General features: G+C 36.5%; 58 protein-coding genes (2 of these 58 only partly in view). 31 read left to right on the forward strand and 27 right to left on the reverse strand.

Going from position 1 to position 56,976, the window contains the following annotated elements:
- Positions 1 to 38, forward strand: the end of a protein-coding gene (locus CQ046_RS00310; protein WP_105700348.1) for a cupin-like domain-containing protein. 838 nt of this gene lie to the left of the window's left edge; the window shows 38 of its 876 coding nt (coding positions 839-876); its start codon lies off the left edge, out of view; its stop codon occupies positions 36 to 38.
- A 189-nt stretch (positions 39 to 227) separates the two neighbouring features.
- On the opposite strand, the gene CQ046_RS00315 is transcribed toward CQ046_RS00310, so the two are convergent.
- Positions 228 to 758 carry a GNAT family N-acetyltransferase gene (locus CQ046_RS00315; RefSeq protein ID WP_105700349.1) on the reverse strand — a complete coding sequence of 177 codons (531 nt, stop codon included), beginning with the start codon at positions 756 to 758 and terminating at the stop codon, positions 228 to 230.
- Positions 759 to 882: 124 nt separating this feature from the next.
- Between CQ046_RS00315 and mutS the strand changes: the two genes are divergently transcribed.
- Positions 883 to 3,474, forward strand: a complete 2,592-nt coding sequence (gene mutS / locus CQ046_RS00320) for a DNA mismatch repair protein MutS (protein WP_105700350.1) — start codon at positions 883 to 885, stop codon at positions 3,472 to 3,474.
- Positions 3,475 to 3,506: 32 nt separating this feature from the next.
- Here mutS and CQ046_RS23460 read toward each other — a convergent pair whose 3' ends face one another.
- A complete protein-coding gene (locus tag CQ046_RS23460) occupies positions 3,507 to 3,674 on the reverse strand; it encodes a hypothetical protein (protein WP_165790434.1) in 168 nt (55 codons plus the stop codon).
- Positions 3,675 to 4,024: 350 nt separating this feature from the next.
- Positions 4,025 to 4,180, reverse strand: a complete 156-nt coding sequence (locus CQ046_RS23465) for a hypothetical protein (RefSeq protein WP_165790435.1) — start codon at positions 4,178 to 4,180, stop codon at positions 4,025 to 4,027.
- Positions 4,181 to 4,329: 149 nt separating this feature from the next.
- Between CQ046_RS23465 and CQ046_RS00325 the strand changes: the two genes are divergently transcribed.
- From CQ046_RS00325 to CQ046_RS00335, 3 genes are all read left to right on the forward strand, one after another.
- Positions 4,330 to 4,818, forward strand: a complete 489-nt coding sequence (locus tag CQ046_RS00325; RefSeq protein ID WP_105700351.1) for a TlpA family protein disulfide reductase — start codon at positions 4,330 to 4,332, stop codon at positions 4,816 to 4,818.
- Positions 4,819 to 4,828: 10 nt separating this feature from the next.
- On the forward strand, positions 4,829 to 5,482 hold the full coding sequence (locus CQ046_RS00330; RefSeq protein ID WP_105700352.1) for a thioredoxin family protein: 654 nt from the start codon (positions 4,829 to 4,831) through the stop codon (positions 5,480 to 5,482).
- A 69-nt stretch (positions 5,483 to 5,551) separates the two neighbouring features.
- Positions 5,552 to 5,953, forward strand: coding sequence for a DUF2809 domain-containing protein (locus CQ046_RS00335; protein ID WP_105700353.1), 402 nt, complete (start codon positions 5,552 to 5,554; stop codon positions 5,951 to 5,953).
- Positions 5,954 to 5,977: 24 nt separating this feature from the next.
- Here the strand turns inward: CQ046_RS00335 and CQ046_RS00340 are convergent, their stop codons facing one another.
- The 4 genes from CQ046_RS00340 to CQ046_RS00355 are packed head-to-tail and all read right to left on the reverse strand — an operon-like array spanning position 5,978 to position 9,186.
- Positions 5,978 to 6,898 carry a YARHG domain-containing protein gene (locus tag CQ046_RS00340; protein ID WP_105700354.1) on the reverse strand — a complete coding sequence of 307 codons (921 nt, stop codon included), beginning with the start codon at positions 6,896 to 6,898 and terminating at the stop codon, positions 5,978 to 5,980.
- A complete protein-coding gene (locus CQ046_RS00345; protein WP_105700355.1) occupies positions 6,895 to 7,533 on the reverse strand; it encodes a DUF2306 domain-containing protein in 639 nt (212 codons plus the stop codon). Before CQ046_RS00345 ends, CQ046_RS00340 begins: the two co-directional genes overlap by 4 nt.
- Before the next feature lie 5 nt (positions 7,534 to 7,538).
- The gene (locus CQ046_RS00350; protein WP_105700356.1) at positions 7,539 to 7,952 is read right to left on the reverse strand and encodes a hypothetical protein; all 414 of its coding nucleotides are present in this window, start codon (positions 7,950 to 7,952) and stop codon (positions 7,539 to 7,541) included.
- A 31-nt stretch (positions 7,953 to 7,983) separates the two neighbouring features.
- The gene (locus tag CQ046_RS00355; RefSeq protein WP_105700357.1) at positions 7,984 to 9,186 is read right to left on the reverse strand and encodes an NAD(P)/FAD-dependent oxidoreductase; all 1,203 of its coding nucleotides are present in this window, start codon (positions 9,184 to 9,186) and stop codon (positions 7,984 to 7,986) included.
- Positions 9,187 to 9,301: 115 nt separating this feature from the next.
- Here CQ046_RS00355 and CQ046_RS00360 point away from each other — a divergent pair, with 115 nt between their 5' ends.
- The 5 genes from CQ046_RS00360 to CQ046_RS00380 all read left to right on the forward strand — a co-directional run bounded on the left by CQ046_RS00360 (position 9,302) and on the right by CQ046_RS00380 (position 14,251).
- Complete coding sequence (locus CQ046_RS00360; protein WP_105700358.1) at positions 9,302 to 9,796, forward strand: acyl-CoA thioesterase; 495 nt, start codon at positions 9,302 to 9,304, stop codon at positions 9,794 to 9,796.
- Positions 9,797 to 9,891: 95 nt separating this feature from the next.
- On the forward strand, positions 9,892 to 10,944 hold the full coding sequence (gene thiL, locus CQ046_RS00365; protein ID WP_105700359.1) for a thiamine-phosphate kinase: 1,053 nt from the start codon (positions 9,892 to 9,894) through the stop codon (positions 10,942 to 10,944).
- A 91-nt stretch (positions 10,945 to 11,035) separates the two neighbouring features.
- Positions 11,036 to 11,854, forward strand: a complete 819-nt coding sequence (locus CQ046_RS00370; protein WP_105700360.1) for a helix-turn-helix domain-containing protein — start codon at positions 11,036 to 11,038, stop codon at positions 11,852 to 11,854.
- The gene (locus CQ046_RS00375; RefSeq protein WP_165790436.1) at positions 11,829 to 13,244 is read left to right on the forward strand and encodes a multidrug effflux MFS transporter; all 1,416 of its coding nucleotides are present in this window, start codon (positions 11,829 to 11,831) and stop codon (positions 13,242 to 13,244) included. The genes CQ046_RS00370 and CQ046_RS00375 overlap by 26 nt, the downstream gene beginning before the upstream one ends.
- A gap of 98 nt (positions 13,245 to 13,342) precedes the next feature.
- A complete protein-coding gene (locus tag CQ046_RS00380; protein WP_105700362.1) occupies positions 13,343 to 14,251 on the forward strand; it encodes a DUF6268 family outer membrane beta-barrel protein in 909 nt (302 codons plus the stop codon).
- A 57-nt stretch (positions 14,252 to 14,308) separates the two neighbouring features.
- On the opposite strand, the gene CQ046_RS00385 is transcribed toward CQ046_RS00380, so the two are convergent.
- The 4 genes from CQ046_RS00385 to CQ046_RS00400 all read right to left on the reverse strand — a co-directional run bounded on the left by CQ046_RS00385 (position 14,309) and on the right by CQ046_RS00400 (position 17,158).
- A complete protein-coding gene (locus CQ046_RS00385) occupies positions 14,309 to 15,043 on the reverse strand; it encodes a LytR/AlgR family response regulator transcription factor (RefSeq protein WP_105700363.1) in 735 nt (244 codons plus the stop codon).
- The gene (locus tag CQ046_RS00390; RefSeq protein WP_105700364.1) at positions 15,036 to 16,094 is read right to left on the reverse strand and encodes a sensor histidine kinase; all 1,059 of its coding nucleotides are present in this window, start codon (positions 16,092 to 16,094) and stop codon (positions 15,036 to 15,038) included. Before CQ046_RS00390 ends, CQ046_RS00385 begins: the two co-directional genes overlap by 8 nt.
- A gap of 79 nt (positions 16,095 to 16,173) precedes the next feature.
- The gene (locus CQ046_RS00395) at positions 16,174 to 16,767 is read right to left on the reverse strand and encodes a porin family protein (protein WP_105700365.1); all 594 of its coding nucleotides are present in this window, start codon (positions 16,765 to 16,767) and stop codon (positions 16,174 to 16,176) included.
- 151 nt (positions 16,768 to 16,918) lie between these two features.
- A complete protein-coding gene (locus tag CQ046_RS00400; protein ID WP_123906546.1) occupies positions 16,919 to 17,158 on the reverse strand; it encodes a hypothetical protein in 240 nt (79 codons plus the stop codon).
- 200 nt (positions 17,159 to 17,358) lie between these two features.
- On the opposite strand from CQ046_RS00400, the gene CQ046_RS00405 reads away from it, so the two are divergent.
- Positions 17,359 to 17,706 (forward strand): hypothetical protein, encoded by a 348-nt coding sequence (locus CQ046_RS00405; protein ID WP_105700367.1) that lies wholly within the window; start codon positions 17,359 to 17,361, stop codon positions 17,704 to 17,706.
- Between the two features lie 91 nt (positions 17,707 to 17,797).
- Here the strand turns inward: CQ046_RS00405 and CQ046_RS00410 are convergent, their stop codons facing one another.
- The 3 genes from CQ046_RS00410 to pepT all read right to left on the reverse strand — a co-directional run bounded on the left by CQ046_RS00410 (position 17,798) and on the right by pepT (position 21,081).
- Positions 17,798 to 19,105 carry a hypothetical protein gene (locus tag CQ046_RS00410; RefSeq protein ID WP_105700368.1) on the reverse strand — a complete coding sequence of 436 codons (1,308 nt, stop codon included), beginning with the start codon at positions 19,103 to 19,105 and terminating at the stop codon, positions 17,798 to 17,800.
- A 155-nt stretch (positions 19,106 to 19,260) separates the two neighbouring features.
- Positions 19,261 to 19,827, reverse strand: a complete 567-nt coding sequence (locus tag CQ046_RS00415) for an energy transducer TonB (protein WP_105700369.1) — start codon at positions 19,825 to 19,827, stop codon at positions 19,261 to 19,263.
- Between the two features lie 6 nt (positions 19,828 to 19,833).
- Positions 19,834 to 21,081, reverse strand: coding sequence for a peptidase T (pepT, locus tag CQ046_RS00420; protein WP_105700370.1), 1,248 nt, complete (start codon positions 21,079 to 21,081; stop codon positions 19,834 to 19,836).
- A 187-nt stretch (positions 21,082 to 21,268) separates the two neighbouring features.
- On the opposite strand from pepT, the gene CQ046_RS00425 reads away from it, so the two are divergent.
- Both CQ046_RS00425 and CQ046_RS00430 read left to right on the forward strand, forming a co-directional pair.
- On the forward strand, positions 21,269 to 22,117 hold the full coding sequence (locus CQ046_RS00425; RefSeq protein WP_105700371.1) for a hydroxymethylglutaryl-CoA lyase: 849 nt from the start codon (positions 21,269 to 21,271) through the stop codon (positions 22,115 to 22,117).
- A 112-nt stretch (positions 22,118 to 22,229) separates the two neighbouring features.
- Positions 22,230 to 23,066, forward strand: a complete 837-nt coding sequence (locus tag CQ046_RS00430) for a sulfurtransferase (RefSeq protein WP_105700372.1) — start codon at positions 22,230 to 22,232, stop codon at positions 23,064 to 23,066.
- A 53-nt stretch (positions 23,067 to 23,119) separates the two neighbouring features.
- Here the strand turns inward: CQ046_RS00430 and CQ046_RS00435 are convergent, their stop codons facing one another.
- The 4 genes from CQ046_RS00435 to CQ046_RS00450 are packed head-to-tail and all read right to left on the reverse strand — an operon-like array spanning position 23,120 to position 25,022.
- On the reverse strand, positions 23,120 to 23,446 hold the full coding sequence (locus tag CQ046_RS00435; RefSeq protein WP_034691980.1) for an SUF system Fe-S cluster assembly protein: 327 nt from the start codon (positions 23,444 to 23,446) through the stop codon (positions 23,120 to 23,122).
- 3 nt (positions 23,447 to 23,449) lie between these two features.
- Positions 23,450 to 24,151, reverse strand: coding sequence for a 3'-5' exonuclease (locus tag CQ046_RS00440; protein ID WP_105700373.1), 702 nt, complete (start codon positions 24,149 to 24,151; stop codon positions 23,450 to 23,452).
- Positions 24,152 to 24,168: 17 nt separating this feature from the next.
- The gene (locus tag CQ046_RS00445) at positions 24,169 to 24,516 is read right to left on the reverse strand and encodes a tRNA-binding protein (protein WP_105700374.1); all 348 of its coding nucleotides are present in this window, start codon (positions 24,514 to 24,516) and stop codon (positions 24,169 to 24,171) included.
- Positions 24,513 to 25,022, reverse strand: coding sequence for a hypothetical protein (locus tag CQ046_RS00450; protein ID WP_105700375.1), 510 nt, complete (start codon positions 25,020 to 25,022; stop codon positions 24,513 to 24,515). The genes CQ046_RS00445 and CQ046_RS00450 overlap by 4 nt, the downstream gene beginning before the upstream one ends.
- A 284-nt stretch (positions 25,023 to 25,306) precedes the next feature.
- Between CQ046_RS00450 and CQ046_RS00455 the strand changes: the two genes are divergently transcribed.
- From CQ046_RS00455 to CQ046_RS00485, 7 genes are read left to right on the forward strand one after another with little or no spacing between them, the layout of a single operon-like run.
- Complete coding sequence (locus tag CQ046_RS00455; protein ID WP_105700376.1) at positions 25,307 to 28,960, forward strand: hypothetical protein; 3,654 nt, start codon at positions 25,307 to 25,309, stop codon at positions 28,958 to 28,960.
- Positions 28,961 to 28,992: 32 nt separating this feature from the next.
- Complete coding sequence (locus CQ046_RS00460; protein ID WP_105700377.1) at positions 28,993 to 30,489, forward strand: hypothetical protein; 1,497 nt, start codon at positions 28,993 to 28,995, stop codon at positions 30,487 to 30,489.
- Between the two features lie 15 nt (positions 30,490 to 30,504).
- A complete protein-coding gene (locus CQ046_RS00465) occupies positions 30,505 to 30,984 on the forward strand; it encodes a hypothetical protein (protein WP_105700378.1) in 480 nt (159 codons plus the stop codon).
- A gap of 60 nt (positions 30,985 to 31,044) precedes the next feature.
- Complete coding sequence (locus tag CQ046_RS00470; RefSeq protein ID WP_105700379.1) at positions 31,045 to 33,267, forward strand: hypothetical protein; 2,223 nt, start codon at positions 31,045 to 31,047, stop codon at positions 33,265 to 33,267.
- Between the two features lie 2 nt (positions 33,268 to 33,269).
- Positions 33,270 to 33,638: a hypothetical protein gene (locus CQ046_RS00475; protein ID WP_105700380.1), complete on the forward strand. Its 369-nt coding sequence runs from the start codon at positions 33,270 to 33,272 to the stop codon at positions 33,636 to 33,638.
- A gap of 56 nt (positions 33,639 to 33,694) precedes the next feature.
- Positions 33,695 to 34,243: a hypothetical protein gene (locus CQ046_RS00480; protein WP_105700381.1), complete on the forward strand. Its 549-nt coding sequence runs from the start codon at positions 33,695 to 33,697 to the stop codon at positions 34,241 to 34,243.
- 50 nt (positions 34,244 to 34,293) lie between these two features.
- Complete coding sequence (locus CQ046_RS00485; protein WP_105700382.1) at positions 34,294 to 34,764, forward strand: hypothetical protein; 471 nt, start codon at positions 34,294 to 34,296, stop codon at positions 34,762 to 34,764.
- Between the two features lie 111 nt (positions 34,765 to 34,875).
- Here the strand turns inward: CQ046_RS00485 and CQ046_RS00490 are convergent, their stop codons facing one another.
- From CQ046_RS00490 to CQ046_RS00515, 6 genes are all read right to left on the reverse strand, one after another.
- Entirely contained in the window at positions 34,876 to 35,886 is a 1,011-nt protein-coding gene (locus CQ046_RS00490; protein ID WP_105700383.1) for a trypsin-like serine peptidase, read from the reverse strand.
- Positions 35,887 to 35,959: 73 nt separating this feature from the next.
- On the reverse strand, positions 35,960 to 36,805 hold the full coding sequence (locus tag CQ046_RS00495; RefSeq protein WP_105700384.1) for a caspase domain-containing protein: 846 nt from the start codon (positions 36,803 to 36,805) through the stop codon (positions 35,960 to 35,962).
- Between the two features lie 271 nt (positions 36,806 to 37,076).
- Entirely contained in the window at positions 37,077 to 37,721 is a 645-nt protein-coding gene (locus CQ046_RS00500; protein ID WP_105700385.1) for a response regulator transcription factor, read from the reverse strand.
- A complete protein-coding gene (locus CQ046_RS00505) occupies positions 37,718 to 38,488 on the reverse strand; it encodes a sensor histidine kinase (protein ID WP_105700386.1) in 771 nt (256 codons plus the stop codon). The genes CQ046_RS00500 and CQ046_RS00505 overlap by 4 nt, the downstream gene beginning before the upstream one ends.
- 13 nt (positions 38,489 to 38,501) lie before the next feature.
- A complete protein-coding gene (locus CQ046_RS00510; RefSeq protein ID WP_123906547.1) occupies positions 38,502 to 39,146 on the reverse strand; it encodes a hypothetical protein in 645 nt (214 codons plus the stop codon).
- A gap of 13 nt (positions 39,147 to 39,159) precedes the next feature.
- Positions 39,160 to 39,714 carry a hypothetical protein gene (locus CQ046_RS00515; protein ID WP_105700388.1) on the reverse strand — a complete coding sequence of 185 codons (555 nt, stop codon included), beginning with the start codon at positions 39,712 to 39,714 and terminating at the stop codon, positions 39,160 to 39,162.
- 246 nt (positions 39,715 to 39,960) lie between these two features.
- On the opposite strand from CQ046_RS00515, the gene CQ046_RS00520 reads away from it, so the two are divergent.
- Positions 39,961 to 40,830: a RimK family alpha-L-glutamate ligase gene (locus tag CQ046_RS00520; protein ID WP_105700640.1), complete on the forward strand. Its 870-nt coding sequence runs from the start codon at positions 39,961 to 39,963 to the stop codon at positions 40,828 to 40,830.
- A gap of 127 nt (positions 40,831 to 40,957) precedes the next feature.
- Here the strand turns inward: CQ046_RS00520 and CQ046_RS00525 are convergent, their stop codons facing one another.
- Positions 40,958 to 41,782, reverse strand: coding sequence for a universal stress protein (locus tag CQ046_RS00525; RefSeq protein ID WP_105700389.1), 825 nt, complete (start codon positions 41,780 to 41,782; stop codon positions 40,958 to 40,960).
- A 229-nt stretch (positions 41,783 to 42,011) separates the two neighbouring features.
- Between CQ046_RS00525 and CQ046_RS00530 the strand changes: the two genes are divergently transcribed.
- From CQ046_RS00530 to CQ046_RS00550, 5 genes are all read left to right on the forward strand, one after another.
- Entirely contained in the window at positions 42,012 to 43,130 is a 1,119-nt protein-coding gene (locus tag CQ046_RS00530) for a sensor histidine kinase (RefSeq protein ID WP_105700390.1), read from the forward strand.
- Positions 43,127 to 43,891, forward strand: coding sequence for a LytR/AlgR family response regulator transcription factor (locus tag CQ046_RS00535; protein ID WP_105700391.1), 765 nt, complete (start codon positions 43,127 to 43,129; stop codon positions 43,889 to 43,891). Before CQ046_RS00530 ends, CQ046_RS00535 begins: the two co-directional genes overlap by 4 nt.
- A gap of 273 nt (positions 43,892 to 44,164) precedes the next feature.
- Positions 44,165 to 45,286 carry an efflux RND transporter periplasmic adaptor subunit gene (locus CQ046_RS00540; protein ID WP_105700392.1) on the forward strand — a complete coding sequence of 374 codons (1,122 nt, stop codon included), beginning with the start codon at positions 44,165 to 44,167 and terminating at the stop codon, positions 45,284 to 45,286.
- Positions 45,287 to 45,315: 29 nt separating this feature from the next.
- Positions 45,316 to 48,474 carry an efflux RND transporter permease subunit gene (locus tag CQ046_RS00545; protein ID WP_105700393.1) on the forward strand — a complete coding sequence of 1,053 codons (3,159 nt, stop codon included), beginning with the start codon at positions 45,316 to 45,318 and terminating at the stop codon, positions 48,472 to 48,474.
- Entirely contained in the window at positions 48,461 to 49,876 is a 1,416-nt protein-coding gene (locus CQ046_RS00550; RefSeq protein WP_105700394.1) for an efflux transporter outer membrane subunit, read from the forward strand. The genes CQ046_RS00545 and CQ046_RS00550 overlap by 14 nt, the downstream gene beginning before the upstream one ends.
- A gap of 83 nt (positions 49,877 to 49,959) precedes the next feature.
- Here the strand turns inward: CQ046_RS00550 and CQ046_RS00555 are convergent, their stop codons facing one another.
- A complete protein-coding gene (locus tag CQ046_RS00555) occupies positions 49,960 to 50,442 on the reverse strand; it encodes a hypothetical protein (RefSeq protein ID WP_105700395.1) in 483 nt (160 codons plus the stop codon).
- Between the two features lie 300 nt (positions 50,443 to 50,742).
- On the opposite strand from CQ046_RS00555, the gene CQ046_RS00560 reads away from it, so the two are divergent.
- Genes CQ046_RS00560 through CQ046_RS00575 form a run of 4 tightly spaced genes read left to right on the forward strand, consistent with a single transcriptional unit; the run spans position 50,743 to position 54,376 of the window.
- Positions 50,743 to 51,321: a DUF4840 domain-containing protein gene (locus CQ046_RS00560; RefSeq protein WP_105700396.1), complete on the forward strand. Its 579-nt coding sequence runs from the start codon at positions 50,743 to 50,745 to the stop codon at positions 51,319 to 51,321.
- Between the two features lie 55 nt (positions 51,322 to 51,376).
- Positions 51,377 to 51,991 carry an RNA polymerase sigma factor gene (locus CQ046_RS00565; protein WP_317046973.1) on the forward strand — a complete coding sequence of 205 codons (615 nt, stop codon included), beginning with the start codon at positions 51,377 to 51,379 and terminating at the stop codon, positions 51,989 to 51,991.
- The gene (locus tag CQ046_RS00570; protein WP_105700397.1) at positions 51,984 to 53,372 is read left to right on the forward strand and encodes a porin family protein; all 1,389 of its coding nucleotides are present in this window, start codon (positions 51,984 to 51,986) and stop codon (positions 53,370 to 53,372) included. The genes CQ046_RS00565 and CQ046_RS00570 overlap by 8 nt, the downstream gene beginning before the upstream one ends.
- Before the next feature lie 41 nt (positions 53,373 to 53,413).
- The gene (locus tag CQ046_RS00575; RefSeq protein WP_105700398.1) at positions 53,414 to 54,376 is read left to right on the forward strand and encodes a T9SS type A sorting domain-containing protein; all 963 of its coding nucleotides are present in this window, start codon (positions 53,414 to 53,416) and stop codon (positions 54,374 to 54,376) included.
- A gap of 298 nt (positions 54,377 to 54,674) precedes the next feature.
- On the opposite strand, the gene CQ046_RS00580 is transcribed toward CQ046_RS00575, so the two are convergent.
- The gene (locus CQ046_RS00580) at positions 54,675 to 55,301 is read right to left on the reverse strand and encodes a hypothetical protein (RefSeq protein WP_123906548.1); all 627 of its coding nucleotides are present in this window, start codon (positions 55,299 to 55,301) and stop codon (positions 54,675 to 54,677) included.
- A 273-nt stretch (positions 55,302 to 55,574) separates the two neighbouring features.
- Between CQ046_RS00580 and CQ046_RS00585 the strand changes: the two genes are divergently transcribed.
- Positions 55,575 to 56,976, forward strand: the 5' portion of a protein-coding gene (locus CQ046_RS00585; RefSeq protein ID WP_105700400.1) for a YifB family Mg chelatase-like AAA ATPase. 134 nt of this gene lie beyond the right edge of the window; 1,402 of the gene's 1,536 nt are visible here — the first part of the coding sequence; it begins with the start codon at positions 55,575 to 55,577; its stop codon lies beyond the right edge, outside the window.

The raw sequence follows: 56,976 nt of genomic DNA on the forward strand, positions 1-56,976 counted from the left end.
GCTCAAATGCTTTGGAAAAGCACCTTTCTGAAAGATAAGAATTAGAGTTTAGATCATTATAACGCATTGAACGCAAGTTTAAAGCTTATCTGTTTATAAAGGTTCGCAAAGGCGTTTCACTCAGCGAGGAAAGTACTTCAATTGCTAAATGAAATGCCTTTGCGAACGAAAATAAGAAGAATCAATATCAATTAACTTTGCATCTTCGCGTTAAATTTAGGAGCAATTTATTTATTTACAAGCCCGAAGATCGTCGCATCTACGAATTTTCCTTTTTCGAAAAAATAATCTTTCAACATTCCTTCTTTGCTGAAATTTAGAGAAGTCAACAGTCTTTCGGAAGAAATATTGGAAGGATCTATGAAAGCATCCACACGGTGAAGTCTCATGGTTTCAAACCCATACGTTAAAATAGGAAGAATGGCTTCTTTCATATAAGATTGCTGCCAGAATTTAGGATTGAGCTCATAGCCAACTTCTGCCCGGAAATGTTCCCTGTACCAATTGTGGTAACCACAGGTACCAATGACTTTTCCTGTGGATTTTAGTTCCAGAGCCCATCTGAAACCTTTTCCTTTTTCGAATTCACTGTTGAAATGCTGGATAATGTGTATGGAATCTTCTTCTGTCTTGAAAGTGTCAAGGTCATAATATTCCATCACTTCATCCAAAGAAAAGTACTCAAAAAGGTCTTGGGTATCATTAAAAGTAAGCTTACGCAAAATAAGCCTTTCAGTCTCTAAAACAGGAAATTCCATGAATAATGTGATTTGATGGTGAAATTACAATTAATTCCTGATAAAGAAAAACATAGAACATTAACCCTCAAACAATTCTCTTACCCTGAATTTATTTTTCTAAATTTGGGGCTCATTTTTTACTATGGCAAAAGCAGCGAAGAAAGAAACCCCATTAATGACGCAGTACAATACCATCAAGGCGAAATACCCTGATGCGTTGTTATTATTCAGGGTTGGGGATTTTTATGAAACTTTTGGGCAGGATGCTGTCAGAACTTCTCAGATTCTGGGTATTGTGCTTACCAAAAGAGCCAATGGTGAGGGGCATATAGAACTTGCTGGGTTTCCACATCATTCTGTAGATTCTTATCTTCCAAAATTGGTGAGGGCGGGAATGAGGGTGGCAATCTGTGATCAGCTGGAAGACCCCAAAATGGTGAAGGGGATTGTAAAACGTGGTGTCACTGAGTTGGTTACCCCAGGTGTTACGTTCAATGATCAGGTATTAAATTCCAAAAAAAATAACTTCCTTCTTTCATTACATAAAGAAAAAGAGAAATACGGAATCGCTTTGGTGGATATCTCTACGGGAGAATTTCTGGTAAGCGAAGGAAATTTAGAAAAGCTTTTGCACATCGTCAATACTTTTGATCCCAGTGAGATTATTTACCAAAGAAGTGTGCAGATTCCGGAGCATATCAAAAATAAAAATGCCTTTAAGCTTGAAGACTGGGCATTCCAATATAATTTTGCCTACGAAAAACTAACGAATCATTTTAAAACCAATTCTTTAAAAGGTTTTGGAGTGGAAAATCTTCCGTTGGCGATTACGGCAGCAGGTGCTATTTTCGCTTATCTGGTAGAAGATACCCATCACAATCTGCTTGCTCATATTACAAAACTACAGATCATTCCGCAGGAAGACTATCTGATGATGGATAATTTTACTCTGAGAAACCTGGAAATCGTTTACCCAAGCAACCCTCAAGGGAAATCACTGCTGGATATTATCGATAAAACGTCTACTCCGATGGGAGGTAGGCTTTTAAGAAGAAGAATTATTCTTCCTTTAAAATCGGTAGATGAGATCATGAGAAGGCTTTCTCTGATTGATTTTTTAAACGAAAATGATGCTCTTAAATACGAGATTTGTCAGCTTCTGAGATCAATTTCTGATCTTGACCGATTAATGGGAAAATTGGCTGCAGAGAAAATTTCGCCTAAAGAACTGGGATATCTGCGTCAAAGTTTGATTAATATTCATACAATCAAAGCGTTACTGCATTCTCATGCAGATGTGCTGGCTTGGTTAGAACCTTTATTTGATCTGGAAGAATTGATTAAATTCCTGCAAAATCATCTTAATGAAGAACTTCCGGTAAATATTGCCAAAGGAAATGTCATTAAAGAAGGCGTTTCTGAAGAGCTTGACAGATTGAGAAACCTTCAGAGCAAAGGACGCGGTTTCCTGGATGAAATGTGCCAGAGAGAAATTGAAAGAACAGGTATTACCAGTCTTAAAATTGATTTTAATAATGTTTTCGGATATTATATTGAAGTTCGAAATACCCATAAAGATAAAGTTCCGGATGATTGGGTAAGAAAGCAGACCTTAGTGAATGCTGAAAGATACATTACCGAAGAACTGAAGGAATACGAAAACCAGATCCTTGGCGCTGAAGAAAAAATAGGCGTTCTGGAAACTTCACTGTACAGAAATGTATGTGCTGAAACGATGGTTTATATTGATCAGATTCAAGGGAATTCCAATATTATTGCTCAGCTTGATGTGGCTTCCGGATTGTCTGAACTTGCTGTTTCTGAGAGCTATACAAAGCCTGTTTTGAATGATGCTTATGCTATTGATTTAAAAGAAGCCAGACACCCGATTATTGAAAATGCCCTTCCGCTGGGAGAAAAATACATTCCGAATGACATCTTTCTGGATAAAGATTCTCAGCAGATTATCATGGTAACAGGACCCAACATGGCCGGTAAATCGGCAATTCTGCGTCAAACGGCAATTGTATGTCTCTTGGCTCAGATTGGAAGTTTTGTGCCTGCAAAACATGCTGAAATCGGATTACTGGATAAGATCTTTACAAGAGTAGGAGCCACAGACAATATCTCTGCAGGAGAATCTACTTTCATGGTAGAAATGAATGAAGCGGCCAATATTCTGAATAATATTTCAGAACGAAGCCTTATTTTACTGGATGAAATTGGCCGTGGAACATCTACATATGACGGGGTTTCTATTGCCTGGGCTATTGCAGAATATCTTCATCAGCATCCTACGCAAGCCAAAACGTTGTTTGCAACGCATTACCATGAACTGAACGAAATGACAGTCAGTTTCGAAAGAGTGAAAAACTTCCACGTTTCTATTCAGGAAAACAAAGGAAACATTATTTTCCTGAGAAAGCTGGTTCCGGGTGGAAGTGAGCACAGTTTTGGTATCCATGTGGCAAAGTTGGCCGGAATGCCTGCCAAAGTAGTAAACAGAGCGAATGAAATCCTTAAAACATTGGAAGCAAGCAGAACTCAGGGAACCAGTTCATCAGAAACGATCAAAAGAGTAACTGAAGAAAATATGCAGCTTTCTTTCTTTCAGCTGGATGATCCTGTTCTGGAGAATATCCGTGAAGAACTGACGAAAATAGATATCAATACATTGACCCCGATTGAAGCTTTAATGAAGCTGAATTCAATAAAAAAAATGATTGGAGGGTAATCCAATCATTTTTTTTTTGTTATTTTTTTGTGTTAGCAGCAGAATCCATCCTGCATTCCTGGAACTCCAGATCGTTCTTCTCCGGTATGAGGATCTGTACAGCTTATTACTCTTGGGCATACAGGTCTGTTAGCTCCGCCGCTGATCACTTTCAGCTCATTTTTGCTCAATTTTCTTTTCTGATTTTTTAAATTTTTCATAATAATTTTAATTTGATAAAAGCTAATTTACAAGTTATTTTATTATATTCAAAATATTGTGAGTCAAATTGTTAACTTTTTTTGCGCAGGGATTCTCCTTCACAAAAAAAGATTGAGGGGCCGCCTCAATCCTTTATTATCTAACAAAGCTTTTTATGATATTAACAGCATTGTCCTTTAGTATTACATGAGCCTATTGTCATCTCACCGTCAATATTACAAAAACAAGTTCCGGGACAAAGTGGCCCACTTCCTCCGTTGATTTGTTTTAATTCACTTTTTGTTAATTTTCTTTTTTGAATGTTTGATTTTTTCATGATAAATTTAGTTTAGTTATTGTTTTAGTTTGGTTAACAGCAGAATCCGTTTTTGTCACCGGCACCAAGCTGCCATTCTTCAAATTCTCCTCTACGGCAGAATCCGTCAAAGCATAATCTTCCGCTTCCTTTAATCTCTTTTAATTCATTTTTAGTCAATTTTCTTGACTGGATGTTTGATTTTTTCATGGTATTTTAGTTTTGATTCTGAGCTAAATTACATTTTATTTTTATTAATTCAACAGCTGGTGAAAGAATTTTGTATAATAAATAGAATTCTTAACAAATTTTAACAAGTTGATTTCTATTGAGAAAGAATGCATTTGTTAATTTTGAATATGAAGAATTTAATAATAATCCTTACCGTATTTATGCTTTGTTCGGTTTATAAAGCCCAGCAAACAGATATTTCTGTAGTAAAATATGAAGATCTGGAAAAGCGTATTGAACAGGAAAAAGATAAGCTGCTTGTTGTGAATTTCTGGTCTACCACCTGCGCTCCCTGTGTAAAGGAGCTTCCGCACTTTATGGAGGTGAATGCTACATATTCAGATCATCAGAAATATAAAATGATTTTAGTGTCATTGGACAGGTTGGCTGATAAAGAAAGAGTCTTGAAATTCATCAAAAATAAAAATCTTACCGCTGAGGTACTTCTGCTGGACGATATCAAAAGAATGAACACCTGGATCCCAAGGTTTGAAAAAGAATGGGATGGAAATATTCCAGTAACGCTGTTTTATAAAAATGGAACGAAACTCTATTTTAATGATGGTGAAATGAGCAAAGAAGAGCTGGAAAAAACAATTAAAGAAAATCTACAATAAATAATCTATTATGAAAAACCTGAAAATTTTAATGACCGTATTTATCGTTGGACTGGGATTACTTAGCTTTACAACAATAGATCACGATAAAAACAAAAACCGAAAAGAAAATATTACTGTAAAAGGCTATGAAGTAGGAGATGAAGCTGCTGATTTTAAGCTTAAAAATATTGATGGGAAAATGGTTTCCCTGAGTGATTTTAAAAGTGCCAAAGGGTTCATTGTGGTATTTACCTGCAACCATTGTCCTTACGCCAAGAAATACGAAGACAGGATTATTGAGCTTGATAAAAAGTACAAAGCACAAGGTTATCCTGTAATTGCCATCAATCCGAATGATCCTAATGTGCAGCCGGAAGACGGTTATCAGCAGATGATTGAAAGAGCAAAACAAAAAGGATTTACTTTCCCATATCTGGTAGACGAAGGACAGAAAATTTATCCGCAGTATGGGGCTACCAAAACGCCGCATGTTTTTGTTCTGAAAAAAGAGAACGGAAAGAATATCGTAAAATACATTGGTGCTATCGACAATAATTATGATAACCCGAATGATGTATCGGAATACTATGCTCAGGATGCCGTAAATGCTTTGATTAAAGGAGAACAGGTAAAAATGACGAAAACAGTAGCCATCGGATGTACGATCAAAGTAAAGAAATAATATATTTGCCTTAAAATAAGATCGGTGTTCTTAGAATACCGATTTTTTATGCCTTAATCCCAATTTGAAATGAAATTCCAATTCAGCCTGAAGTATCTTCTTTTGACCGTATTTATTTTTCTTGTGGAAGTATTGATCGCCACCAAATTAAGTGGTGTTTTCTTCGTGAGAGCGTATCTCGGAGATGTTATTGTGGTGATGCTTCTTTATACTTTTGTGAAAAGTTTTATCAAGGTAAATGATCAGAAACTGATTCTGGGAATTCTTATTTTTTCATTTCTGATAGAGTTTGCCCAGTATTTCAATATTGCAGAAAAACTAGGCTTCCGTCCTGGAAGCCTGATGTATATTGTTATTGGAAACTCTTTCTCATGGATTGATAATCTGTGTTACGCTGTAGGCTGCCTTATTCTCTATATTATCATAAAGATGACAAACAATGATAGCTTAAGCTCAACCCCTAATCCCTAATTCCTGCAACCTAAAACCTATTATCTATCTCCCAAAACTATCATATTTATCCTCCGCATATTTGGTAAAACGGTTCAAGAGAGCCACATTTTCTTTTTCCATAGGTGAAAGATCATTGTCTACATTGCTTGAAACAGGGATATACCAGTCTGTTTGCTCAAAGAAATTTCTGTAAGTTTCTTTTTTAAATGAATATCCATGTCTTGCAAAAACAGAATTTTTGATGATTTCAAGATCCAGTTTTCTTAAGTTTTTAAGATCTTTTTCTGTCAGTTTTTGTTTGGAAGCATTCAGTTTGAAGATGGCTTCAGAAGCAATACGGTTTTTAGAGGTTTTATAGCTTTCTGTTTTTCCGGTTTCTTCATCTTTGTATTTTTCTGTAAACTCTTTAGGGTTTGACCAGTCTACCAGATCAGAATCCTTATCAAGCATGAAATTTGGATTGTAAACAAACTCTTTTTTAGTCAGTTTAAGTGTTTTTGAAGGAGCTTTAACACTTGTTTTATCAAAGGCATTCCACTTTCCGGTTAAGCTGTCACCTTTTAGTTTTACTTCAAACCTTCCGTCTGTTTTGTCATTGCCGGGTTCATCCAGTACAAAAGATGCTGCAGTTTCATTGAAAACTCCTCTGAACGGACGCTGATTGCCATTCACGATACTTTGCCCATAAACGCTGTCTTTAGTAATTCTGTTGATCTTTAAAGAAATTCTTTTGTAGTTGTTCACGTCATATTCTGAGCCGTCCATCTGATCAACTACCTTTTCCATTCCGGCGAATTCTCCGGTATAAATTCCGTAATATTCTTTATGAACTTCAGGAACTACCACAGAGTCTTTCTTTGCGGTCAGAGAATCTTTCCCCGATTCATTGGTCTTACCATCTTTTTTACAACTGATCAGAGAAGCTGTCAATAAAGAAATCAAGGTGTAGTGTACAATTTTCATATCTGTTTTTTTGTGATTAAATATTCAATAATAAGGATATTGGGAACCCAGCCCAGCCATGCAATAATCTGATAGACATCCATTGGATTGGGATGAAATAAATATACAATAATTACTTTCCACATTCTCAAGGTAATAGCAGATAATGTAAAAGCAAAACTCCGCCACATCCACTGCTTGTGTTCTTTAAACCTTTTCTGTCTTGCCAGCTGATACGCTTTAAACGTTGAAAACCACCATAAAAAGCCTAAAATAACAAAAGAAATCTTTGATAAAATACCTCCGTTGGCAAATATTCCCATATAAATTCCTGAGGGAGCAGCACAGATCAGGATGAGAAAAATATACACTTTTCCCATATTCCGGTGGAAATTTTTGAGCCCAAAATTCTTTCTAAGCAGAGCAAGAAAACCCGAAAGAAGCACAAAGATGCTTGTATAAACATGAGTATAAAAAAACTTAAGATATTCTGCTCTTTCTACTACTTCCGTCTGTTTGATCATCAGAAAACTGACTTCAGGATTAAAAGGAATGTATTCTAACGTAATTTTCAACATCAGCCAAAAGAAATATCCGAATCCTAAAATCAAAAGGATTTTAAAGAAAAAGGCAGTATTTCTTTTGGCAGATAGCATTTTAACTATTCAAAATTAATAGTGAAAGGAAGAGTAAACCAGATCAGTACAGGGTTCCCTTTATATTCTCCGGGAGTCCATTGTTTTTTCATAGATTTCATCGCTTTTTCCACTTCCTGATTAAGAGATTCATTTTCTCCTGTTACAATAATAGTGTCTATATAACCTTTAGCACTCACAGAGAACTTGGCATTCGAACGTGTTCTGCCTTTTGCTCCTTTTATTCGGTTAGCATTTATTTTTTCAGAAACTTCCCGCATAAATGCTGAAAGCCCACCGGGATATTCTGCTTGCTTGCTTTGTTCAGGAATAAACTTATCTCTGGAATGATCTTCCGTTGGTTTGGGCTGAGTTTCCTGTGCCTGAACAAAAGCAAGCCCGAATCCCAGACATAGAAAGAATGCTACTATTTTTTTCATGTATTTAGTTTTTATTAAAAGTAGTGTTTTTTTATAAGCTGTTGAGATCCTGTGCAATCAGCCATCCTTCACTCCAGCATGCCTGGAAATTGAATCCTCCGGTTACGGCATCAATATTTAAAACTTCTCCGGCAATATAAAAATTCGGAAGTAGTTTTGAAGACATGTTTTTGAAGTTAATTTCCTTTAAATCAACACCTCCAGCTGTTACGAATTCATCTTTAAAGGTTGATTTTCCAGTTACCTGAAACTTTTTTCTACAAAGATTTTCCAGGATCTTCTGTATTTCTTTTCCGGAAATATTGGCAACCTGTTTATTAAGATCAACCTTTGAGATATCCAAAATTTTCTGCCAGAATCTATTCGTAATATCAAATATTTTGGACTGTCCGATGGTCTTTTTAGGATTGGTTTGTTTGAAATTATTAAAAATTTCTTCTGCTTCATCAGTTTCTATGGAAACGAAATTAACCTCAATTTCAAAGTTATATTTAACCTTTGCCAAACTGATTGCTTCCCATGCAGAAATTTTCAGAACAGCCGGGCCAGAAAGTCCCCAATGCGTAATCAACAAAGGTCCACTTTCTTCGGTCTTCAGCTTTGGAATTGAAATTCCGGCATTTTCAAAACTTGTTCCCGGAAGATCTTTCAGCAGCTCATCTTTAATATTAAATGTAAAAAGGGAAGGGACGAGATCTACAATCTTATGGCCCAGATTTTCAACCATTTTTAATGATTTTGGAGAGCTTCCAGTAGTATATACGATATAATCTGCCTCAAAATCACCTGAATTGGTTCTTACGATATATTTTTCGTCCTGTTTTTCAATATCTTTTACTGTACATTTTGTCCGTACAGTTACATTTTTCTTTTGAGTTTCACTCAGAAAAGTATTAATAATGGTCTGAGAAGAATTGCTTTCAGGGAAAGTTCTGTTATCATTTTCAATTTTCAGCGGAACATTACGCTGATCAAACCATTCCATGGTATCACCAGGCTGGAATTTGCTGAAAACACTGAGTAGTTCCTTGTTTCCACGAGGATAAAACTGAACTAGTTCTCTTGGATCAAAGCAAGCGTGGGTAACATTGCAGCGTCCGCCACCAGAAATCTTAACTTTCTGAAGAACATCTGAATTCTGTTCTAAAATCGTAATTGTATATTTTTTTTCGTCAAGATTAGATGCACAGAAAAAGCCTGCAGCACCGCCTCCGATAATAATGATCTGTTTCATGTATGTGTAATCCTATGCGGAAGATTATTTTTTCAAAAGTACAATTTTTATAAACCATCTTATTTGAGTATTTTTGAAGATTATTATTTTATAATATCCAAAAACGATTTTCAAAATGATTTTCTACCATAAATTTGAAGTGCGATGGAGCGATCTTGATGCCAACAAGCACTTAGCCAATTCATCATATGTACAATATTGTGCACAAGCCAGAATGGCTTTCATGACTAAAGAAAAAATGGGAGTTACCCAGCTGAGCAGATGGGGAATAGGCCCGGTGATCCTGCACGAAAGATATTCTTTCTTCAAAGAAATTTATGCAGATCAGATCGTTATTGTAAGTGTAGAAATAGACGGATGTGCAGAGGATTCTTCCATCTACCGTTTTGTACACAAATTTTATACTCCGGACGGCATGCACTGTGCTACTGCAGAAGCGACAGGAGTATGGATTGATATGATGCTCAGAAAAATGACCACTCCACCAGATGATGTAGTGGAAGCCATGAACAAGTACAAGAGCCCGGAAACTGTGGTATTATCGAGAGAAGACTTTAAAAAGTTTCCTTTCCACCCACACAATATTGATCCGGCAGAGATTAATATATAAATGATGAATGATGATTGATCAATGATACATAATGAAATCTGTATTGCTGAGATATCAATTATCATTTTTCAAAGATCACTTATAAACAGAAATTTATGTTTGAAGATAAATCACAGGAGCTGACGCCCATTTCGAAATTAGGAGAATTCGGTCTTATTAAGCATTTGACAGAACATTTTCCTCTATCCAATGAATCTTCGGAGCTTGGAGTAGGAGATGATGCGGCAGTTATTAATCCTGATCACAAAAAAGTAGTTCTTACAACAGATGTGCTGGCGGAAGGAGTACACTTTAATCTGGGCTATGTTCCATTAAAACATTTAGGTTATAAAGCTGTGGTGGTAAACCTAAGCGATATTGCAGCAATGAATGCAACGCCTACACAGATTTTGGTTTCTCTTGCGGTGTCCAATCGTTTTCCGGTGGAAGCTTTAGAAGAAATCTATTCCGGAATTCAGGCGGCTTGTGGAAGATACAAAGTTGATTTGGTTGGAGGAGATACGACAAGTTCCAATTCCGGGCTGGTAATGAGCATTACAGCTGTAGGAATTGAAAACGAAGAAAACATCGTAAAAAGAAGCGGAGCAAAACCAAATGATCTTCTTGTGGTAACAGGAGATTTGGGTGGAGCATACATGGGATTACAGATTCTTGAAAGAGAACATGCTGTTTTTCTTGCTGATCCGAATATGCAGCCTGAAATGGAAGGCTACGACTATATTCTGGAAAGACAGCTGAAACCTGAAGCAAGAACAGACGTTAAAAAGATTTTAGAAGAATTGGATATCAAACCAACTTCTATGATTGATATTTCAGACGGTCTGGCTTCCGAAATCCTTCACCTTTCAGATCAGTCAAATGTAGGATTCAGATTGTATGAAGAGAAAGTTCCATTGGATAATCTTACGATCTCTACGGCGGATGAAATGAATTTGAATCCGGTAATGACGGCTCTAAGTGGTGGGGAAGATTATGAGCTTTTGTTCACGATTTCAGCAAATGATTTTGATAAAATTAAAAACCATCCGGATTTTACCATTATAGGACATGCAGTAGAAAAAGAAGAAGGAAACTTTATGGTAGCAAGAGGATCTAACCAGCTGGTAGCACTTACTGCTCAGGGTTGGGATGCTTTTTTAAACCAATAAAACCGAAAAATTATATTTAATTTTAAATATTGTAAGAAAACCGCAGCACTTTTTTTGCTGTGGTTTTTGTTTATAGCTAAATAATGTTGTGATGATTACATCGGAAAAAGAAATCCCTGTTCACCATTTGACTTCTGAAGAATTTCAGATGAGTACTCTGAGTGATGCCGGCCCTGAGAACTTTCATGATGTTCACAGGCATAATTTTTTTGAAATTATCTGGTTTAGAGAAGTGTATGAAAACAGCCGTTTAGAACTGGATTTTGAAAGCTATAAACTTGAGAACAATCAAATCTGCATCATTGCACCGGGGCAGGCTTTCAACATGAAATTAGAAGGAGAGAAGGGGTATGCCATGGCAATAAGCCGGGAAATTTTCAATGAAGCCTGTAATATAGAATCCGTGCTTACGGGAGGAGAGCTTCCCTTTTTTTTAAATCCAAAAAATGAAAAAACCTGCAGTACCATTATAGCATTGATGGAGCAGGAATATAAAACAACAGCAAGAACGGAACTCTTAAAGGCTTATCTGAAAGCGTTTTGTATTATCATTGGAGAACAAATTATTCCTCAGGGACCTTTGTTGAATGACCGTCAGCGCATTCAAGAACTGATTGGTCTTATTGAAAAGCATTATATAGAGCATAAAGAAACAGGTTTCTATGCAGATCAATTGAAGATAAGCAGTCATCATCTTAATGATATTGTGCGTCTTTTGAGAGGGACAACAGTAAAAAAAATGATTGCCCAGAGAATTATTCTGGAAGCAAAAAGAGAGCTTAGTTTTGGCGCCTTAACCGTAAAAGAAATCGCTTTTAAATTAGGTTTTAGCGATGCTTCTTACTTTTCCCGCTTTTTTAAAAAACATACCCTGCAAAATCCTGATGGGTTCAGACCTGGAAAAGGTTAATCCTCAGAATGTTCCTTTAATTTTTAGTTTGAATAAATTATTTGAACACAATCAGATAAGAGAATCCTCAGTTTGTGCTATCCTTCCTTCAGTTCTTTTATTGAAAAACGATACTTTTTACAGCAATTTTGCAGCTGGAAAAAACGCCTGCGAAGGCTTATTGTTATTTATGAAGAAGAATTTGAATATTGTAGTGTTTATTCTTGCACTACTCAACACATTGGAGTCGCTTAGTATAGATCTTTATCTTCCCGCTTTCCCAAGTATGGCGAAGATTTTTAATACGGATATCGGGCATATTCAGGTATCCATTTCTGTTTTTTTTGCAGGATTTGCTTTCGGACAGCTGTTATGGGGACCTTTATCTGATAAAAAAGGAAGAAAACCGATGCTGTATTGTGGGCTTTTGCTTTTTATTATTGGAACAACTGCCATTTATTTTACATCCGATATTTATGTTTTATGGGCTATGCGTTTTCTACAGGCATTCGGAGGAAGTGCCGGAATTGTTATCGGAAGGGCAATTATTATTGATCTTTATGATAAGCATAAAGCAGTCACTATCTTTTCACAGCAGTCTCAGATCAGTGGTATTGCTCCAATCGTGGCTCCGCTACTGGGAAGTGTATTTCTTAAATTCTGGGGCTGGAATAGTTCTTTTGCCTTTTTATGCATTATGGGATTGATCACTTTTTTCATGGTATACAAATATGTTCCGGAAACCAATACCCGAATCCATCTTTCCGATGATGAAATGCTGGATGAAAAAGGATTAAAAGATCAGCTGAAAATGATTATTTCCAACAAAGACTTTATCAATAGTACGATGGTGGGAAGTATTGCTTTTGCATCGTTAATTATTTACATCTCGAACGCACCATTTTTATTCATGGAGATCCATGGTTTTTCAAGCAGTACATTTAGTTTTATTTTTGCTTTTAACTCACTGGCTTTGATAACGGCAGCTTATATTACACCTAAATTGATCAAAAGAATAAGCAATTCAACGCTTTTATTTGCTGCTACAATCGTTTTATTAGTTGTATGTACGCTTCATATACTGATTGCGGCAGAAAACCTTTCTGTAGCGTTAGAAATTGCAATGCTTTATCTGTCATTACTTGCTATTGGTATTCTGTTTCCAATCACCTCAGCCCATGCTTTATCTCCATTTAAAGAAGGAAGAGGAACTGCAGCTGCTTTATTGGGCTTTATGCAGCTGATGGTAACCTTTTTAATATCAGGGCTGATAGGCTTTTTGGAAGCAGATTCTATTATTCCAATGGTGGGAACACGTTCTGCAATGGCATTAATCGCGGTATGGTTCGGATATCGAATTTTTAAAACTCAAAAAGTAACTCCTTCAATAGTGGTACAACCGGGAAACTAATCCTCTTATTTGATCCTGTTGTCATACAATCCGGGCACTTAATCAAGTAATTTTTGTAAAAAATAGCCAAAGGGTTCTCTTTGCATCAAATTTAAAATATGAAAAGAACCCTTTCGACGGCTTTATGCTGTATACTGCCATTAGGATATTGGGTAAACGCTCAATCCGGACTCTCTGCAGAGCTTAAAACCGAATACATTCCTGCCTCCAATTACATCCGGCCTGAAGACAGTACAAAGACCAATTCCAAAAGTGATTTTAAAAGAGTAGATATGAATCTCAACATTCCGTTATCTGTTAAAAAAGATACCGACGGAAAAGTAAGATCATGGTCTATGCTTTTGAGCGGATCTTATGCAAAGATGACCCACAAAAATTACGAAACTCAGTTGTTTCCTGATCAGATGCTGAATGCTCAAGTCGGAATACAGCATATGAGGCCTTTGGGCAAAAAATGGAGTATGATGATGACGGCATCTGTAGGAGTATATACAGACCTTGAAAAAGTAAGTTTTGATGATGTATTGGGGCAGGGCGGATTATTATTTATCAGACATTTTAATCCTAATCTTTCTTTGGGAGGAGGTCCGGTGCTTACTACAGCCTTTGGAGTTCCTATGATCTTACCCTGGATTTATTTTGACTGGAAAACAAATGGAAAGATTAAATTCAATATCAATTTCCCGCAAGGGATGGAAGCCGGTTATCTGTTTTCAGACAAATTTGCTTTAAAAGCAGTTGTAGATCTCAGCGGGATGACGGTAGAAAGAAATAAGGATGGAAAATCTATGTTGCTGGGCTATCAGCAGATCACCGCAGGGCTCAGACCAGAAATAAAGCTTAATGACAGGCTTACTTTACGTCTCACAGGAGGAACGGCTCTATTGAGAAGCTTCAGTGAGAATGACCGAAAGATCAAAAGCATTTTCAGAGACAAAAAAATAGCAGATCCTAGATTTGCCAGTACTTTCTATGCCGCAGTATCCCTGCGTTGGAATCTTCCATAAAAAAATGCCGGAAGCAGGAAATTTAATAACTCCCAGCTTCCGGTTTCTCTTTACCGACTATTTGCTTATTAACTTTTTGTAAACCACTTGATTAAGGAGCTCTTCCTTTCTGGTGCGTGATATGGGAAGCTCAATTTTATTAATAAAAAGACGTCCTCCCGAAATCATATCGATATGAGTAATATTGATGAGGTAAGATTTGTGAATCCTGAAAAAATGATCTGAAGGAAGGGACTCTTCAATAGCTTTCATCGTCTGATGGATAATCAGTGATTTATCTTTAAAATGAAGCCTGGTATAGTTCTGCATACTTTCAATATAAAGAATATCTACCCAGGAAATTTTAATAAAGGTATCAGACTGCCTTACATAAAGAAAAGGATCATCCAGAATGGTGTTGTTTTTTAATTTTTCACTAATGATAAACTGTTGCTGTGCCTTATTTACAGCCTGATAAAAACGATTAAAAGCGATCGGTTTTAAAATATAATCCACTACCTGAAGACGGAATCCTTCCAAAGCATATTCAGAATAAGCTGTGGTAAGAATACACAAAGGAGGATTTTCCAGCTGTTCCAAAAATTCCAGACCCGTAAGATAAGGCATATTGATATCCAAAAAGAGGAGATCAATTTCGTTCTCCTTCACTATGGTATCTGCCTCCAAAGCTGTAGCACAGGTACCTTCAACGGATAAAAAATCAATCTGATCTGCCAGTTCTTTAAGGTGGAATCTTGCCAGAGGCTCGTCATCTATAATCAGGCACTTCATTTTAGGGATATTACTACTCATTATTATCAGATAATTTTAAAATTAGAGTTACTTTAAAAACATTATTGTTCGTTTCAATCTTTAGATCATGAGAATCCGGATATTGAAGTTTTAATCGTTTCTGTACATTTTGAAGGCCAATTCCGCCTGTTCCGTCTTTCTTTTTATGAATTGCTCTATCAGAATAGGAATTTTCAACACAGAAATAAAGGGTATTGTTTTCTTCTTTACAGGAAATTTCAATATATCCTTTATATCCAGGAAGTCTGCAAACATACTTAAAAGCATTTTCAATAAAAGTAACCAAAAGGAGAGGTGCTATGAAAAGTTTTTTATTGGTCATTTCCCAGGTTACCCTTACGTCCAGTTCATTCCCCCATCTTAGTTTTTCAACTTCTACAAGGTTTTGTATATGTTCTATGTCTTTATTGAGGAAAACCAGATTTTCATTACAATGGTAAAGCTGATAGCGTAATATATCTGAAAATTTAAGCAACAAATAATCAGCAAGTTGTGTATCCGTTTTCATCAGAATATGGATGTGGTTCAGAATATTGAATACCACATGAGGGTTGATCTGATCCTGCAGGAGTTTAAGCTGGTTCTCCAGGTGAGCCTGCTGAAGGAGAATATGATCACGCTCTATTCTTCCATGTTCTTTATAAAATTTGATTCCGCATGCTGCTCCATTGATCAGGAATGAGGCGGGCAAAGACATATAAAAACCTTTCCATAAAAAAGGAAGCTGATCTGAAAAACTTTGTGGAAGCTGTTCTTTTGGAGCAACCTCAAGATAAGTAAAAATAACTGCGAAGATCAGACTTAATATGAAAATAACCATCACAACCTGTACTAGAAACCTTTTCATCTTTTTTTCACGCAAAGCTTTCGGAAGAAGCTTATTGGTCAAAAAATGAGTGAAAGTAAAAGAAGAAACTGTAATAATAACAGTTTGAATCATAGCAAGATACTTCTCTGTTGTAATCTGGAAATTACACCAAAGTACAATAGCGAGAACAAGCCAGAAAATAAAAGTAAATATGTATTCTTTTAAAACAAAAGATTTCGTCATGGAAAGGGAAATAGATTAATAAAAAAATTAGAAACCGCAGGGAAGACAGTTTCTAACAGGTAAAGATAATTTAAGTTTTTTAGAACAGGAAATAGCCTATTCCCAAGGAAAAACTGTGGGGTTTGGACTTAAATTCTTTACTAATGCTTGTAAGGCCGGTCTCATACCTCAGATCTACTGTGAAGTTTTTATAATCTAATCCTATACCTCCTGTAACTCCAATATTGGATTTGTCGAACTTTTTAAACCCTTCCTGAAGAGACTGAGAAGTCGACAAATTATTGTTGAAAGCATAGCTGTAAACTCCTCCGGCAAATATTCTTACATTGAAATCATCGGTTTTCATCAGTTTATATCCTACTACCACAGGAATATCAATTGCGTTCCAGGAAAGTTTTGAAGAGCTTCCGTCTTGGGACTGAAATGACGTTTTTCTTTTGTTGAACAAAGCTTCTCCCTGCACATAAAGTTTTCCGATATCCATTCTTGTCATTACTCCTGCCTGATACCCCAAACCATATTTTCCTTCCAGTGAAGACTCCGTTGAGGTTTTTGTAAAGTTGGCCCCTCCCTTTACCCCAATGTGAAAAGCAGGAGTCTGCTGTGCTTTGGTTTCTATACTGCAGAAAATGCATAATAACAATGCACTTAGAGCGAAAAATTGCTGCTTCATAATTTAATTGTTGTTTAAAATCTGATGCAAAACAACAACTATGAAGAATGGAATGAAATTTTATTTGATGAATGGCAGAAATGATTTGACAAAGATCTGTTTTTGAGTGAAAAATGAAACCGGAAGTATCACTACTCCCGGTTTTCTATTACTAATAAGGTTGTTCTTCACAAATAGAAGGAGGATTGCATCCACCACCACCGCCGCCAGGGTTTCCACCGCCTCCTACAGCGATGCATTGTCCTGGATTTCCGTCTTCATACATTTCACATGCATATCCCCATGCGCATTGGCAGTCGTCCTGACAATTATAAGAGTTGCCTCCCATATGGCAGCCTCCATTTCCACTTCCTAAAATTTCAGATAAGTCTTTTCTCAAAAGTTTTTTCATTGTTTTCATGATAATTTGGTATTAAAAGTTATTGTATAAAATTGTACATTCTTGTAAATATAATAAAAATGTCTTAATGAATTGTAAATGAAATACATGTATGGGGCTTTCTCCGCAAAGAAAATGAGAAGCATGATTTAAAATAATCACTAATTTAGTTAAGAAGAAGTGTATTTATCTTAAGTCTAAAAAATAATAACATGGAAAAAAAGAAAAACTATTGGAGCACTTTTATTGTAATAGGACTGATTATTTTAGGTTATGTTGGATTAAAGGTTCTCCAAAAATATAGTTTCAATAAGGAGTATGAAAGTACATATATCGGGATTGTCACAAAACAGAAGCCGGGTTCCAGGGGTTTTGATGATTTATATCTTTCTAACGGAAGTATTATCCACTTCGCATTTTATGAAGGATGGGTGAGAGAAGCTCCATTTGTAGGAGACTCCGTAAGTAAAGATAAAGATTCGAGAGAAATAAGAGTGTTTAAAAAAGATAAAAGTACTCATTATCAATATTATAAATCTTTGGATATGATTTCTGAATAAAAAATAACCCGCTTTGATGGAAGCGGGTTTTAATATTATTTTTTTAGCAAAATTTCGTTTAAACGTATATTTTTAAATGAAAAGTTTTGCCTTAAAAACTGAAATCCTTTTGATACAATAAATATTCTTTTTTGAAAAGAGGGAAGGTTCCTTCATATCTTAAAGGAGCTATTCCAAAACCATAGAACATATCCGCCTGTATTTTACCTTTTACAGAAAACACTCCTTTTCTTTCAGGAATAAATGTGAGTCCTAAAGATGAAAGGGCAGAAGCTCTTCCCCTTAATCCGGAATTGGCAATAGGAATAGAAATAAACATCAGTCCTACGGCTCCTTTAGCCTCTAAACCAGCTTCAGCAGATAAGTTTCCTTCCACACCGGTGACGGCAGGATCTGATTTCTTTTGAAGGTTAATATTAATCGCGGGAGTTTTACTTACCAGAAAGTTGGCATTTCCTTCAAGATCCAAAAGCTGCCCCTGAACTTTTCCGGTTGCCTGTACTCCTAGAAATGGTCCGGCAGAAATAGTAGGGCTTAAGATTAGTCCGGTAGGTCCTAACACGATGGGTACTATAGGAATATTCAGATAGTCTGTAGTACTTGCGGTATAGCCAAGACTTCCTACAATAGTGGCAGTACTCTGAAGTTGGATGTCATCCATGATGAAATTGACGTAAAAATCAGACAAATGTCCCCAAGAGAATGTAATATTGTAATCAATTTTTGGGGTAAACCCACCTTTTACATTCACATTGGACGTTCCTGCCGAAGACAAAGGAAATGAAAAGGTTTTATCAAAATTAAAGCGATTGAAAGCAACTATTTTTTGCTTTTGCAGATTCCTTGCTTCAATGGAAAATATTTTATTATTGATTTCCTGGGAAACCATTCCTTCTACGGGAACATAATTTACCATTTTTCCATTGATACTAACGGGAGCTTTGTCTGAAGGATCATACACTCCGCTTAATGTTCCGCTATAAATAAATTCTTCAAGCTTCGCACTGGATGTTTGTACGGTGAACTGGTTATTCGCTTTAGAAACCGAGCTCACTTTTGAAAGGATGGTGCTCACCTGATCGCCTTCTACTTTTGTACCTACAATAACAGTTCCTGCGGAAATGCTGTCTGTTTGCGGAGTCATACGGCTAAATGTAATCTGTCCTTCATTATGAACAGAAATAGCGTTTACGGATTCATCATTCAGGATGATAACATTTTTTTGTAAAGTCAGATTTCCCAAAGTCTTCATTTGAACAGACTGTGTGGGCTTTTCAACAGGAGTATCCGCGGGATCATCCTGAGAACAAGACGTTAAAAGAAACAAACAGAAAATAGAAAAAAGAAAAGAAAAATAAAATTTTCTGTTGATTTTGAAGTGGTTAGATTTCATTTTCATAAGCAGTGATTTTAAGTTTCTCTCTAATTTAGAAGAATTATCTAAGGCCTACAAAAGAATTGCATTAAATTACTGTCAATAACATAATGATTTTCAGTAACATTATTCAAATATGAAAAAGAAAAACCCGCTTCAATAAAAGCGGGTTTTTGATATTATTTCTTAAAAACGAATGTTAAAGGGAGAGAAACAGTAGAAGATACAGGTTTTCCCTTGTCTTCTGCGGGTTTCCATTTTCCTTTCTCTTTGATTCGGTAAAAAGCAGCTTCAATGAAGGCATTGACATCCTCATTATTTCCTTTTACATTAGGATCAAGAGCATTTCCTTTAGAATCCACCACAAAGGTCATCGTTACTTTATAAGAATCCGAATAAAAACCTAAAAAATCAAGATTGACAGCCTCGGATAATTGCTTTTGGAAAGCTGCTTTACCCTTGTCATATTCCGCTTCTTTAGTAATTTTTGTTTTTACAGGAGGATTTGCAGCAATCATTTTCTTATCATCAAGAGAAGCCTTATCCAAAGTCTCTTTGTAAGCTGCAATTTTATCCTCTGTCAAAAGCCACTCTTTCTTCGTTCTTAAATCATTAGGCTTAGGATATTTGTTATACAGAGCCGTTTTCTTTCTCTCATAGCGGGAATCTGCCCTCTGAAACTCAGAAACCTGGGCACTGCCAAAAATAAAAGTGAAAATGAAAGCTGATGCTAAGACCTTTTTCATGATTTATTATGCTTTTACAATATTAATAATTACTTCGGTTGCTTTCTCCATGCTTTCCAGAGCTACATATTCGTATGGTCCGTGGAAATTGATTCCTCCAGCGAAAATATTAGGGCATGGAAGTCCCATATAAGAAAGCTGAGCTCCATCTGTTCCTCCTCTGATGGCTTTGATCTTAGGCTCAATACCCGCTTCAGTCATTGCTTTTGCAGCAAGGTCTACAATGTGCATTTTACCTTCAAATTGCTGCTTCATATTTCTGTATTGTTCTTTGATCTCCACTTCAGCAGTTCCTTCACCATGTTTTTGGTTGAATTCAGCTACTTTTCCTTCCATGAACTTCTTTCTGGCTTCGAATTTATCTGCATCATGATCACGGATGATGTATTGAAGTTTTGCTTCAGAGATATCAGCTGTAATATCCATTAAGTGATAGAATCCGTCAAAACCTTTTGTTGTTGTTGGTGTTTCGTTGGCAGGAAGCATTTGAGCAAATTCCGCAGCTAAAAGAGCTGCGTTGATCATTTTTCCGTAAGCATAACCTGGGTGTACACTCAATCCGTGGATTTTTACAACAGCTCCGGCAGCATTAAAGTTTTCATATTCCAATTCTCCAACTTCTCCACCATCCATCGTATAAGCCCATTCTGCGCCAAATTTAGCAACATCAAATTTATGAGCTCCTCTTCCGATTTCTTCATCAGGAGTAAATCCTATAGCAATTCTTCCATGCTTAATTTCAGGATGAGCAATAAGATATTCCGCAGCAGTTACAATTTCTGCACAGCCTGCTTTGTCATCAGCGCCAAGAAGAGTCGTTCCGTCGGTGGTAATTAATGTTTGACCGATATATTTTTTTAAACTTTCAAATCTTGAAGGAGATAAAGTGAATCCTGTAGCCTGATTCAACAGAAGGTCATTTCCGTCATAGTTTTCCCAGACCTGAGGTTTTACATTTTCTCCGCTGAAGTCTGGTGAAGTATCATAGTGTGAAATAAATCCAATCGTAGGTCTGTCATCATTTTCAAGTTTAGAAGGAACATATCCCATAATATAACCGTGCTCATCAATTGAAACATTTTCCAGGCCGATAGTCTTCAGTTCTTCAGTAATATAGTTGGCAATATCCCACTGACGCGGAGTAGAAGGGGTTGTTTCACTTTCTGCATCGCTGGTTGAATATATTTTTACATAGCTAAGAAAACGGTTCAGTAATTTTTCTTTCCACAATGGGTTGAATTCTATTGTACTCATCAGATATCATAAATTTTAACAAAGTTAGCAAATTTGATGCTGAGAATACGTTATTTGCGATTTAATATCAGTTATTGAAATTATAAATCAGATATAAATATTTGAAAATCAAAATAGTGTTAGCTTTGTATGTACAGTATACTAAGTAGTTTAGTTTTATTATATTTGAGAAAATCAAAAAGTAACAATGTTTCTTACCGAATGTCCTAGAGATGCCATGCAGGGATGGGGAGAATTTATCCCTACCGATAAAAAAATAGATTATATCAACTCCTTGATGGATGTTGGCTTTGATGTATTGGATTGTCTGAGTTTTGTTTCTCCAAAAGCAATTCCGCAGATGGCTGATTCTGATGAGGTGGCCAAAAATATCGACAAATCACGTTCCAAGACTAAAGTTTCTGCCATCATTGGTAATTACAGAGGTGCAGAAAAAGCGTTGAAGCACCAATCTGTAGATATACTTGGATTCCCGTTTTCTATTTCAGAAACTTTTCAGCACAGAAATACGAATAAAAGTCAGGAAGAAGCTTTCGATGAAATCATTAAAATGCTTGAACTGGTAAAAAGCGAAGGAAAACAGCTTAATATCTACTTCTCGATGGCTTTTGGAAATCCATATGGCGAAATGTGGAAATGGGAAGATGTTGACCAGTGGGCACAAAGATTCTCTGACATCGGAGTGAAAGATATTCTATTATCAGATACTACCGGAGTAGCAACTCCTGAAACGATTGCTCTTTTGTTTGAAAAAATACCTTCAAAATATCCAGAGATCAACTTCGGAGGACATTTTCATAACCGTTATGAAGATTCTTATTCGAAATTAAAAGCGGCTTATGATAAGGGCTGCAGAAGATTTGACAGTGCCATTAAAGGAATCGGAGGATGTCCTATGGCTAAGGATGATCTTGTGGGAAATATGCCTACAGAACAGGTCATCAACTTTATGAGTGTTGAAAAAGCAGAACATAAACTGAACCTTCTGAATTTCGAAAGTTCTTATAACAAAGCGAAGGATATTTTTCATTTTTAAATAGGAGTGAAGAATAAAATAATCAATAGGAGCGGGCTTTAGCCCGCTTTACTATATTGAAATATATATGGCTTTAGCCAAAACATACTTAAATTAACCAAAATCAACAAAAATGTCTCCAATTATCTCATCATCCGAACTCAAAAATATTCCAACAGAAAATCTCATCATTCTTGATGCAAGAACGGGAAAAGATGTAAAACAGAATTATCTAAATCAGCATTTAAAAGGAGCAAGATTTATTGATCTGGATAAAGATCTGGCTGAAATAGGTGAAAATGCTGCTTTTGGAGGCAGGCATCCACTTCCTTCTGTAGAAAAGTTTGCTGAAACACTTTCGGGTCTTGGAATATCAGAAGGAGCTCATATTGTTGTCTATGATGATAAAAATGCTTCAAACGCTGCGGCAAGGGCATGGTGGATGCTAAGGTCTTTTGGATTTGAAAATGTTCAGGTTCTTGATGGCGGAATGCAGGCAGCAGAAAAAGCAGGCTTAGAATTTTCTTCGGGAGAAAAGACATTTGATAAAGCAGCTTTAATTAAAAAAGAGCAATGGCTTCTTCCGGTTTCAAGCCTGGAAGTTGTTGAAAATGAATTAAAAAACGGTTCTTCTACGGTTGTTGATGTGAGAGATGCTTATCGTTATAAAGGTGAATCTGAACCTATTGATTTGGTAGCTGGACATATTCCGGGAGCAATCAATATTCCTTTTTCTGAAAATCTTGATGAAAATGGAAATTTTTTGAGTCCTGAAATTTTAAAAGAAAGATATAAGCAGTTATTAGAAAACAAACCTGAACATCTGATCATTCACTGTGGGTCGGGAGTTACTGCCTGTCATACTATTTTAGCTTTGGACTATGCCGGATTTCCCATTCCGGATCTGTATGTAGGTTCTTGGAGTGAGTGGAGCAGAAGAGAAGGAAAGGAAATAGCAAAAGATATTTAAAAATAAAAACCCCGAAAAAATCTTTCGGGGTTTTATATTGTTAAGAGTAAAAATTAAAGCATTCCCAGCTCAAACTTTGCTTCTTCGCTCATCATATCCTTATTCCAGCTTGGTTCGAAAGTAAGCTCTAAATCTACACTTTTTACGTTCTCTACTTCAGCCACTTTATCTTTTACTTCCTGAGGAAGGGTTTCAGCCACAGGACAGTTGGGAGTAGTAAGTGTCATTATAATTTTTACGTCAGCATCATCGGAGATCTGGACATCATAAATCAGCCCTAATTCGTAAATATCTACCGGAATTTCAGGGTCATATACGGTTTTTAACACACCAATGATTTCCTCACCAATGTCAGCAATTTGATCGTCTGTAAATTTCATTTTTTAATCTAGATTGATATTCCTTTTCAACAAATCTTCCTGACGCATACGCCGGAAAATATTTGCCAAAGTTAAGACATCTTTTTCACAATAGTCAACAATTCTCTGCAAGTCTTTTTCTATGTAGTAAATTGATGAAACCATTGAGCCATCTATATCATCTTTCGGAGTAGGAATTCCAAAGATATGCGCCAGCAATTCGAGAGATACAAAACTCTTATAATCCCCAAATTTCCAAAGCTCCATCGTATCTATATGAGGAATTTCCCATGGTTTTTTCCCGAACATCTGAAAAGGTGCCGGGGGTTGCATTCCATTGATTAAATACCGCCTTGCAATCCAAGGAAAATCAAATTCCTTTCCGTTGTGGGCGCAGAGAATCACATTGTAAAGCCTTGGGCTGTTGAAGATTTCTCCAAATTCCTGAAGCATTTTCTTTTCATCATGCCCGGAAAAGCTTTTTATTTTTAACGTTTCATTCTTTTCAACCATTCCGATGGTGATGCAGATGATTTTTCCAAACTCGGCCATAATACCGGCTCTGTCATAAAATTCTTCTGCAGAGACCTCTTCTTTACGCTGAAATTTTGTTTTTTTATCCCACAGATGCTGATCGGTTTCGGATAAATCGTCCCATGATCCGGCCTGCGGAACGGTCTCAATATCAAGGAATAAAATTTTTTCTAAAGGTATGTTCTGTATCATATGTGTTTTGTTGGTGTCTATCCTACCTGCATTCCGTTTTTTGTTGGTAATGACGGGGCTAAAAGCGTAACATCTTTTTTGTCCTCACCATATAATCCCAGCACAAGACATTCACTGAAGAAATTGGCGATCTGTTTTTTAGGGAAATTCACAACTGCTAAAATCTGTTTTCCTACCAGTTCTTCTTTTTCATAAAGAGAGGTAATTTGTGCGGATGATTTTCTGATTCCCAGGTCTCCAAAATCTATTTCCAGCTGGTAAGATGGGTTTTTAGCTTTTTCAAAATCATTCACAGAGATGATGGTTCCGCATCTGATGTCTATTTTTTCAAAATCTGCCCAAGTGATGTCTGGCTTTACTGTCATGGTAATTCGTTAATTAAATGTTCTACTTCTGTTTTCTGTTCTGCATATTTTTGTTGTAACACAGAGCCTTCACCCATTCTTTTGTAATATTCCAGAGCTTTTCCCCCGAAGAATTTTTTATGAAAATCAGAAACTTCCGGTATTTGTGGAAAAACTTTGTGAAAAAGCATCTCATAATACGCCTGAAATTCTCTTTCATTTTTGTCTTCAATGACCTGCCCCGGAGCTTTCTGTCTTACATGAAGCATTTCGTGGGCAACCATATTCAAAACAAGGTTCAGGTCAAAATCAAATAAATTTCTTGGAATCATGACCGTCTGTGGCCCTCCCAGATCACCTTCTGCAGTGAGAAGCATTGAGGTAGGAGATAATTCCTGCCTAAATCCGAATCCTGCAAAGTTTTCATGTTCCAGATTAAAAGAATGGATCAGGTATTTAGCAGCATCCAGAATCTGATCATGTTCTTTATAAGCTTCAAGGTGTAAATTGATCTGTTCGAAATTCATCTGAAATATGTTTTATAACAAATGTATTAAAATATTGAGAATACTAAGGTTTTTGTACCCAAGGATTAACATAAAATAATCTTTTTTTATACGTCAAGTTTTGTCGCTTCTCTGATGGATATTTGCTTCAGAAAAACACAACATATGAAGCTAGACTTAAAAATCTCAGGTGGACATCCTTTGCCGGAAACCACCTAAAAAAATAAGGCTAAAACCTGAAGACATTCTACTAAAAAGAGCTTCAGATCTCAACCTATTTTAAAAACAAGCACAAATTTACACAAATGAACAATATGGAAAATAATCCTACAGGCGCTCCTGTAGAAAATACACCATCACAGACGCTTTTCAGATTTGTAAGCCTTAGAAGCCCTGAATTGTCTGATGATACCAAACAAGATAAAAGATTCATAGTTATTCCTCAGGATCTGAAAAATGACACTACTTTTTACGTCCCGGTTGTTAATGGAACTGAAGCGAAGCAAAAGCTACTGCAGACGTGCGCTGCCAGTTTTGTAAATAATCCTAAGCGGATTTCTCCGGATTCAAACAGCCAAAATAGTTTAGAAGGGTTTAAAAGAACCTATAAAGCTTATTATACATTCGGAACATGGCTGGCAAAAAATAAAAATACATGTACATATGAAGAGGTTGTTGCTGAAAAAGATGCCTTATTTCCTTCACAAACACCTCCTGTAGGACCTCGTCTGATTGATTTATGGAATAATTTAATTTATCAGGTTGTTAGTCAAAAGGATTTTTACGTGAAGGAAGTGATGATGCAGCAGTTATTGGCTCAGCATATCCTTACTGTTTTAAACGAAGGAGAAATGATGACAGCTCTGCAGGCAAGAGTTATTTTACCTAAAGAGCTAATGATGGAAGATGAGTCTCTTTCTTCATCACAAGCAGTATCAAGAATTGCTGCTGAGGGACCTAAGGAAACTTTTCCTACACAGGAAATGAAAAAGCAGCAGCTTATTTCTGCAGCAAAAATTAAACTTGACAAATACGAAGCTTTAAAGAAAAACCTTTCTACCATTGAAAGACAGTATAAAACAGAGTATCAGAGAGATTACAAAATAAGAGAAGAATCTTACCAGAATGAGATCGCTCCTATTATTGAAGAATATAACAGAAAAGTGGCAGAGAACATAGATAAATACTGCCAGGTAAGAACCCCGGACGTAAAATATGATCCTATAGATCCGTGCCAGCAGATTCCAGGTATTCCTGACCCGGTATTACCCAAATTCAGCTTTCAGTTCAGAGATGAAATAGAAGCAGGTTCTTTGTTAAGAGCCATAAAACCTGAGAATTTAGACACGCTATTTGATGTTTTAGGATATGACTTTGAGACAGATGCTGCAAAAGAACGTTCAGATTCATTCAACTCTGTAGATCTTGATGTTTTGTTAGAGGGTAGAAATACCTTTTCAGAGATTGGCAGCTTAATGAAAGATGCTATAGCAAAAGCTAATAATATTATTGTTGAAAATACAGATACGGATTCTGAAGCCTATACCAGTATTGGAGGGGTTTTAATTCCTGTTGCGAGAACCATTGCAGTTCCCTTTACTTATCAGATTTGTCCGAAATATGTTTATAAAGGATTCACTTTTGACATCGCACTTACCGTTCCGGACTCATCTTGGGAAGTGAATAGTATCTCCTATGATCTGACTCCTGAGAATAGTTCAATAAATATTAGCGGCGATTATTTTGTAAAATCCAGATCAGGAAATACCATTTTCCTAAATGACCTCTGTATGCCTGGGTTAGACTTTACTATCATACAGGATGCTTCTTTAAGTGCTAAAATTATGTTCACAAATGGAAAGCTGGCCAATATTTTTATCAATAAATTACAAGCCAGAGCCTGTTTGTCTGATCAGTTTTTACTTGAAATGGACGAAACAGAACCTGTGGAAACGAATGATGAAGAAAATAACTTCATTCCATCAGGATTTGGATTTAAGCAACTGGGTATTGCAGACTATTTGAAAGTGGAGCAGACCACTCATGCTTATGTTGAGGGTGAGGTAGCTCATATCGAGAATATCATGGCAAGAGAGTACCGTGAGAAATCAACAAGAAGATTAAGAAGAACCGAAAATACTACAACCACATCTTCTGATACTGAAAGAGAACAGCTTACAGATACTACAACTGCGACCCGCTTTGAAATGCAGAATGAAATCTCAAAAATGATGCAGGAATCTTCAGAGAATAATATGCAATTTGGTATCAATGCCGGATATAAAATGGGAGATGCAAGTATCAATACGAGTTTGGGACTGGGAAATGCCAGTCATAGCTCCAGAGATGAAAGTACCAGACAGGCGGTTAATCAGGCTCAGGATATTACAGCCAGAGCAATGGACAGAATTGTGACCAAAGTTCACGAAGAAAGAATTGAAAAGATTATTGAAGAATTTGAAGAAAACAATTCTCATAGTCTCGATAACAAAAAAGGAGATAAGCATGTCGTTGGAGTTTACAGATGGGTAGATAAGCTGATGAAAAATCAGATCTATGATTATGGTAAACGTCTGATGTTTGAGTTTATGATTCCTGAGCCTGCAAAATTACACTTGTTGGGAATGGCAAAAAGTAAGCTCATTAAACCCGAAGATCCAAGAACTTCCGAGGCAATGCCAATGAAAGATTTTACTGCACTTTCCAACGAAGCAACATTGAAATACTGGATTAGCAAATACAATGTGGAAATTGAAAACTTTCTACAAAATACCATTAAAGTAACAAAAGGCTTTGCCTATGGTAAAGATCAGGTTCCGGATGTAGGGAGTAGCAATCCGGCAACAACTAGTTCGGTGGGATTAAAGGATGTTGTAAAAATTCCTGAGGGATATATCAGTACAGAATACTCTATAAGTGGTGGTGGAAAAGAATTTGTCAGTTCGGTGCTTAATATTAATATAGCAGATCAGCGTATTGTTGAAGGTCTTTCAACATCCGGTTTTAGCAAAATGGGAAGTTTGGCGGGATATACAGGTGAAGTAGCTGTAAGTATTGCAACAGACAGATTTTACTCTTTTGAAACTTCTCTTACCATTACATGTGTACTTACTGAAGATGCTAAAAGACAATGGCAGTTAAAAGTTTTCAAAGCGATTATTGATGCCTATGAAGTGGCTTTGGTAGAATATAACAATTCTGTTTCTGGAGAAGAAGATAAGGCTGTCGTAATCAATGGTTCAAATCCTAATTTCTACAGACAGATTGAAAATACAATCCTTAGAAAAAACTGTATTTCTTACATGGCAGACAGAGCTTCAAACGCCGTTCATGGTTATGGCTTATCAGGGTTAACCCAGGGAAGTTCATTTGCAGATTATGAAACCAGATTGTCTAAAGATCTGGATAAGCATACCGCTTTCGTAAAATTTATGGAGCAGGCCTTTGAATGGGAAAATCTGTCCTACTATCTGTATCCTTACTATTGGGGAAACAAACAAAACTGGTTAGATCTCTACCAGGCGGAAAATACAGATCCTGTTTTCAAAGCATTTTTGCAAAGTGGTATGGCAAGAGTAGTGGCTACGGTACGCCCGGGCTTCGAAGATGCAGTACAGTTTTATCTGGCCACCGGAAAGATTTGGAATGGAGGAGAAGTTCCAGTTATTGGTGATGATCTTTACTTGTCTATTGTAGATGAAATGAAACAACCAAAAGGGAAGAAACATGGTAAAGCCTGGATTACAAGACTTCCTACTTCTCTTAATATTCTTCAGGCAGAAAGTATTGGTTTGAAAGTCGCTCATGCACTGCCATTTACGATAGAAAATCCTGATGATTTTGAAGTTCCTTCCGAAGTTATTACAGAAGACAGATTCAATTTCGCCCAGAATACCAATCTTTTAGGAAGCTCATCGGACGATCCATCTGAAAATGTTATTTCAGGAGACTGGGTATAAATTATAATTATTAATCAAAAAACATAAATGATATGCCTATTATAGGAAAAATTATTAGGGTAAATACCTTACCCACAATAGATAAAAGAGAATCAAATGTTATTTATCAGGTGGCTGCACCGGGTTCTCCCACTTATACGGACTACGCTGTTGATGAAAACGGGGATCTAAAAACACATGCCGTTGTTGACGGAACGATTCCATTAGAATTAGCGGATAGCAACATCAGTATTTCAGACACAGATCTTTTGTCAGAAGGAATATTAAGCCAGGCTCAATATAATGTCAGCACAAGAGAAAAGCTTGATCGGAAGTTAGAAATTCCTCTTACAGAAGGAAACGCTCAGGATTATCCGAAAATTATTGGCGTAAACAATAATGGAGAGGTGGCCAAACTTCCGGCAGGAGATTTGGGTAAAAATATAGCAAACTCTTCTTTAACTACGGTTGCCGGCTCAGGATTGACTCTTGGTGCTAACTGGACCCTCAACACTTCCGGATTTTATTATTCGGTAACCGGGCTGAGTGATAAATCTGCAGATACAACTTTTAACAGAATGATGGTTCAGAACCCGTCCGGGCAGCTTTCGTGGAGTAACGGAAAAAATATGATTTCCAACTATCCACTCCTTCTGACTGATGCTGAAAAAACAACATGGAGAAACCGTATGAAACTTTCTACCGAAAATTATTCTACCGGAACACCCAGAATAGACGTGTTGCTGCTTCCGTTTATTGACAATTCAAAAAACTTTATTCAGTACACCACATTAGTGGGATTAAATCTCTTTGTGGATAATGTTTCTTCCAACGCTTACATCAAAGTGAAAAGGGTAAAAGACATCAACGGTGTCAACCTGGCAGTCCCTGAAGAATATAGTGTAGATAATTTTACTGTGATGCAGAATTTTCCCAATAATTTGAATTTTGGGATCAACTGGAGTACAAAGCCACAGGGATATTATAAGGTATTTGTTACCCATAATGGGTTAACAAATCCCAGCTCACCAGAGCTCATTGTAAAAGCAGGACTTACTTACAGCAAGTTTACGGGAATTGCTAATTGGACTTCAGTAACGGGCAACTCAACAATCACGGATACTTCTATCTCAATTGGGCAGGGCTCTACCGCACAAACGGATAATTTAATTTCCATCTCGGATATTAATGCAGGGTTTATGGTTTCTTTTACCGTTAATAATAGCCAAAGTAACTATGGAGCTAATTTCGTGGGATCTTTTTATGGAGGAATCCGTGGAGATGACGGAGTATTTTATGGTTTTTCAAATTACGGAGGAGATGGAAGCTGGATTATTTATCAGGGCAATCTTTTGCCAAACCGAAATGAAACCTTTCACATCGCTTATTATAACGGAGTTGTATATGTGATTGCGGAAAGTAATGGTGTGACTTATCAGCAATTTAATTCCACCTTTAATCTACAGCCAAGAAGATTTTATCTCTCAAGAGGAAGTGGCGGCCAAGGGTCACTAACAATGAATATACTTGGAAAAATATTATTCTCTTAAAAAAAATAAAAAATTATGAACGAACATTTAATTATACCGGAAAATATTAAGGAAATCCTTAACAGTATTGAAAACACACCATTAAGCCTTGCAGAGCTTCCCTTAGAAGCACATCCAAGACTTCCCCAATTCGAAAGACATATCCGCGTGCTGGATATTGATGCTAAATCTAAACAGCAGTTTATCAGCTTCAGATATGAGCAGATTCTGAAAGATAGGGAAACGGGAGAAGTGGTTAACATTCCGCTTCCAACTCCGGAATGGATCATCTATAAAGAGACCTGGAGCTCCCTTCGTGACGGAGACAACCATCTTATAAAACTCCCTGTTGTAGAACCCGAAGGTGATATGACTACTGATCTGGTGAAAGTACCGAGCTATCAGTATATGCTTTGGCTGTTGAAAAACAATAAAGCAGGTTTTACAGAACTTCTGGCTTCCTATCTGGATGAATTTGTGGAAAAACACAAAGAGAACCTGGATGCACTTTCTTAGGAAATATTAATCACTGGCAGAGCGTAAAGCTCTGCCTTTATTCACCATAAAAAACACAAAATGAGTTTAGAAATAGTAAATAATCCCTTATTGGGAGAGATTCCGGCTTTTCTTCCGGAAAATAAAAACTCTCTTTCTTCGGGATCAGCTTTCCCCGCCCGGGAATCTCCATCGGAACTAAAACAAAAAACCTCAAGACAAATTGCCAATACCTATTATGGAGGAAAACCCATTGCAGAAGGTACTGGGTTTCAAATCTATTCTGATGATCCTGTATTGGGCGGTAATATTGAAGAAGTAATTGTCTACAAAAGCAGATTCAGCCAGACCATAGCCGGCATTAATGTTGTTCTTTTTGCCAGTAAAAACGGAGTATTTCTTTTACAGCGTTATTTGGAAGCTTTACCCAATAGCAATGAATTGATTCTTTTCCTGGAAATTGATGACCGCTATAACCAGAACACAGTAATGCGAGCTGTAGCGGGAGCTGGGCTTACAAATAAAAAAGATATGCCTTTTGCAGAGATCCTCAATTTTACGAGAGAACATGCCGTAAGCGTAACCCCAAAATCACTTAAAAACCTTATTGAAAAAGGGATTTACAGGAATAAAGTAGATTTTATAAGCTGGTTTTTGGGTCTTAAAGATGCAAGTATTGGGGAAATATTCAGTTTTTTTAAACAGCAAGCTTTAGAAGCCGCTTCAAATTTCTTTACAGAAGGAATTGCTGAGAATATTGTGAAACTAAGAATTTCAGAGAACGGATGGAATCCCAATCCGAAAGAAGGAGAATACAATCCTACCTTTATTCCGGAGGTCTTTTATAAAGAGATCAGAGATTTCTATGAACATAAAGCATCTCAGAACCCTTATGAAAATCTTGCGGGCCAGAAAAAAATCAATGCTAAAATTGTAAAATCATTATTTGAAAACATTAATGAAGTAAAAGATGATTTTAATAGTCTGCTGAGCAACGCTGAAACTTTTTTCCCTGCTTTTATCTATAAAAGGATCAACAAATCCCTGACCTTCTTTTTTAACCAGATTGACAAACTGGAGAAGTTTATTGCACATCCGCTTACCGGAATGCAGCATATTGTCTACAGAAACTATCAGATTGCCAATGCCTTTCTGTGCGGTATTTATAATAGCCTGGTTGATATTATTGCCGGAATCTTTTCCATCATCGGCTTTATCTTCAAAGCAGTCGCTGCCATGGAGAAAGTGAACGACCGGCAAGTGGAGTATGGCGAGATGTTCCTGGAACTGATGGAAGACCTGCTGGAAGGTATTCTGACTTTTGATTATGTGGAGTTCTTTAAGGAATGCATTACGTTTCAGCTAAAAACCATCGTCCGTCTGGTAAAATGGGTAGAAAAAAATCTTCCTAAGATCACACTGGAAAAAGCGGCCTATTATTACGGGTATATCATTGGGATTATCATTGATATTATTGTGGAAACACTTCTTACAAGTGGAACGGCGGCAGTAGTCAAGCTCGCCAAATCTGTAGAAAGTTTTGTCCTGAACCCTTTGGAAAAGATTACCAAAGCAATCACAACAGCAGAGAACACTCTCAACAGAATTATAGAATTTATTCGAATGATTCTCCGGGAATTTAAAAAGGGATCAAAAGAAATTTTTTCTAAATTAGAAAAGATTTTAAATGAGGTCTTTGGTTTTGGCGAAGAGGTTGCGGATCATGGTTTGTCTCCTGCGGAGAAAACGGTGAAGGATAAGAATAAGAAGCGTGAGATAAATAAACTTAATAATGCAAAAAAAGCGCAAATAAGGAATGATAAATTTAACTCAAAAGCAGATCCCGTTGCAGATTTATTAGGAAATGCATCAAGATCACATCCTGAAAGATTAAAAGAGATTATAGCTGATTTAAAAAATAAAAATGTGGAGATCATTTATAGATTAGATGAAGCATTAGGATATTCCCCTGGATTAAGAGAAGGAATACCGGGACAAATTATAATTCATGAGAATGCGTCCATCTCTGCTTGGGAGCATGAATATATACATTTTTTAAATGATGAAGAAAGAGGTTTCTTGGGTATGAAATCATTGTATGATTCAAATTATAGGGTATTAACTGAAGTAAACGCATATACGAAAGAAGTAGAATTTGTAAAATCTTTAGGTAAAAATAATGATAGCATAATAAAACAGTTAAAGCAAAATTTCTTCGAAGAGTTTAAATATATTATTGAAAACTTTGGAGATATAACGAATGCAGATTTAATAAATAAGATAAAAAACTTTAAAAATTTATAAAAATGGGACATATTTTACCACTCAATCTAACTGTAGAAAAAATGAGTGACATTGATTTAGAAAAGAATTTTGTAAAGAAGCCAGTTATTTTTGGTAAGCAAAATTACTATCCCGTATTTGCAAAGAGAATAGATAAATTCAAAGATTTTCTTTTTTCAGAATTAATTGATGTTAATAATATTGATGATTTTGTGATGGGAGGTGTAACTACTTCATGGTTGATTGCTATTGCGATATTAGATTACTCTGATAATGAATTTTATAAAGCAGAAATGGTTACATTAATTAAAGAAAATTGGGATGAAGAAAATTTTAAAAATTTCCTGAACTATATTAAAAATGAACAACCGTTCATAGAATATTTTAAATAATTTCGACAGCTTTTAAAGAGGGGATGATTGTTTATTTTAACTAACTGGAATAAATTATGAAAAAAATATTAGTACTAATTATTTTACTGTCAATTAAAGGCTATTCAGCAAAAATAAATTTTAAAGACCCTAACTTTAAAAGTAAACTTTTACTTGAAAATGTAGCGAAGGATATCAATGGAAAATATATCATTATTGATCAGAATAACGATAAAGAAATAGACGAAAATGAGGGCGAAAAAATATTCTATTTAGATATTTCCAATTCAAAAATTAAAAATTTAGATGGAATTAAAAATTTCAAAAATTTAATCTATTTGAATTGTACTAATAATTCTATTTATCAAATTGATGAGTTGAACTATTTGGAAAACCTTACTGATCTAGAAATAGAAAATAATTCCATTGAAATATTTAGTTTAAATAATAAACAGAAACTGAAATCAATAATGGCAGAGAAATCTGGTATTAAAAATGTAAAATTAGAAAATTGTCTGTCGTTGGAAATAATTTTATTTGCCAATAATCAAATTGAGAATATAGAAATTTCTTTCTCTCCTCTTTTAAAAGCAATTTCTGTTGAAATAATAAAATCAAGAAGATAGAATTAACTAATTTTCCGGTTGTACAAGATGCTTTTTTACAGAACAATGAATTGAGAGAAGTGAATGTCTCAAATTGTTACTATCTGGAATCACTAGATATTGAAAATAACAAAGTAGAAAAGATAACTTTTGAAAATAATTTTAAGCTCAAATCTATACTTGCTGCCAACAACCAATTAAGAGATTTAAATATTACAGAATTGTCAGCATTGGAAAACTTAGATTTAGATTCAAATATGATATCTTCACTAGATGCAATAAAAAATATACGATTAAAAAATATTTATCTAAATGAAAACAAATTAAAGTTGTTGAAAATTAGCTCGGTAAATATTGATGGAATTAGTTTTTATAATAATCCTTTGAAATCTATATGTATTGACCCAAACATAAAAAAGAAAATAATTTCCAGTTTAAAAGAAAATAACATAAAAGATTGCAAGATTATCACTACGTGCAATTTTAAAACTGTAGAACCTAATGAAGATGAGATCTTTAGAACGACAATAAAATCTAAATAAAAATATATTTGTTTGTTTATAACCCAAAAAATTACAATTGATTTTATTCATAAATAAAATTAAAGCTCCGGCCGCCTTAAAGGCGGCCGGAGCTTTAAACTAAAAAATAAATTAAGGATGTTCATTTCTCGCTCTGATGACCAGATTTACCAAATCCGAGCCGCCACTTGCAAAATTATCACTTGGATTATGCGCGCTTTGAGTAGCCACAGCATACGGAGAGCCGTCCCAATATCCCCAGAAAGGACCTCCGCTTTGTCCAGGCCATATATCTGCTTTATGGCTCATGCTTTCGTTATCATCAGCACTCCAGAAATCACCGTCCAGAGCAATTCCTGTCTGGTAGGTTGGTCTTTGAGTTCCTGTAAGGTCTCCCGGATATCCGGCGTGAGTCCAGTAAGCACCTCCATCCCAGGAATCGGAGTATGATTTTGAGCCTAACCAGCCTGTGCTGTTTCCGATAGGTCTGTCTAATACAATCACTACATAATCATATTGGATCTCTGTAGAATCAATGGTAGGGCCTGCTACCTTATACTTGTAATAGGTTAATGTACCCCAAGCCGTTCCGTAAGGAGCGCTTCCGTTGTAATACATTGGTGTGAATTTCAGCCATCCTGTCGTATTATTAGGCTGCCAGTCTACAATATGAGAGCAGGTAAGAAGGTGTCTTGGTCCGATCATCACACCGCTCCCTGATCCTAAAGAACTTTCTACTCTTCCAACACATCTCCACGGATAGGCTGTAGAATTATATACTTTTCTTTGATCTGCTCCAAAAATAGTTCTTGCATTTTCCGGAGTCAGGAAAGAATCTCTTTCAATGAATTTAGGTTTACGGTCTCTTTTAGGTTCCAGTTTTGGGTTGTATTCAAAATCAGCATGGGTAGGGTAGAAATGGTCAGTTTCCAGCGCTCTGTTTTCTGCTGTTTTTTCATCCATAGGCATTCCTATTGTTTTCATTCCTTTAGGGAACGTTCTTCCGTGAATAGTTTCCATAGCCGGAAGCTGGCTGAATAATTTTTCAATTACAGATGGTTTTTCAGTTGATTTTGCTTTAACGGTTCTAAGTCTTAAAACCTCTTCAGCGGTCATGGGGTTGTTGTTTTCAATTTTTGACATGATTATTATTTTTAATCTAGTGTGTTCCTACTCTTTTAATGGCTTTTCGGATTCCGCCGGTATAGTTTTATGGTTAAGTGAATATTTTTTGTGAAAATTCTGCAGTAATGCTTTCAGTCTGGTTAATTTGAGCAGCTCCCATCGCAGCTAAAGCAATGGCAACCTGCTTATCGAGTGTTTTTCGGACGATATTACCATTGGTAGCACGCAATATTTTACAGAAGTGGTAAGTGAAATACCCTCGTATTTGTCCGCTGATATTTCCTTCCATAGACACCTGATTGTCTTTTGCTGCTGCCCATAACGTATGATTCATTCCGGCAACAGGGACTAATGCTTTAGTCAATACAGTTGATTTTTTTGAACTTTTAGAAGCTTCCATTTCACTGGCATACGTCAGATAAAATTCATCTTCAAGCATTGGTGGAATATAACGGGCAGTTTCGTTGAGAAGATCTGCTTCTAATCCAAGATCCATTTTTCGGGTTCCTGTTCCGGAATAACAGCAGTCGAAAATAACTTCCATATTTACTCCGGCTTTTAGCTTGCTGAGAACGGTTTTAAAATCATCATCACGAATGACTCCGTTATTGGCATAATCGTGAGGACAAATCGCTTCGTCTAAGCCATCCAGTTCCAGATCTGTTCCGATATTGGCCACTCTGGTTCCGTGTCCGGAATAATAAAAAACAAGAGAATCTCCTTTTACGCTTGTACTGATCATGGATTTCAGATAGTTCAATATATTCGCTCTGGTGGCATTTTGATTGGTCAGGATTTTAATCTTTGCCGGACTAAAACCACAGATAACCAAGGTGTTTGCCATATCTCTCGCATCATTTACACAACCATTAAGATCCGGACCTCCATATCCGATGGGTGCATAATCATTAATACCTACGATAAGTGCTTTTTTCATTGTATTAGTTTTAAAAATATTCCCTACTCTGTTTCGGCTTTTCGGGTTCTGCCTTTTGGTGTTTTCTTCTATGACAAAATTCAGTCATTCTGAAGGACAAAAACAGAGGAGAAAACCGTATTTTGAAAAAGGGAAAACATCTTTTTGATTGTAAATGAGATGATTATGAAATTGAAAATCCGGCAGCTTGAAAAGCTGCCGGATTCGTAAAAAGAATGTAAAGATATTTTTTATAGAATAATAAATGAGTTTAAAAAGTTAGAATATTCAATCAGCACAGATCATGTTTCAAAGCAAAAAGAACGAGCCCCGCTCTGTTTTTTATATCCAGTTTTACAAAAACCGAATCTCTGTAGCCGTCAATGGTTTTGGGACTAAGACACATCTTATCGGCAATTTCCTTGTAGGTAAGTTCACTGCATGCCCATTTTATAAACTCTTTTTCCCTGTCTTTCAGTTCCGAAAGAAGGGAAGCATTTTTCATTTCCTCTGTTTTTACTTTCAATAATTTCTGAGCAACAAAATCAGTATAAAAACTGCCTTTCTCAAATACGGTGTCTATGGCCTGAAAGAGAATGGAAGGCTGCATATCTTTCAGCAGATAACCTTTAGCTCCTGCTTTCAGCATTCTGATGAGAATTTTTTCATCATCATCCATGGTAAGAGCAATGACTTTTATATCAGGATAATGCTCGGTAAGCCATTCTGTTGTTTCTATGCCGTTTTTATAAGGCATATTAACATCCATCAACACTACAGCGGGCAATTCGGAAGCATTTTCTATACCTGCAATAAATTCTTCTCCATTAGGATGGTTCATAATGACCCGATATTGAGTGTTTTCTGTGATCATATTCTCCAACGCTTTGGAGATTAAAGTATGATCATCAACGATCGCTATGGGAATAGTTTTCATAATAAATTTTTGTGATAGGTTATCAAAGTTTGTGTTCCTTTATTCAGTTCTGAGTGTATAGACAGTTCAGCATGAATCAGTTTGGCTCTCAGTTCCATATTTTTCAACCCAGAGCCATCCTGAATACTGCTGGTATCAAAGCCTCTTCCGTTGTCGGAGATACTGATGTGTAATTTTTCACAGTCATCTTCCATCTGTATGGAAACGTTTTTGGCTTTGGAGTGTTTCAGAATATTGTTAATACTCTCCTGAACGATCCTGAAAAGAATGAGACCATGTTTAGGGGAGATATCGATATCCTGCTTTTGAGTGATGAATTCTATTTTTAATAATTTCAGCTTTTGTATCCTTTGAACTTCTCTTTCTATGGATTCTGCCAATCCGAAATGAATAATCTGTTCAGTAATCAGCGTTTTTGATAAGTTTCTGATGTCCTGTATGCATTCGCCCAACAGTTCATTCAATTCGATGAGGTCTTCTTTTTCTGAGCTTTTTAATTTGGTAATCAGTTGATTCTGACGCAGCCGGACAACAGAAAGTTTTTGCCCCAGATCATCATGCAGTTCCTGTCCGATGTAGTTTAAGGTTTGTTCTTTCATCTCTACCTGAGAAGTTGCCAGTTCCTTTTCAAACCGGAGATCTTTTTCCTTTTGAGCTATGAGCAGTGTCGTTTTTTTCTTGATAAAGACCGCATAGATGAAGATCATTGTCAAAACAATGATGAATAGAGTAATGGTAAAGATGATGACCAAATTATTCTCTTCCATATCTAAGAAGCATTTATCGGGTTTTTTCCTGTTTGTTTCCTAATAAACCGAATATCAGGATACTGTTGCTGATCAGATTCAGCATAAATAAAATGAAGAAATATATACTTTCTGAAACCGTAGTTCTGAAAAACAGAATCGGAATACTTCCGATAAAAAAGATCAGCAAAGCCACTGATATCCAGAAAGGAAGATAATTATTAATTCCCAATATCTTATCCGAATTAAAAGTCTGGTACAGGAACAAAATAATAGAAAATAACAACAGGAGAATGTCCACATACAACATGTTAAAAGAAAAATGATGAAGCAGATCATCTTCCGTGTAAAACATGAAACCAATATTAAGGACAAAAAGAATCAGAATGACAGTCTGTATCTTTTTGAGCAGCGGAACATACAGTAATTGGTTATAATACAATAAATACAGAAAAAAGACAATCATTAAAAAACCAATTACATAAAAGATGTCCGTAGGCATACTTGTCAGCCGGAAGTAGAAATAACAGAAAATATCGATCAGGGAAAACAACAGATATCCAATGATAAAAAACAAATTTTCTTTTCCTGTTTTTCTATATTTGATGATCATTAAAACCATTACTATAATGGATATGATTATCGATATCTGTTTCCCTGTTTCAATATTCCAGTTCATAATTTTGTGTTTTTTAAGGCATTGTTCCTGACAGTGTTTTTGGTGGTGGCGCCAGATTGGTCATATTCATAGATTCTATAGAAGGCACATCTGTATTTTCTTCGGTGGAGGCAGATCTGGCTATTGCGTTGGTTCTTTCTCTTTTTTGGGTGGTAGGAACTAAAAATATAGTCTGATAGCCTGCATATTCCGGTTTTGCCATTCTGTTTTTAGGATGATTCAATGGGTATTTTCCCATGTAAATCCTGATTCCCGGATTTTTTAATTTTTCTTTCTTGGCATTTTCTTTTACATACTTTATATAACCTTCCATATCTTCCAGTGAGAACCAGTACCATCGCGAGTCGGGTTCACCGTTTCTGGCTTTCATAAGAACTTCATGATTGGTTCTGGTGTATTCATCAAAAAGAACTCTGCCTTCACGATAGCTGATCAGTTTCTTTTTATAACTGTTGCTAACGGGTTCTTTAGGTGGTTCGGAGCAACGGGTACAGCTTAGCAGACAAAAAGCCAGAATAAGCGCTGCACACAAAGGTGTTAAAATCTTAGTAAAAAAGTAAGTTTTCATTTTTATGGTGTTTAATTTTATTGAACAAAATTAGTTAACGGTACAACTATAAAAAAGAGGGAAAACACTGTTTTTATCCTTTAATAAATTTACGACTTTTTGATATTCAGTTGAATATGATTTGTTGATTTGTCTTTATTTTATAAAAATAGTCCAATTGTATCCGTCAAAATAGAAAAATCTGTGTCTCTGTTTATCCATAAGGGATTCCGAAATTGGATCACCAATACAACTCAAAACAGAAGTATGAAAATCACGATAACAGGCTATAAAAAAGAAGAAAGATTCTCACAGGGAGTAACCAATGATGAAGATACAGAACTGATTAATTTTTTAATAAATAAAGGCTTAGATGTTGTTCCAACTATCTGGAATGATCCCAATGTAGTTTGGAGCAGTTATGATGTTGTTGTCATTAAATCTCCATGGGATTATCATAACCATCTGAAGGAGTTCCTGAACTGGCTGAACAATCTCAAGAAATCTGGAGTAAGAGTACTGAATCCCGTCGAAATCATCCAATGGAACAGTGATAAACACTATCTTAAAGATGTTGCAGAAAAAGGACTTCCGGTAATTCCTGCAGAATATCTTGAAAAAGGATCTGTATTGGAAAGACTTTTTTTTAATTATTTCAATACTGAAAAACTGGTGGTAAAACCTTGTATAAGTGCCGGAGCACAAAATACCATTACAGTAAGCAAAGATAATTTTGAAGAGCGTTCTGCAGAAATTGAAACCCTTCTGAAAGAGCAGGATTATATGGTACAGCCCTTTGTAGAAGAAATCAAAAATGGAGAATGGTCATTTCTATTTTTTAACGGAAAATATAGTCATTGCTCATTAAAAACGCCTAAACAGGGAGATTTCAGGGTGCAGCATTATCATGGAGGAAGCATAAGTTATCCAGTACCGGATCCTTTGCACATAGAACAAGCGGGATTGTATTTGAAAAGTCTGCCACAGGCAACACTTTATGCAAGAGTGGATGGCGTTTTAATCAATAACTCATTTCATTTAATGGAACTGGAATTAATAGAACCTTATTTGTTTTTGAATGGAGACTCTGGGTTATTGGAAAACTATTATCAGGCATTGATTGCTTTGACAAAATAATATGAAATTAAAATAAAAACAGGACCGGAAATCAATTTTCCGGTCCTGTCAAACAAGATTAAGTGTAAAATTTAGCCTTTAAAGGCAAAAAAGGATAATTCAAATTGAGAACAGATTTTTATTGATCTTAATCTATGTTTAGGGGGATTGATAGTAATGGTACTTTATTTTTGTACGCCATTATGTCTGTTTTACTGCGATGGAAAAGAGATTCCACAAGGTTATATTTGTACGGAACCATAGTCAGAAGATCTGAATTGGTAAGCTTTATTTCCTCTTCAATGGCTTTGATAACCTCGATGGATTGAATCATTTTAAAGCTATATTTAATGTCATCCAGATCATATCCGGAATTCAGATTAATATCGTTAATAACCTCCGCAAAATCCTCCAGGCTTTCAGTTACATTGAATACCTCAACTTCAGAATTAAACTCATTAATGAAATAATAAATATCATTCATGGCAGACCAGGTCATGCTTTTGTGAGTATCATAAGCAAAAAGGATTTTCCGGATTCCAGTATATTCGATGTGCGCGGGAACAATTAAGATAGGCTTTTTAATCCTATGAATGGCCCTTGTAACGCTATTTCCTAACAACTTTTGCTCAAGCGTTTTTTCTGCCATTCCCATCACTATAAAATCGCATTCGTTGAGTTGTATACAATTTTCAAGCTCTTCAATAAAATTACCGGAAGCCAGATGATGCCCGGTCTCTATAGCATACAAAGTATTAAGTTCGGTTGCTTTATCTTCCAGCTTGTTTTGATTTTTAAGCGTTTGAGTGTAGAAAAAATCAGCAGAGGCTTGTGCATTCAAAGCATGAATAGAAACGGTTTGCAGATTAAAAAGTATAATCCTGTAATTATTTTCTTTAGCCATAGATGCTGCATAATGAGTCGCATTTTCGGCTTCGTGGGAAAAATCTGTGCAGACAATTATTGTTTTCATTGTACCGGATTTAATACTGCAAAATTATGGTACCCAGTAGTTCGCAGATCATAAAAATAGGGTGACATTGCATAAAATGATGATGAAATGTCTTTTTCAGGTGATGAACCGTCACCTCCATTTGAACACTGCTATTTTACGTTTCAGGTCCCGTTTTGGTGGTCTCGCCTAAAATAGAGAATATGCATATAAAATCTATTTCTATATTTACATTCATAAAGTCTCGGATATGAATAGGGTTTCTACCATCAGGAAAAATATAGTACGAAATAAGAAGATTCTTTCCACCATGAAAAGAAGGCTTGTAATCTGGGCTTTAGCAGTAGTCACTTTCTGTGTTTTTTCCTATCTTATTGATCCCTTTGATCCCGTTTGGAAAGGATACTTGGATGCTCCATTGAAGATGATTCTGGAAGATGCTACATGGATTATCTTTTTTTCAATCATTATTTCGGAGGTCAGTATATTTATAGACAGAACACTCAATAAGTGGCTTCCCTGGAGAAACAGAACCGTAAAACGACTGTTTATTCAGTGTTTGCTCCAAATTGTGGGAAGTGTCATGATTGTAATTATTATTAATTCTATCATAGACTGTACCTCAGTCACATTAACTGAAATGGATTCCCGCAAAGAATATACGCTCCTGGGACAATGGATCGCAACCAATATTGTAATATCATTGATTATCAGTGCTTTTAATACCGTAGATTATTTATTGGAAAACTGGAAAAAAACAGCAGTAGAAGCCGCCCAGCATAAACTGAGAGCTTCTAAACATAAACAGGCTGCGATGGCTGCAGAACTTCAAGCACTTAAGCTTCAGATAGATCCTCATTTTATTTTCAATAACTTAAGTGTACTGTCAGAACTTATCCTGGAAGACCAGCAGCTAGGCTACGATTATTCTGAGAAGTTTGCGAGAGTATACAGATACCTGCTGGTCAATTCTAAAAAGGATATCATCGCAGTAGAAGAAGAACTGAAATTTTTAGAGTCCTACATCTTTCTGATTGAAAAAAGAATTGGCGAAGGAGTGGTATTCAAAATAGATATTCAGGAAGAATACAGATCCAGATTTACCCTTCCATTGTCTTTACAATTACTGGTTGAAAATGCCATTAAGCACAACCAAACCTCTAAAGTAAATCCTCTGGAGATTCACGTTTATACAAGCCCTGAAGGAGAATTGGTAGTTTCTAATACCTTTCTGCCTTTGATCAATAAGCCGGATTCCTCAGGAGTAGGACTTACCAATATTGTTGCACGATACGAAATCTTAGGATATCCTAAACCTGTAATCGAAAAAACTGAAGATAAATTTATTGTAAAACTCCCATTGATATGAAGATTAATAAAATTTTAATAGTTGAAGACGAAAGGCCCAATGCAGATAGGTTAAAAAGACTGTTGTTGAAGTTAAGACCCCATATCGAAATCCTGTCGGTAGAAGACTCGATAACCTCAACGGTCCACTGGCTGGAAAATAATGTCGTTCCGGATGTTATTATGATGGATGTGCGCCTTGCAGATGGGCTAAGCTTTGAAATATTTAATAAACATGAAGTTAAAAGTGCCGTTATTTTCACTACAGCATATGATGAATATGCAGTACAGGCATTTAAATATAACAGTGTAGATTACCTTCTGAAACCTATTGAAGAAGAAGAACTGGATGCTGCTTTAAAACGCTACGAAACCTTTATGGAATCTGTTCCGGTAGTAGGAACGGCCATAGAAGGGCTATTGAATTATATCCAGCCGAAAGATTACAGAAAACGTTTTCTGATTGCCCATAGAGATGGATACAAAACCGTTCTGGCAGAAGATATCCTATACTTTTATACAGAATTGGGGATCAGTAAAGCCGTGTTGAATACAGGAGTGGTAGAAAATGTTCCACAAACATTGGAAGAGCTTGAAAAACAGCTGGATCCCAAATTCTTTTTCCGTGCCAACAGACAATTTATCATCCATATCAATTCTGTAAAGCAGATTTTTAATCATTTTAATGGAAAACTAAAGCTTGAACTGAGAAAACAGCCTGATATGGAAGTGGTTGTAAGCCGGGAAAAAGCTTCCATTTTCAAATCCTGGATGGACTATTAATTCTTTAAAAATATAAACGAGATTGCTTTTACCTAAGGCAATCTTTTTTTTCGTTTTACTTGTGAAATACATTAATTTCTCCTTAAAGATTTCACTCTTATTTTCACCCGAAAATCTCTTTTTTATCACAATTATAAAGAAAAATAGCTGTTTTCCTTTCATTTTTGGTATCATACGCTTCACCTGCAATTAACGACACTTCACCCAACTTCTGAATGAATATCACTATAAGATGAAGTTATTTTGCTCCTGTAAAATTTAAAAACTCATGTTATGAATTACAGAAAAGGATATCTGGTACTTTCACTTACTGCAGCAGCGATATTGTACTCATGCGGTTCCGGGAACGGCCAGGAAAATGCCCAGCAGATGCAGCAGGCATTGCCCACAGATTTTATCCAGGTGAAGTCCGGAGATGCAGACGTGTCTACAGGATATCCAGGAAGCATAGAAGGGCAGGACAATGTGGATATTAAAGCGCAGGTGACTGGTTATCTGGAAGCAGTATATATCAAAGAAGGACAGTATGTGAGCAAAGGACAGACCCTTTTCAGAATAAATCCATCCGTATACAACGAGCAGGTAAATACCAACGCAGCCGCTTTGAAATCAGCTATTGCAGCACAGGAAACAGCAAGACTTGAAGTGGAAAAGCTGAAACCCCTTGTAGAAGGAAAAGTAGTTTCCGAGATGCAGTTGAAAACAGCACAAGCAAGTTATAAAGCAGCATCAGCACAGGTGGCACAGGCACAGTCATCATTAGGATCTTCAAAGATCAATGCTAATTTTACCTATATCAAAGCACCAGTGAGCGGATATATCGGAAGAATTCCGAATAGAGTAGGAAACCTTATCAGTCCTTCAGATGCATCACCTCTGACAACACTTTCAAGCATAAACAGCGTGAATGTGTATTTTTCAATGAATGAAGCTGATTTTATTGCACACAGCAGAGCAACGGCATCTGGAAATACCGCAGAAAATGTAGAGCTTATCCTTGCAGACGGTTCCACCTATTCTCTTAAAGGAAAACTGGAAAACGCTAGTGGAAACTTCGACAGAAATACCGGAAGTATTCAGATGAAGGCTGTTTTTCAAAATCCGGATAAACTATTAAGAGCTGGAGGAACATCTAGGGTCATGATTCACAATGCGTTGAATGGGGTAGTCAAGCTTCCGAAAACATCGGTGAAAGATATTCAGGACAGATTCTTTGTCTATAAACTGAATGGTAAAGATAAAGTGAAAATGACTCAGATTACTGTTTCAGGAAGTACGTCTCAGGATTATTTTATCAAAGAAGGCGTGAGTGCAGGAGACAAAATCGCCATCAACAGAATTGATGCCCTTACAGACGGAGCACAGGTTGTGGCCACAACAGTTCATTTGAAATAGTTGTATAACCATTCTTAGAAAATTCAAAAATGTTAAAAAAGATAATAGACCGTCCGGTACTGGCGACAGTAATATCCCTTATCATCGTTATTTTAGGGATCATCGGATTAAACCAGCTGGCAGTGACCAGATTTCCGGACATTTCTCCGCCTACGATTACCGTTTCAGGGTCGTATCCTGGAGGAAATAGTGAAACCGTGATCCGTTCCGTGGTAACTCCGCTGGAAGAGCAGATCAATGGAGTGGAAGACATGGAATACATGAAATCCACAGCGAGTAATGATGGTACATTTTCCATCTCCATTATTTTCAAGCAAGGGGTAAATGCCGATCAGGCTGCGGTAAATGTGCAAAACAGAGTGCAGCAGGCCACTCCGATACTTCCGCAGGAGGTAGTGAGAATGGGACTGACCACATCCAAACAGCAGAACAGTATGGTGCTGATTTTCAATATTTATACTGAAGATAATAAGCAATACGATGAAACTTTCCTTCAGAACTATGCGAATATCAACCTTATTCCACAGGTCAAAAGGGTAAAAGGAGTAGGACAGGCCATGGTTTTCGGATTGAAAGATTATTCCATGAGAATATGGCTTAACCCTCAGAAAATGTCATCCTACGGACTTGAACCGGCAGATGTTTCCAGAGCCATTGCAGACCATAGTTTGGAATCTGCTCCGGGTAAATTGGGAGAAGAATCTGATGCTGCTTTAGAATATGTAATCAGATATAAAGGAAAAAAGAACAAGCCGGAACAATATGAAAATATTATTGTTAAAAATGCCGGAAGCCAGGTCATCAGACTAAAAGATGTAGCGCGTGTAGAATTCGGAGCCATTTCCAATACAGGAGACAACCTTTCCAATGGGAAAAATGCAGTTACTGTAGCCATTATGCAGACCACAGGATCCAATGCCAATCAGATTGAAATAGGGGTAAATAAAGCCCTTGATCAATTATCAAAATCATTCCCTCCGGGTATTAAATATACGAAGGTAATGAGTACCAAAGAAAGATTGGATGAAGCTACAGGACAGGTGAAATCAACTTTGATAGAAGCATTTATTCTTGTATTTATCGTGGTATTTATCTTCTTGCAGGATTTCAGATCTACGATTATTCCGGCAGTGGCGGTTCCTGTAGCAATTATTGGTACATTCTTTTTCCTTCTGGTTTTAGGATTTACGATTAATGTTTTGACCCTTTTCGCCCTTGTACTGGCCATCGGTATTGTTGTAGATGATGCCATTGTAGTGGTGGAAGCCGTTCACAGTAATATGGAAGGAACAAATCTCTCAGGAAGAGAAGCTACTCACAAGGCGATGAGTGAGATTACAGGAGCGGTTATTTCAATTACGTTGGTGATGTCGGCGGTATTTATCCCAATCGGATTTATGTCCGGTTCAGCAGGATTGTTTTATAAGCAGTTTGCCTATACATTAGCCATAGCGATTATCATTTCAGCGGTCAACGCATTGACGTTAACTCCGGCTTTATGTGCTGTATTTTTGAAAAATAATCACTCGGGAGAAGGAGAAAAGCCAAAAGGATTCGGACAAAGGTTTGCGGTAGCATTCAATGCCGGATTTAATAATATGACCAACCGTTATGCAAAAGGAGTTCGTTTTTTAATAGGGCGAAAATGGATTGCAGGAGGATTAATCGTAGCCGTTATAGGTGTTGCAGGATGGCTGATGTCAAGCACACCTAAGAGTTTTGTCCCAATGGAAGATGACGGATTCTTTATGTATACCTTAAGTATGCCTCCGGGAACAGCATTGACCAAAACGACAGAAGTTTCGAACAAGATCAATGAAATCTTAAAAGGAGTAGATGCAGTACAGGAAAATACTTCCATCACAGGCTACAACCTTCTTAGTAATAGTGCAGGACCGGCTTATGCGATGGGATTTGTTAAACTGAAACCTAAAAAAGAAAGAGGTGAAGTTCAGGACATTCAGGAAGTGGTAGATATGGCGAATGCAAAATTGGGAGTCATCAAAGAAGGAAGTGTAATGACCTTTAGAATGCCTCCGGTGGAAGGATATGGAATGACAAATGATGCCGAAATTGTCCTTCAGGATCGTATGGGAAGAGACCCTCAGGTTCTTAAAGCCAAAGCAGATGAACTGATTGGTCAGTTGATGAAGGTTCCGGAAGTCGCATTTGCCTATACCATGTTCAGAGCAGATTATCCTCAGATGGAACTTGAAGTGAATGAAGATAAAGCAAAACAGCTTGGAGTAAGCATTTCAAACTTGTTGGGAACCGTTCAGACCTATTTCTCAGGAGACCAGTCTCAGAATTTCTCAAGATTCGGGAAGTTTTATAGAGTGAATATTAAAGCAGATGGAGTTTTCAGAATGGATGAGCAGGCGTTCAATGATATTTTCGTAAAGAACGACAAAGGAGATATGGTGCCAGTGAATACATTGATTACTTTGAAAAAAGTTTATGGCCCGGAATCCGTTCAGCGTTACAACCTTTACAATTCATTAAATATCAACGTATCTCCAAAGCCAGGAGTAAGTAACGGAGAATTGATGGGCAAACTGGAACAAACTTTAAGCAAATTGCCATCTGATTACAGCTACGAATGGACAGGATTGAGTTTGGAAGAGAAATCGGCAGGTAACCAGACAATTGCCATCTTCGGACTGTGTTTACTTTTTGTATATCTGCTATTGGCAGCTCAGTATGAAAGTTATATTCTTCCTTTAGCAGTAATGCTTTCCATCCCAACGGGAATTGTAGGAGCATTCTTAGGAATAAAAGCGATCGGGCTGGATAATAATATCTATGTACAGGTAGGGCTCATCATGCTTATTGGTCTTTTGGCCAAAAACGCCATTCTTATTGTAGAATTTGCCATACAAAGGCGAAAAGCAGGTCTTTCCATTCTGGATTCTGCACTGGAAGGAGCAAAGGCGAGATTACGCCCAATTATCATGACTTCATTAGCCTTTATTGTGGGAATGATTCCGCTGATGATTTCTACAGGAGGAATGGCTTCAGGAAACAAATCCATCAGTACAAGTGCTGCCATAGGGATGCTGAGTGGAGTGGTTTTAGGCGTTTTTGTAATTCCTGTACTCTACATGTTCTTTCAGTATCTGGATGAGAAATTCTCTACCAAAAAGAAGTATCATACAACAGAAAACCAATTGACAAATGAGCATATTTAATATAAAGAATTTCCTTATTTCCGGTGCAATGGCATCACTGCTGATGTCTTGTGCCGTAGGGAAAAAATATACAAGAACAGATCTTCAGATTCCTGAAACCTACAAAGAATCTGTACAGGTAACAGGAGATACTGTAGTGCTGCCATGGAAAATATTCTTTAAAGATCCTAAGCTGATTGGTTTAATAGACAAGGCCCTTTCAAGAAATAATGAAGTGAATGTTGCTTTGAAAAATATTGAACAGCTGGATCTGATCTACAAACAAGCTAAGCTGGCTCTGATGCCAACATTAGATCTTACAGCAGGTGCCAACAGAAGCTGGGCATCCACCAATACACTTAACGGCTCTTTGAACGAACAGTTTGTCGGTACAAAATACATGGATGATTTCAGTGCAGCTCTGAGACTTTCCTGGGAAGTTGACATCTGGGGAAAAGCTAAAATGCAGAAAGAATCCGCGGCGGCAGAGTATTTTGGACAGAAAGAAAACTTAAATGCTATTAAAAGCAGAATCGTAGTTCAGGTGGCTCAAGCATACTATAATCTGATCAGTCTGGATGAGCAAATGAAAATAGCCGAACAGAATATTGAGCTCAGTAACAATACGCTTAAAATGATGAATCTTCAGTTTACAGCAGGACAGATTAATTCACTCGCTGTTCAGCAATCGGAAGCTCAGAAGAAAACAGCCGAGTTATTGATTCCTTTGGCTAAACAGAATATTTCTATCCAGGAAAATGCTTTAAGTATTCTTTGCGGAGAATATCCAGCCAAAGTAGAAAGAGAAGGAAATCTGAAAACAATGATTCCCGAAAACAAACTGTCAGAAGGGTTACCCGCACAACTGCTAAGCCGCAGACCAGATCTGAAAATGGCAGAGTTTAATGTAATCAGTTTAAATTCCAAAACCGGATTAGCAAAAGCAGCGATGTATCCAAGTATCAGCCTGAGCCCGCAGATTGGAGTAAATTCCAATAAATTCAGCTCATGGTTTGATATTCCGGGATCTATTACCAAAGCAATCGCAGCCAATCTTGCAGTCCCGATTTTTCAGAAAAAACAACTGAAAACTGCCTACGACACCGCTTTGATTGAACAGGAAAAAGCAGCTATCAGCTTTAAGCAATCTGTAATGACTGCCGTAGGAGAAGTTTCCGATGCAATGGCAAAGTCTAAAGGTTCTTCAGAAAGGCTCCTGCTCCTGGATCAGAAAACAGCCATTCTGGACAAAGGAATCAATGATGCCCTGAAGCTGTATAAAAGCGGAATGGCTACCTATCTGGAAGTGATCACTGCCCAAAATAATAAACTTCAGAATGATCTGGAAGCCATCAATGTTACCCTTGAAAAATTAAATGCTGAGGTAGATCTTTACAGAGCACTTGGCGGCGAAGTACAATAAAATATAATGGATAAATAATAAAGGAAGCTGTATCATACAGCTTCCTTTTTCTATCCAAAAATAATATTTAATACGATAAAAACTTATTTTGCTACGTAAGAGTAATCTCTGATGAACGTTTGCCCTGCGGCATAAGTCTTATTTTCATCGGTCTCTACACTCCCCCCAATTTCAGCTTTGTAACTTACAGAAATAGGAGCCCCGTCAAAGTTGGATACTGCCACATGAAGACTTGAGAAATTAAACGGTTTTACAGTTTCAAACACATATGTTTTCGTATTGCCCGTAAAATCACCAATTGCCAGCGGAACAGCGTTTACATTACCCTGATCAGCTCCGTTTTTCTTCCAGACAGGACTTCCGTACTGGCTGGCATCATGATTTCCGGCACTTACAAGAAAGTCAACCTGATCATTAGAATCTGCTCCGTTTACAGTGATTGTAAATTTCATATTAGCCTTTGCATCTGCCGGATCATCATCCTTACTGCATGCTGTAAAAACAGTGCCTGCCATTGCAAGGATAAAGAAAGTCGAAATAATTTTTTTTGTCTTTGGTCTTTTCATAACAGTGAATATTTTGCCTTTTGTTGTTGTGACAAATGTAGTTTGAGGCAGAGGATCCTGACAATACATAAAAACCGTGTTTTTTTTCTACTGATAATTAGGTAGAAGAATGCCTTCGAAGTAGCAGAAGAGCTGGGAAAGAGGATTTTTGTTTTTTAATCTGAATTTTTACATGCTTAAAATCAATTGTTTATGAAAAATATTGTCTTTTTTTTGAAAAAACATGCAAGATTTTCAGAAAACGGGATTTATATAAATGAGTACTCGAAAATAAATAATGTTTAACGAAAAAGTAATGCAATGAAAAAATTGACAGTACCCCGATTTTTTATATCAGTTTTAATGATTTTGGCCGGATTTGCCCTATCCTCGTGCAATGATAATGAAGGACCGGATATTCCGCCTGTAAAAATGGAAAACTTACCAGGAAACTATAAAGGAAAGCTTATCATAGTACAGGGAAACAGCAAAAGAGAAGGAATAAAAGAGTTTAAAGTAAAAAAAGATACAATCTCATTTGCAGAATTTCCCATCGAAGAAATTGTAAAAACGGTTGTGAAAAATCCTGCAAAAGCAGAAACAGCATTGAAATCAATGGGAAAGGTGAAATATGATATTAAATATGCAGCAGTGATCAATACAGCGAACAATGTGATAGAACTTACCTTAACTCCGAAAACAATGGAGCTTCAGATTCCTGTAGATGGCGTTAATAAAAAGACCGTTGTAGAATTTGTCTCTAAGCAAAAAGGATATTATGTGGGGTTGGATCAAACGCTTAGATATGCTCTCACAGCAGAAAAAATTACAGTAGATGGTACATTGGTTACTCCTTATGAAGTGATTGATTATAATTTCCCATTCTGTATAAAAAATTAATTAATAGATATTATCATCAATGGATTGCACTTTATCAAAAAGATGCAATCTATTTTTGCATGACGGTTTTATAGCATCCCACTGGAGATGGCAGCAGCATTATATGGAAGAAAGTAAAGAACAGATTTTGGTAACGCACCTTCTGAAGAAGGAAGAAGCAGCCTGGAAAGAGCTTTTTGGGGCTTATTCCAGAAATCTGTCCTATGTATGCTCCCGTTATCTGACAGAAAAAGAAGATGTGCATGATGTACTCCAGAACAGTTTTATCAAAATGTTCCGTTCGATAGAATCTTTTGAGTACAGAGGAAATGGTTCTTTAAAAGCCTGGATGACCCGTATCACTGTCAATGAGTCTTTGAAGCATATTAAACAGAAGGGGGATTTTAAATCTGCCGTAGAAGTAGATGATCTTCCGGATATTCCTAATGAAGAAGAACCGGATTTTGAAGAAATTCCGCGTGATGATATTATGATGATGATCAGAGCTCTTCCCGATGGGTATAGAACTGTTTTTAACCTGTATGTATTTGAGAAAAAAAGCCATAAGGAGATTGCTGTGCTGTTGGGAATAGCAGAAAACTCATCCGCATCTCAATTTCACCGGGCAAAAGGACTGCTTGCTCAGAAAATAAAAGAATTTAAAATGTCAAAAAAAGCACAATATGAATAATGAATGGCTAAATAACCTGCGTAGCAGAATGGATGACCATGAAGAGGACGTTCCGGAAGGATTGTGGGATGACATTAAAGATGAATTATTTTCCGGGGAAGAAAACAACATCGTTCCTGGTTTTATTCCTGAAGGTGGAACAAAGAAAGAAAAAGCAACCAATAGAGAAACAAGATCTTTATTGTATCGAATTGGAGGAATTGCAGCTGCCATTGCACTGTTATTTTTACTCATAAAAATACTGCCACAGGATGACACAGAAAAAAGAATGTCTCAGAAACCTGCAAATGTGAAAAATGGAGAGGAAAAAAAATCTTTGAAACCTATAGAAGCGGAACAGGACTCGAACAATGAAGTAAAAACTGAAACAGAAGCTTTTTTAGCAGACAATATATTAAACACAGGATTTCCGGAGAAAATTACAGCACAAAGATATGCTGAGAGTAGAGTAGAAAATCAAGTTGACAACAACCAAAAGATCAAGGATATTTTTAAACTTCCGTCAGCATCGGAGTCTTTTCAGCAGGAAAGCAGAGTTGCTTATAATGTGCCTTCTATTGATGACACGGTAAAAGAAACTACCAAAGAACAGACTTCTGATGAGGTTCTTTTTAAAGAAGAGAAACCAAAGGAAATCTATGCTGACAATACAAAACGAAATACCTCAAAATCCCGTAATAAAAAATCGTGGATGCTGAGTATGCTTACAGGAAATATAGCTTCCAATTCTGCAGAACAACAGTTTCCGGGCTATGCTTCTATCACAGGAAAAGCAATGAATGTAGAGCAGGTATTTATAGCATCCGATTATCATGATGATCCCCTGATGGCCATATTATTGGCTAATCAGAGCCAGCCGGTAGAAGCGAGAATCAGACATAAAGTTCCGGTTACATTCGGATTGTCTCTTTACTATAATTTAGGAAAAAGATGGGGGTTGGGAACAGGACTGAATTATACCAAGCTGGCTTCAGAACTGCATTCAGGAAGTGATAATAATTATATAAAAGGCGATCAGACGGTTCATTATATAGGAATTCCTGTTCAGGTTAACTACAATGTTATTCAGAAAGGGAGGTTTACAGGATATATTACGGGAGGGGCGCTCGTAGAGAAACCTATATCGGGAAGTATTACGACTACCTATGTTGTTAATGACGAAATGAAAGAAAGTTCAAAAGAGAGTCTTGATCATAAACCTTTTCAGTTTTCTGTCAATACTGCAGTAGGACTTCAGCTGAAGATTGTAGATAAAATAGGAGTGTATGCAGAACCGGGAATAGGATATCATTTCAAGGAAGAGAATGCACCAAACACCATTTATAAAGAGAAACCCCTTCATTTTAATATGAAATTCGGGATCAGAGTACTGTTGGATTGATGTAGAGGATTTTTAGCAACACCAAACTTAATAATCTATATATGAAAACAAAACTAATTTTTTTAGTGTTTTTATTATTCACCATTTTGAATATAAAATCACAATGTACTCCTACAATTACCAGTGCAAGGCTCGGGCAGAAATATCCGGGAACAATTTTATTCTGTGATACGGAAGATGAGGTTCTTTCCACAGTACAGGGCTATGGAAATTATCAGTGGTATAAACAGGAATGGACATGGCAGACTCCTAATAACAACCCATGGATAGCCATTCCGGGAGCTACATCACAACAGCTGACCATTAGCGGGAATGACCAGCTGAATTATTTTAAAGTTAAAGTTACAGACGGAGACTGTATTGCGGAAAGTCCGGCAGTATTTGCAGATGGTTTTGTATACGGACTTCCGGCTATGATGACTACTTATACTCCTGGAACCTATCAGGACAACGGAGGAATAGTGAATGTTTGCAATGGTGCTTCTGTACAATTTGATAACATATTTCCGGGAGTCTATGGTAAGCATACTTGGTTCAGATGTGTACCGGGTAGTAATCCTCCGGTGCCAGGAGATCCTTGCATTATTCCTGGGGTTGTAGGAGCTACGTATGTGGCAACAAGTTCAGGAAAATATGGATTTTATGCCTGTACGGAATATTGTCCGGATCAATGCCAGATGTTAGATCCGTTTGCTTTTGTAGAGGTGAATTTCGGGAATTGGGAATTCTGCAGCAATTTAGGAACAGGAGAAGTAAAAAATAAAGACAATAGTCTGAAAATTTATCCGAATCCTACAGCGCAGCATCTTTATATCGGGAAAGAATCAGATAAAATTTATAAAGAAGTGATCATTATTGATATGTCCGGAAAACTTGTTCTGAAGAAAAGTGATCACAGATATAATCAGGCAATTGATGTAAGCGGTTTGGTACCGGGGAATTATATCATTGTTTCTAAAATCTCAGATGGAAAAGAATATAAAAATAAGTTTATAAAAAAATAATAGGATTATAAAATCTGAAGATGTTTAAAGATTGATTGTGGGAAGGAAGAATGGGTGCCGGAAGAGGGATGTTCCTTGTATTGAAGAAGAACTAAAGTATTTTTTACTTTACGCTCAATAGATACATTTCATCCTTGTTAATCTAATGACGGTCATAATTACCCCCAAAAGGAATTTCCTCTTTTTGGCATCCGGCTTCCTGACTCATCATTTTTTTATTCAGTATTCAGATGATTAATCTTTTTCGTTAGTTTTTAATAATGGTTGAGTCGGTACAAAGAAATTTGTACCGGTTTTTTTATTCCATCACCAGTGGAATCTTTTCTGTACTAAGCTTTCCATGGAAAATGTTAATATGATTTCTTTTTAAAGAATCTAAATCAAAAGGTGTCAGATAATCTTTAATAATTGTACTGTCGAAATCTACTTCAATCTGAATAAAATATTTTTCGTTTTTTTTGAGAAGAAAAAAAGAACTTCCATTTTTTAACTGATCTTTCAATAAAGCAAACTCTCTGTCAAAGGTTTTTTCTTTTCCTGATTGAACAAAAACAGCATTTCTTTTAATACTTCTGTTTTCAGAATACCAGAATATATTTTTATCAAAACCTTTCTTCTTATTCTCATTCATGAGGAGAGAATCTTTTTTGTTAATATTGAGTCCTTCGGAGTTAATATAGATAGCTCTCGCACTTACTTTATTATTATTCTGATCCGTAATTGTAATGAAATTTGCACCAATTACAGGATCTTCAATTCCTGTTGAATAGAATGAGTAAAATGCATAATCAGATTCAGACTTATTTTTTACGATAAATTTCTGTTCTAATTGGCTTGTTTTGAACTTAGTTTCCTTAAAATTATAATTTACCCCTTTACTACAAGAGCAAAGTAAAAAAAAGGAAAACAATGCAATATATTTCATATTATCTACCATAGTTTTTATATAAAGAGTTGATTTTTGTCAATAACTCTAATTTTTTTAAGGTTAAAAAAAAGTTTTTAGACTCCGAAAAGTGTCTTGATTTTCATTTTTCAATATAATTATTATAAATTTTATATAGATTAGTTATAACTTATATTGCTATTCCTTTTTCCGGATATTATTTTTATAAACTATCTTATTATAAAATATCATTCATATAAACATCAGATTTTCAAAATACTATATTAATTATTTTTACTTCAAAAACACACCATGCTGATTAAAGTTTATGGAAGTGCCATTCATGGAGTGGCAGCACAGACAATAACAATTGAAGTGAATGTCGATGCCGGCGGAGTAGGATACCATCTTGTAGGTCTCCCGGATAATGCCATTAAGGAAAGCAGTTATAGAATCTCTGCAGCTCTGAAGAATGTGGGATTTAAAATTCCGGGAAAGAAAATTACCATTAATATGGCTCCCGCAGATCTCAGAAAAGAAGGATCTGCTTATGATCTCAGCATTGCTATTGGGATCTTAGCGGCTTCGGACCAGATTCTGACTGAGGAAATTGATAATTATATTATTATGGGAGAGCTTTCGTTGGATGGAAGTCTCCAGCCGATTAAAGGGGTTCTACCTATTGCAATTCAGGCAAAGGAAGAAGGTTTTAAAGGAATTATTCTTCCCAAACAAAATGCCAGGGAAGCAGCTATTGTCAATGACCTCGAAGTATATGGAGTAGAAAATATCAAAGAGGTGATTGATTTTTTTAACGATGGAAAACCTCTCGAGAAAATGACGTTGGATACCAGAAAAGAATTTCATGAAAAGATCAATAATTTTCCTTTTGATTTCTCCGAGGTTAAAGGTCAGGAAGCAGCCAAAAGAGCAATGGAAGTTGCAGCGGCAGGAGGCCACAATATTATCCTTATTGGGCCTCCCGGAAGTGGAAAAACAATGTTGGCAAAAAGAGTTCCCAGTATTTTACCCCCATTGACATTGAAAGAAGCTTTAGAAACAACAAAAATTCATTCTGTAGCAGGAAAAATAGGAACAGAAGCTTCATTAATGACGGTTCGTCCCTTCAGATCTCCGCATCATACTATTTCTGATGTTGCTTTAGTAGGAGGGGGAAGCTATCCACAACCAGGAGAGATCTCTCTTGCTCATAACGGGGTATTGTTTCTTGATGAAATGCCCGAATTTAAAAGAACAGTACTGGAAGTGATGAGACAACCTTTGGAAGACAGAGAAGTGACCATTTCAAGAGCCCGGTTTACCGTAAATTACCCTGCAAGTTTTATGCTGGTTGCTTCCATGAACCCAAGTCCAAGCGGATTCTTTCCTGATGATCCCAATAATACTTCATCTGTTTATGAAATGCAGCGGTATATGAATAAATTGTCAGGACCGCTTTTGGATAGGATTGACATTCATATTGAAGTTCAGAAGGTAGAATTTGAGCAACTCTCTGAAAAAAGAAAAGGTGAAAAAAGCAAAGACATCAGAAATCGGGTACTCATAGCCCGGGACATTCAGAATAAAAGATATCAAAATCTGAATATCAGCAGCAATGCCCAGATAGGGCCCAAAGAAATTGAAGCCTTTTGTGAACTAGACGAAACCTCTTTCGGGCTTATAAAACTGGCCATGGAAAAGCTTAATCTTTCGG

The organism is Chryseobacterium sp. MYb7 (assembly GCF_002979455.1).
Taxonomy (GTDB): domain Bacteria; phylum Bacteroidota; class Bacteroidia; order Flavobacteriales; family Weeksellaceae; genus Chryseobacterium.

Bases quoted from the DNA above. Each gene is read 5' to 3' on its own strand.
- CQ046_RS00530 (WP_105700390.1), top strand. From the start codon at position 42,012: ATGAATAGGGTTTCTACCATCAGGAAAAATATAGTACGAAATAAGAAG.
- thiL (WP_105700359.1), top strand. From the start codon at position 9,892: ATGTTTGAAGATAAATCACAGGAGCTGACGCCCATTTCGAAATTAGGA.
- CQ046_RS00535 (WP_105700391.1), top strand. From the start codon at position 43,127: ATGAAGATTAATAAAATTTTAATAGTTGAAGACGAAAGGCCCAATGCA.
- CQ046_RS00575 (WP_105700398.1), top strand. From the start codon at position 53,414: ATGAAAACAAAACTAATTTTTTTAGTGTTTTTATTATTCACCATTTTG.
- CQ046_RS00340 (WP_105700354.1), bottom strand. From the start codon at position 6,898: ATGAAAATTGTACACTACACCTTGATTTCTTTATTGACAGCTTCTCTG.
- CQ046_RS23460 (WP_165790434.1), bottom strand. From the start codon at position 3,674: ATGAAAAATTTAAAAAATCAGAAAAGAAAATTGAGCAAAAATGAGCTG.
- CQ046_RS00490 (WP_105700383.1), bottom strand. From the start codon at position 35,886: ATGTCAAAAATTGAAAACAACAACCCCATGACCGCTGAAGAGGTTTTA.
- CQ046_RS00425 (WP_105700371.1), top strand. From the start codon at position 21,269: ATGTTTCTTACCGAATGTCCTAGAGATGCCATGCAGGGATGGGGAGAA.
- CQ046_RS00405 (WP_105700367.1), top strand. From the start codon at position 17,359: ATGGAAAAAAAGAAAAACTATTGGAGCACTTTTATTGTAATAGGACTG.
- CQ046_RS00350 (WP_105700356.1), bottom strand. From the start codon at position 7,952: ATGAAAAAAATAGTAGCATTCTTTCTATGTCTGGGATTCGGGCTTGCT.
- CQ046_RS00440 (WP_105700373.1), bottom strand. From the start codon at position 24,151: ATGATACAGAACATACCTTTAGAAAAAATTTTATTCCTTGATATTGAG.
- CQ046_RS00460 (WP_105700377.1), top strand. From the start codon at position 28,993: ATGCCTATTATAGGAAAAATTATTAGGGTAAATACCTTACCCACAATA.
- CQ046_RS00470 (WP_105700379.1), top strand. From the start codon at position 31,045: ATGAGTTTAGAAATAGTAAATAATCCCTTATTGGGAGAGATTCCGGCT.
- CQ046_RS00505 (WP_105700386.1), bottom strand. From the start codon at position 38,488: ATGGAAGAGAATAATTTGGTCATCATCTTTACCATTACTCTATTCATC.
- CQ046_RS00390 (WP_105700364.1), bottom strand. From the start codon at position 16,094: ATGACGAAATCTTTTGTTTTAAAAGAATACATATTTACTTTTATTTTC.
- pepT (WP_105700370.1), bottom strand. From the start codon at position 21,081: ATGAGTACAATAGAATTCAACCCATTGTGGAAAGAAAAATTACTGAAC.
- CQ046_RS00545 (WP_105700393.1), top strand. From the start codon at position 45,316: ATGTTAAAAAAGATAATAGACCGTCCGGTACTGGCGACAGTAATATCC.
- CQ046_RS00475 (WP_105700380.1), top strand. From the start codon at position 33,270: ATGGGACATATTTTACCACTCAATCTAACTGTAGAAAAAATGAGTGAC.
- CQ046_RS00380 (WP_105700362.1), top strand. From the start codon at position 13,343: ATGAAAAGAACCCTTTCGACGGCTTTATGCTGTATACTGCCATTAGGA.
- CQ046_RS00330 (WP_105700352.1), top strand. From the start codon at position 4,829: ATGAAAAACCTGAAAATTTTAATGACCGTATTTATCGTTGGACTGGGA.
- CQ046_RS00395 (WP_105700365.1), bottom strand. From the start codon at position 16,767: ATGAAGCAGCAATTTTTCGCTCTAAGTGCATTGTTATTATGCATTTTC.
- CQ046_RS23465 (WP_165790435.1), bottom strand. From the start codon at position 4,180: ATGAAAAAATCAAACATCCAGTCAAGAAAATTGACTAAAAATGAATTA.
- CQ046_RS00510 (WP_123906547.1), bottom strand. From the start codon at position 39,146: ATGAACTGGAATATTGAAACAGGGAAACAGATATCGATAATCATATCC.
- CQ046_RS00540 (WP_105700392.1), top strand. From the start codon at position 44,165: ATGAATTACAGAAAAGGATATCTGGTACTTTCACTTACTGCAGCAGCG.
- CQ046_RS00560 (WP_105700396.1), top strand. From the start codon at position 50,743: ATGAAAAAATTGACAGTACCCCGATTTTTTATATCAGTTTTAATGATT.
- CQ046_RS00555 (WP_105700395.1), bottom strand. From the start codon at position 50,442: ATGAAAAGACCAAAGACAAAAAAAATTATTTCGACTTTCTTTATCCTT.
- CQ046_RS00370 (WP_105700360.1), top strand. From the start codon at position 11,036: ATGATTACATCGGAAAAAGAAATCCCTGTTCACCATTTGACTTCTGAA.
- CQ046_RS00410 (WP_105700368.1), bottom strand. From the start codon at position 19,105: ATGAAAATGAAATCTAACCACTTCAAAATCAACAGAAAATTTTATTTT.
- CQ046_RS00445 (WP_105700374.1), bottom strand. From the start codon at position 24,516: ATGACAGTAAAGCCAGACATCACTTGGGCAGATTTTGAAAAAATAGAC.
- CQ046_RS00415 (WP_105700369.1), bottom strand. From the start codon at position 19,827: ATGAAAAAGGTCTTAGCATCAGCTTTCATTTTCACTTTTATTTTTGGC.
- CQ046_RS00580 (WP_123906548.1), bottom strand. From the start codon at position 55,301: ATGAAATATATTGCATTGTTTTCCTTTTTTTTACTTTGCTCTTGTAGT.
- CQ046_RS00550 (WP_105700394.1), top strand. From the start codon at position 48,461: ATGAGCATATTTAATATAAAGAATTTCCTTATTTCCGGTGCAATGGCA.
- CQ046_RS00335 (WP_105700353.1), top strand. From the start codon at position 5,552: ATGAAATTCCAATTCAGCCTGAAGTATCTTCTTTTGACCGTATTTATT.
- CQ046_RS00455 (WP_105700376.1), top strand. From the start codon at position 25,307: ATGAACAATATGGAAAATAATCCTACAGGCGCTCCTGTAGAAAATACA.
- CQ046_RS00450 (WP_105700375.1), bottom strand. From the start codon at position 25,022: ATGAATTTCGAACAGATCAATTTACACCTTGAAGCTTATAAAGAACAT.
- CQ046_RS00515 (WP_105700388.1), bottom strand. From the start codon at position 39,714: ATGAAAACTTACTTTTTTACTAAGATTTTAACACCTTTGTGTGCAGCG.
- CQ046_RS00355 (WP_105700357.1), bottom strand. From the start codon at position 9,186: ATGAAACAGATCATTATTATCGGAGGCGGTGCTGCAGGCTTTTTCTGT.
- CQ046_RS00480 (WP_105700381.1), top strand. From the start codon at position 33,695: ATGAAAAAAATATTAGTACTAATTATTTTACTGTCAATTAAAGGCTAT.
- CQ046_RS00345 (WP_105700355.1), bottom strand. From the start codon at position 7,533: ATGCTATCTGCCAAAAGAAATACTGCCTTTTTCTTTAAAATCCTTTTG.
- CQ046_RS00500 (WP_105700385.1), bottom strand. From the start codon at position 37,721: ATGAAAACTATTCCCATAGCGATCGTTGATGATCATACTTTAATCTCC.
- mutS (WP_105700350.1), top strand. From the start codon at position 883: ATGGCAAAAGCAGCGAAGAAAGAAACCCCATTAATGACGCAGTACAAT.
- CQ046_RS00375 (WP_165790436.1), top strand. From the start codon at position 11,829: ATGGGTTCAGACCTGGAAAAGGTTAATCCTCAGAATGTTCCTTTAATT.
- CQ046_RS00435 (WP_034691980.1), bottom strand. From the start codon at position 23,446: ATGAAATTTACAGACGATCAAATTGCTGACATTGGTGAGGAAATCATT.
- CQ046_RS00325 (WP_105700351.1), top strand. From the start codon at position 4,330: ATGAAGAATTTAATAATAATCCTTACCGTATTTATGCTTTGTTCGGTT.
- CQ046_RS00400 (WP_123906546.1), bottom strand. From the start codon at position 17,158: ATGAAAAAACTTTTGAGAAAAGACTTATCTGAAATTTTAGGAAGTGGA.
- CQ046_RS00570 (WP_105700397.1), top strand. From the start codon at position 51,984: ATGAATAATGAATGGCTAAATAACCTGCGTAGCAGAATGGATGACCAT.
- CQ046_RS00495 (WP_105700384.1), bottom strand. From the start codon at position 36,805: ATGAAAAAAGCACTTATCGTAGGTATTAATGATTATGCACCCATCGGA.
- CQ046_RS00465 (WP_105700378.1), top strand. From the start codon at position 30,505: ATGAACGAACATTTAATTATACCGGAAAATATTAAGGAAATCCTTAAC.
- CQ046_RS00525 (WP_105700389.1), bottom strand. From the start codon at position 41,782: ATGAAAACAATAATTGTCTGCACAGATTTTTCCCACGAAGCCGAAAAT.
- CQ046_RS00385 (WP_105700363.1), bottom strand. From the start codon at position 15,043: ATGAGTAGTAATATCCCTAAAATGAAGTGCCTGATTATAGATGACGAG.
- CQ046_RS00430 (WP_105700372.1), top strand. From the start codon at position 22,230: ATGTCTCCAATTATCTCATCATCCGAACTCAAAAATATTCCAACAGAA.
- CQ046_RS00360 (WP_105700358.1), top strand. From the start codon at position 9,302: ATGATTTTCTACCATAAATTTGAAGTGCGATGGAGCGATCTTGATGCC.
- CQ046_RS00315 (WP_105700349.1), bottom strand. From the start codon at position 758: ATGGAATTTCCTGTTTTAGAGACTGAAAGGCTTATTTTGCGTAAGCTT.
- CQ046_RS00520 (WP_105700640.1), top strand. From the start codon at position 39,961: ATGAAAATCACGATAACAGGCTATAAAAAAGAAGAAAGATTCTCACAG.